This is a genomic window from Fulvimarina manganoxydans, assembly GCF_900176465.1.
Taxonomy (GTDB): Bacteria; Pseudomonadota; Alphaproteobacteria; order Rhizobiales; family Rhizobiaceae; genus Fulvimarina; species Fulvimarina manganoxydans.
Genome location: NZ_FWXR01000028.1, coordinates 1 through 55,095, shown reverse-complemented (window position 1 = coordinate 55,095; position 55,095 = coordinate 1). Strand labels below are relative to the sequence as shown.

The following is a 55,095-nucleotide window of genomic DNA, read 5'->3' as shown; positions in this document are numbered from 1 at the left end:
AGGAGGGACCAGACCGCCGAGGCGAAAAGGAAGAAGGCCAGCGCCCGCACCAGTGTCGCCAGCATCGCAGCGTTGTGGCGCACATGGCGCAGGCCCATCGCCATTTCCGAAAGGATGGAGCCTGCCGGCTGTCGCAGAGGCCGCGGCTCCGGCCGCCACATCAACAGGGCGGCGATGATCACGAGGAAGCTTGCGGCATTGAGCGCGAAGGGCGCTGCGAGGCCGATGCCGGCGATCAGGACGCCGGCGAGGGCAGGGCCGATCGCCCGGCTGATATTGATACCCATGGAATTCAGCGCGATGGCGGGTTTCAGCGCTTCGCGCGGGACGAGCTGCGGCACGACCGCCTGCCAGGCCGGCGCCATGAAGGCAGCGCCCGTGCCGATGATGAGGGTGAAGACGATGAGCAGGAGCGGCGTCATCTCTCCCAGCCAGACTAGAAAGGCGAGACAGGCGACGACCAGGAAGAGGCCCGAATTGATCGCGATCAGCATGCGCCGCTTGTCGAGCCGGTCCGCCAAAGCACCTGCCAAGAGGCCGAACAGAAACACCGGCAGGGTGGTCGCGGCTTGCACCAGGGTCACGACGGCGGGGCTCGGATCGAGCGTGGTCATCAGCCATCCCGCCCCCACATCGTGCATCCATGTGCCGATGTTGGAAATCAGCGTGGCCGTCCACAACAGGGCGAAGGCGCGATGTCCGAAAGGCGCGAAAGCGCCGATGGTGCGCGCCTTGGCAAGCTTATCGTCCTGGTGGTGAGGTTCGGTCATGGCTTCTCTTCATGGCGCAACGCCCGGCGGGATCACCTCGGTGAGGGGCGGCGACGACTTTCGGAGGCGGCAGTGTTGGCGAGCGATCAGGCCGCCTGTTTCGGCGCAGCGCCCGGCGCCCCGAATAAGGGCACGGGCGACCAGTCGGGCAGGAAGGCGAGCGGCGCGGGCGCATGGGCCGCGAAGGCCGCCTTCGCGAAGACGATCTTGCCGCCGAGAAGGGTCAGATCGGCCTCGATATCGGCGATGTCGTCCTCGGGGATGGTGAAATAGTCGCGATCGAGGACGGCGAGATCGGCCATCTGGCCCGGCTTGATCTGGCCTTTGCGGCCGGTGTCGCGGCTGAACCAGGCCCCCTCCACTGTCCAGTGGCGAAGCGCGTCGTGCCGGCTGAGACGATTATCTTCCGCCCAGATCACGTCGCCGCCGCGGCCCTTGCCGGAGACGGCCCAGTGGATCGCCAGCCACGGATTGTAGGAGGAAACCCGCGTCGCATCGGTGCCGGCGGCCAGCGGCACGCCGGCGGCCATCATCTTCTTCACCGGCATGACATGGCGAAGCGCATCCGTGCCGTAGCGCGCCTCATAGGCGCTTGCCTGAAAGGCGATCCGGTTCTGATAGCTGATGCCGCCACCGAGCCGCGCGATCCAGTCCATGGTGGCGGGCGAGATGGTCTCGCCATGGTCGAAGATCCAGTTCAACTCGTCGAGGCCCTGATCCCGTCCGACGTCCTCGACCAGCTTGAGCAGGCGATGGGCGCTCTCCTCATAGGTGCAGTGGAAGCGGATCGGCCAGCGGTTCTGGAACAGGAACTCCAGTACCGGCCTCAGATCGCTTTCCATACGCGGGGCAAGCGTCGGGCGCGGATAGGAAAAATCCTCGAAATCGTAGGCCGAGGCCACCAGCATCTCGCCGGCACCGACGCATTTCAGAAAATCGTCCCCCGCATCCGGCTTCACCAGATCGTTCCAGCGCCGGAAATCGTCGAGCTCGAAGCCGGGACGCTGCGCGAAGAGCTGATAGCCGATGCGCACGGTCTGTTCGTCGCGCCGGTTGAGCGCGCTGATCACGCCGTAATCGTCGGGATAGTTGAGGAAGCCGCCGGCGCAATCGAGCGCCGAGGTGAGACCGAGGGCGTTGAGGGCGCGGAAATAGTGCTTGGTGGACAGAAGCTGCTGCTCGAAATCGAGCTTCGGCGCCACGTCGAGAAGCGCGTAAAGCGGCTGCGCATTGGGCCGCGCCAGCGCCAGTCCGGTCGGCTTGCCGTCATCGTCTCGCTCCAGACGGCCGGAAACGAAGGGCTCGTAATAATGGCTGTCGATCCCGAGCGCCCGCAGCGCCGCCTGGTTTAGCCATGCCCGGTCGTAAAGATGCAGCACATAGACGGGCACGTCCGGCGAGACGGCGTTGATCTCGTCGATCGTCGGCAGGCGGCGCTCGGCGAACTGATCGGCCGACCAGCCGCCAACGACGCGGATCCATTGTCCGGCGGGCGTGCGTTCGGCCTGCTCTTTGAGCATTCTGAGCCCGTCGGCCAGCGAGGGCACGCGATCCCAGCGCAGCTCCATAGCGAAATTGTTGCCCTGGCGGATGATATGGGTGTGGCTGTCAATCAGCCCGGGAATCACCCGCTGGCCGCGAAGATCGATCACCCGCGTCTCGGGACTTTGATAGGCCATGATGTCGGCATCCGGGCCAACTGCCTGAATCAGCCCGCCCGTCACGGCGATGGCCGCCGCTTCGGGGCGGGCCGGATCCATCGTCGTGACCTTGCCATTCATCAGGATCAGATCGGCGGTCGTCATGGGGCGCTCCTCAAGACGCGGCGGGCCGTGCGCGAGACGCGCGGCCGGACAAGGCTGTCGTTCCTGTTGGGGAAAAGGCACCGCCCGCTCGCCGCGCGGGCGGTGCGGGCCGGCCTCAGACCGCGCCCTGAGGGGCGAGCGTCTGGCCGTGATGATGGGTACGGCTTGCGCCCTTGTGGACCATGGTGAAGGCGTAATCGACGCCCATGCCATAGGCGCCGGAATGCTCCTGAACGAGCCCGATCACGGCGTCATAGGTCGTCTTGCGCGCCCAGTCGCGCTGCCACTCGAGAAGAACCTGCTGCCAGGTCACCGGGATCACGCCCGCCTGCACCATGCGATCCATGGCGTATTTATGCGCGTCTGCCGAGGTGCCCCCGGAGGCGTCGGCGACCATGTAGATCTCGTAATCGGTATCCGCCATGCAACTGAGAGCGAAGGTGAGGTTGCAGACCTCGGTCCACAGACCCGAGACGATGATCTTCTTGCGCCCCTCCGCCGCGCCTTTGGCGAGCGCGTCGCGGACTTTCTGGTCGTCCCAGGAATTCATCGAGCTGCGTTCCAGAAGCGGGGCGTCGGGGACAACGTCGAGGAGTTCGGGATAGGTGTGGCCCGAGAAGCTCTGTGTCTCGACCGTGGTGATGATGGTGGGAATGGCGAAGATCTTGCCCGCCTTGGCCAGCGCCACCGTGTTGTTCTTCAGGGTCTGGCGGTCGATCGACTGGACGCCGAACGCCATTTGCGGCTGGTGATCGATGAAGATCAACTGGCTGTTTTGCGGGGTCAGAACATCGAGCTTCGACATCGGTTGGCTCCGTGGGGGTCAAATGTCCGAGTGGGAGGGAGGGGGTGCTTTCGGGTCCGGCGCGCTGTGCCGGGATATGGCGAAGGATTTCAGATGCATGGCGCTCGCCACGACATCGCCATGACCGCGCAGCCATTGTACGGCCGCCTCGCCGGCGAGCATGCCCAGCAATCCGAGGAGTGCGATGATCGGCGGGGCAGGCGAGCGGACCTGAACGGCCCCGTAGATCACGCCGACGAGAATGCCGATGGCGAGCGAAACGAGATAGGGCGTCCAGCTCATGGGCTTGTCTCCGCGGCACAGGCTGCGGGACGCATTTCGGTGGCCGGAACGTCAGAGGGCGTCAGCCGATCGACCTGCCTTGGCATCGGGCTCTCCCGCGAGGACGATGATCGTTGCAGGTGAGAATAGGATGTTCGGTCGTTGTCTTTAATGATAGTTTTTCTTCATTCATTATTGCAATGAGAGCAATGGAAACGGCCATGAAGGAGATCAAGCCGATCCGCGTCTTTCTGGAGGTTGCTGCCCAACGGAGTTTCGCCGCGGCGGCCAAGTCGCTGCGCATGACGCCGGCCTCCGTCACCCGCGTCGTGGCCCGACTCGAACAGGATCTCGGTCAGCAATTGCTGCTTCGAACGACGCGTCAGGTCTCGCTGACCTCGGCGGGTGCCATCGTCGCGGCGCGCTATCGGCCGGTCGTCGAGGCGTTCGATCAGATCCGCCAAGAGTTGGAGCGTGACATGCAGCCGCATCGCGGCAGGCTTTCGATCAATGCGCCGATGTCCTTCGGCCTGCGGCTTCTGCCGGGCCTCGTAAGCAGCTTCAGGCGCTCCTATCCCGAGATCGATCTGGTCGTCCGGCTCACCGACAGGCTGGTCGATATCGTCGCCGAGGAGGGCGATCTGGCGATACGGATCTCGGAACCACCGCGCGACAAGTCCCCGATCTGGCGCAAGATCTGCGAAGTCCCGCGCCGGGTCGTCGCCGCGGAAAGCGTCTTCGATCATCATGCGCGGCCCAAAGACCCGGACGGGCTCGATCCGAGCCTGTGCCTCTCCTACGGCCCGGGAAGCGAATTGGAGACCTGGCGTTTTTCAAGGAACGGAATGAAGCGGACCCTCAAGACGCGTTCGGGGATCCATTCGAACAACGGGGATTTCCTGTATTCGATGGTCAAAGCCGGGGCCGGCTTCGCGGTACTCCCGGATTTCATCGTGGCGCGCGGGCTGAAGAGCGGGGAGGTTGAGGAAGTCCTTCCCGGTTGGTCTGCGCCGCCGCTCTGGCTGTCCCTCTACTATCCCCCCTATGAGGCGCTCCCACCCCTGGTCGCGACCTTCACCGATTTCTTCGAAGCCTTTTTAGCGGACAGGGAGGGCTTCGAGTTCTAGAGCATGATGTTGTCCGAAGCCCGGCGTTCCAGTCGCGCCATTGCGAAATCGGCAAAGCGTCTGGCGGCAGGGTTCTTTCTCCCCGAGAGCAAGGCCATCGAGACCATGAAGCGGTCCGTCCAGTAGCCCGGCAGGATCGGCACGAGCCTTCCCGCTTCGACTTCCCTTTCGCCCACGAATTCGGGAAGGGCGACTATGCCGAGCCCGTCGCGCGCGGCGTCCAGAAGCAGGCTCAGTTCGTTTGTCACGAGCCGCGTCGTCGGCGCGATCGTCATGGTCTGGCCCTTGTCCGACGTGAGCGATAGTCGCTGAGGAACACCGCTCGTCCCGCAACTGGACAGGAAGTCGACGCCTGAAAGGCAAGCCGCTGTCCTGGGAGGACCGTCTGCCCCGAACAGGGTCGGAGCCCCGAAGAGGCGCGCTTCCCGATGACCGAGCTGGGTAACCTCGCCGCCGATTTCGCGCATCGGGCCGGCCACGATCTGCACGTCGACATCCGAACCATCCGTCTCCGCCAGCCGGTTCTCCGAGCGAAGCTCGATCGAGACGTCCGGACATTCGCGCATGAAATCACGAATGACGTCCGTCAACGGACCCCGCGCGAAATATCGCGGCGCCGCGATGCGAATATGCCCCGAGGGGGGCAAGCTCGTCGCGCGGCGGCCGAGCGGCTCGAGGAGATGAATGGACTCCCGCGTCTGCTCATAGAGCCTCCGTCCCTCTGCGCTGAGAGCAATGCCGGAGCTCGAGCGCTGCAGGAGCATCACGTCGAGTTCCTCCTCCAGCCGGGCAAGATGCCGACTGATGGTCGATTTCGGCTGCTTCAGCCTTCGGGCGGCGACCGTGACGCTGCCCGCTTCGCAGACGCTCACGAAGGTTCTGATCAGATTGAGATCCATGGCGTTCCATTCATGGGACGGCGGTCCCGAATTTACTGCATTGTCCCATTCATGATGCACCTCATCTGAAGTGCAGTGAAGCAGAGATCATGGATAGGGCGATGCTCGAAGAGCGTTGCTGATGCTCGCCCCCGGTTGGAGACAGTCATGCGAAAAGCTCTTTCTACGCTCGCCGCAATGGTGCTCTTTCCCCTTGCGGCGAGCGCTGAGGACGCCGAGACGCGCATCGCGACGAACGGGATCGAGCTCAACGTCAAGACCTTCGGGCAATCCTCCGATCCGGCGGTGATCCTCATGCATGGATGGATGGGAACATCCCATTCGTGGCGGGCTCTCGCGCCGCAATTGGCGCAAGAACGTTTCGTCATCGTCCCCGACATGCGCGGGCATGGCATGTCGGACAAACCCGACGACGGCTATGACGCGGTCAATCTCGCGGCCGACATGCATGGGCTTCTGGATCATTTCGGCATCGAGACAGCCCATGTGGTGGGTCATGACATGGGGGCGCTCGTCAGCCTCGCCTTTGCGGGCACATATCCCGAGACGGCGCTCAGCATGACCTATCTGGACGAGCCGCTCGTGGGCTACAATCTCGACCAGTTCACCGTCTATCGCGAGGAGACTTACGGCGGCTACTGGCATTTCGGCTTCAACAGCGCGCCGGGGCTGATCGAAATCCTCGTCGCGGGCAAGGAGCAGGAATTCGTCGATTGGTTCCTGCCTTTGATGCACGCCCCGAACCCCGACGCCGTCACCGCTGAGGATCGCGCCGTCTATGCCGCCGGTCTGAAGACCGAGAACGGAATTTCGGGCTCGGTCGGCTGGTATCGCGCGACTTTCGAAACCGCTCGCCAGCTCCGCGCACTCGGCGATGCGGGGATCGACGTGCCGATGATGGCATGGGGCGGCGAATACGGCATTCCCATCACCCACAGTCAGTTCGAGATGATCACCGATGATGCGCGCGGCGGGGTCATTCCCGGGGCGGGGCACCTGCTTCCCGAGGAGGTTCCAGACTTCCTGGCAACGGAGCTCGAAGCCTTCTTTGACGAGCTGGAACGGGCGCAGTGATGAGAAATGCGTTGACGCGCATCGAGCCTTGGGCGGGAGGGCCTGTCCGGTTCGGTCGTGGTCAGGACCGATCAGCAACCCAGCAAAGGATATGCATGATGCGAGGACTGCTTCTTGCCGCCCTGTTCGCGCTGATACCGACCATGGCGTTCGCCGATGTACAAGCCGACATGGCCGTTCAGCGCGGACCGGCCGAACGCCTGACGCCCGACAACACCGTGCTCGTCTATGTCGACTACACGACCGGCCTCGATAATCTGATGAACACGATGCCTGGCGCAGTCTACAAGAACAACATCGAGGCCTTTGCGAAGTTCAACCCGCTCTTCAAGATGCCGACGGCGATCCTCGGCACCGAGAACGATTATTACGGCACCATGCTGCCCGAGATCACCGATCACGTGAGCTATGACGTCAGACGTTTTCCGCGCCACACCATGTCGGGATACACGGCCGAGATGGCCGAATGGCTGCGCGAGAGCGGACGGACGAATGTTCTCATCGGGGGCATTTCCATCGACAATTGCACGACGCACACGGCGCTCGATCTTCTGCATGCGGGATACAATGTCTATGTCGTCGTCGACGTCTCATCGACCAACAGCCGCCTGATCGAGGACGTCGCCATCACACGCGTCGTGCAGGAAGGCGCGACGCCGATCGGCTGGCTGGCGGCTTTGACCGAACTCGGCTGGTGGTGGGATGGCCCTTATGGCCAAGGCATTCGGGAGATCGTGGCGGAGCATTGGGCCGCCTCGACCGTTGGCCCGGTCGACGACACGACGCCGGGACAAGGCGGCCTTGAAACCTTCGCCGACTGAACCGCAGAAATTCACGACGCACAGGAAGCCTTCCGCGGAACGAGACAGAAGGCTTGGCCGCTCCGCTGCCGGAAGCACGCCGGCTCGCGGGGTGAGCCGAAATCGCACCGGGCAAGCGCTGCCGTTCTGCGAGAGGTTAAACTCTGCTGGTCGGCTGGCGAGCGAATTCGACCGGTTTAGCGCATCTCGTCGAAAAACGCGCTGAAATCAGCCTATAAAGCTTTAGCGCATGCTTGATATTGCGTTGCCCCTTTTTGATGCAGGGGATCGGGCGCTCCGGTCGCTTGTTTCCTATTCGCGCAGATGGGCGTGTTCCAAGGTCAGGCAGAGCAGGGACGACCAGCTTCAGCGCGATCCGCACGGTGCGTTTCGCTGGGGCAATGCTTGGCGGGAAACTCGGCAGAGCGAATTGACGGAGATCCGCGTGTTCAACCCGCAAGATGTTAAGGGATGAATGCGATCAGTCACCTGCAAGCTTTGAAGCATAGAGCTCGATCGCCTGGGTGAGCAGATGAACACAACGCCTCGCGTTGCCGCACTATCACTTGCAAATGGCCGAAAGAGACGGGCGATCAAAGTCGAAGGCCCGAGGCTCTGGGGATAGCTGGTGAAAGGATGAATGCATTGGGCGAGCAGGTCTTCTTGGGGGCTGGCGGCAGGGCGCTTGGGAACGAGGCTGATGGTGGCAACATGCCGGGCGTTGCCGGTGCCGGCGGCACGGAAGCGACCGGCGCGCGCGAAGTGGTGTTCATCGAGACGAACATCGCCGATTGGCAGACCCTGGCCGCCGGGGTGTCTCCGAGCGCCGAGATCGTGTTGCTCGACGCCGCCCGGGACGGGCTCACCCAAATGGCCGAATGGGCGAAAATCCATTCCGGCTATGAGGCGATCCACATTGTCAGCCATGGCAGCCAGGGTGCGCTGCAGCTTGGCAGCGTGACGCTGACCGATGCCGAACTGGCGGGGCGAGAGGCCGATCTCGCGACGCTCGGCCAGGCCCTGACGGCTGACGGCGACCTTCTGCTTTATGGTTGCGATGTGGCGGCGGGAGACAAGGGCATCGCCTTCATTCGTGATCTCGCGGCGGCGACCGGAGCGGATGTCGCGGCATCGGATGATTTGACCGGCGCGAAGGTTGCGGGCGGCGACTGGCTGCTCGAGGCCATTGTGGGAACCGTGTCTGACACGTTGATTTCGCGTGAGCTGCCTTCTGCTGGCTTTACGGGTACCTTGTCGCAGCCGAATATCACTTTTTCATTCAACGATGCTGACGGAACGGTATCCACAGGAAATGCCGACGATCGCAAAACCCTTTCACAGACGATCGACGGTATTACCGCCACGGTCTCTTCCAACGTCAACGATGTCCAGGCTGCAGACTATGGCGGTTTCGGTGGCTCAACCGATTTCGTTGCAACCAACTATGACGGCGACTCAAGTGCTGAAGTGACCACGCTAACGGTCACCTTCTCATCGGCCACCAACATCATATCCTTGATCGCTGGAACGGCCTATGGCGATACGGAGGCCAAAAAGGAATATTACGTTCTGACCCCGACCGGAGGGGAGAACTCGGCGGTCAGTTTCGCGATCGAGGATATCAACCAGGGCGCGGCAAAAGTCGATGTCAACTGGACCGGCGTGACAAGCTTCACGTTACAGCGCATAAAGCATCCCTCAGACTCCGCATACAACAACGCCGCTCTCGAGAGCGGCAATCAATTGGGCGCTGACCTTTTTATCGACAGCATCGTGACGTTCGCGCCCCCTTCCAACACCGCACCGGTTCTTGACCTGAACGGCGATGGTCAAGGAACCGCCAACACGGTGGCGCTTGCGACAGGCGCGAGCACGATCCTTGCCCCTTTGGCGACCGCATCGGATCCGGAGAACGATCTCTCCGGCACCAATGGCAACTGGAACAACGGGACGCTGACGGTCCAGCGCTTTACGCCTCTCGTCGGCGCCGATGCGAATGTCAACGATCTCTTCAGCTTCGCCAGTAGCGACCTTTTTTCCGTCGACGGCAGCGACTTGAAATCCGACGGAACGACTTTCGCCACGGTCGACAAGACGAACGGCGTCCTGACGATTTCCTTCAACGCCAATGCCACGACCTCGCTGGTTCAGGAGGTCATCCAGCATATCGCCTACGCCAACACCACGCCTTTGGGCGATGCGAATATTCGCTTCAGCCTTAATGACGGCACAACGGCGACGACCGCCGACGTAAAGGTCACCAGTTCGAATATTTATGTGACCCAAACGGGCGACGACGCAGAATTCGATGCTGCAGATGGTTTCTCCCTGCGCGAGGCGCTGGCTCGCGGCGCGGCTCAAGACACCCATGACATCATCTATCTTGACGCAATAGCGACGGGAACCACCCTTGCGCTGAACGTCGACGCACCGTCTTGGGGCGACGGCGACGAAATTCGCAATTTTTCCTCTGGCGCCAAGACGCTGACCATTGCGGGAGAATATGGCGGCGGTCTGACGCTCGCCGGCACAGCGACGATCACCGACTACGCCGATCAGACGATCACCATCAGCGCCCCGATCTCCGGCACCGGATCGTTGGTCAAGGAAGGTGCCGGCGCGTTGGTGTTGTCGGGCGCCAACACCTATACCGGCGGCACGACGCTGAATGCTGGCACGTTGACGCTGAATGGCGGCAGCGCGCTTGCCGACAGCGGCGCGGTGATGGTCGCGGGCGGTACGCTGGTTCTGGGCAACAACGAGACCATCGGCACGCTGGAAAGCTCCGGCGGCACGCTGACCCTGGCCGGCTACACGCTGACCGCTTCGGGGGGCAAGCTCGACGCTAGCGGGATGACGCGCAGCGCCAACGACACCGGGCTTCTGACCACCAGCAATACCAGCGGGACGGCGATCACCGGCACCAGCAGCGACGATGACATAAAAGGCTATATTGGCGCTGACACCCTCGCCGGCGGCGACGGCAACGACAGGATCACCGGCGGCAGCGGCGCCGATACGTTGATCGGCGGCAAGGGCGAAGACACTTTTATCTATGCATCTTACGAGTTGTCTGACAGTGCGAACAACACCTTCATTGACACCATTGATGGTGGCGAAGGTACTGACACTCTGTTGCTAAGCTTCATCGCACCGAACGGTTTCATCTTCGGGTCGAACATCGACTGGTCCAGCCGGATCAGTGGAATAGAGCGGATCGCCCTAAGTTCCACCTCGTCCCCGGTGTCGTTGTCGTTCAATGCCAAAGCCTATGCGCAGGGTTTGCGAACCATTGATCTGTCTAAAGATACATTATCTATCATAGAGAGTAACTCCGTAGATCTTGACGAAATCACCGGCGGCGGCATGACCGTCATCGGCAGCGCCGGCGTCGATAATATCAAAGGCGGTGCGGGCGACGACACCATTGCCGGCGGCGCTGGCGCAGACACCCTTACCGGCGGCGCGGGCGACGACGTCTTCGCCGGCAGCGTCTCGGATTTGAACGGCGATACCATCACCGATCTGGAAGCCGGCGACGCCATACAGCTTACCGGCATCACGTCGCTCACGGCCGCGAACATTCGTGTCACTGGCACCGGTTCCGACACAAAGATCGAGATCGATACCGACGCCACCGACTTCACCACGCCCGAAGTGACGCTCAACGCACCGAACCTTGCCGACGCCATTTTTGCAGTGACGTCCACGAATGGCGGCGCGGACACGTTGATCACATTGGATGCACCGCCGAAGGTGACGGGCGTGACGTCCTCCACCGCCAATGGCGCCTATAAGGTCGGCGACGACATCTCGATCCAGGTCCAGTTCTCCAAAGTCGTCAATGTGAGCGGCACGCCGAATCTCAAGCTCGAAACCGGGACGACAGACCGGGTGGTCGATTATGTCAGCGGTTCGGGAACCGACACGCTGACCTTCGTCTACAAAGTCCAAGACGGTGATACGAGCTCGGATCTGGATTATCTTGGCACGGCCGCGCTCGTGCTCAATGGCGGTTCCATTCAGGACGCCGGCGGCTTGAACGCAAATCTGACGCTCGCAATACCCGGCAGCACGACCTCCCTCGGCGCCAACAAGGCGATCGCGATCGACACCACGGCGCCGACGACGACGATCGCGGCGGCGAGTTTTTCGGCCGATACCGGTTCGTCCGATAAGGACTTCGTCACCCAGACGGCCAATCAGACGATCAGCGGCACGCTCTCGGCCAATCTGGCGAGCGGAGAAAAGGTCCAGGTCTCGCTTGACGACGGCAAGACATGGGCCACCGCCGCATGTGATATCGCCCAGAAAAACTGGTCGCTCGTCGGCCAGACGCTGATCGGTTCCGGCACGCTGAAGGTGAAGGTCTCCGACACCGCCGGAAACGACGCAACCGTCTACAGCCATGCCTATGCGCTCGACACCACGACGCCCACCATGTCGGCCATGAAGGTCGATGGGAAAACCCTGACGATCACCCTCGCCGATAGCGGGGGCTTGGATAGCGGCGCGCCTGCAGCGAAGGTCTTCTCCGTGAAGGTCGGGGACAAGCCCGCTATTATCGATACGGTGGCTATCGATGCCTTGACCAAGATCGCGACCCTGACCCTTGCCTCCCCGGTCTCCGCCGGGCAGAAGGTGACTGTCAGTTATACCGATCTGACGAGCGCCGACGACGCGAACGGCGTGATCCAGGATCTTGCGGGCAACGACCTCGCAAGTTTCGTCGACAAGGTGGTGACAAACACCACCCAGGCGCCGAGCTCCGGCGGCGGGGGTACCGGCGACACGAAGACCGATACGGTCGATGGCGTGTCCGTTCAGACCGAAACGAAGACCGGCGCGAATGGCGGAACCGTCACCACGACGACTATTCCGACCGTCAAGGCGGATCGGCAGGAATCGGTCGGCGGCAATGCTCTTGCCGATATCCCGCTGGTGAAAACGGGCGAGACGCCGCTGATCAGCGTCAAGGTGCCGACCGGCGTCGGCATGACGGCGTCCGGCACGGGCGCTGCGCAAACGGTGGCGACCGGCCTCGACGGGCTGATCGCTCAGATCAAGGCCCACACCGCCGAGGGCTCCGACGTCCAGACGGCGCTGACGGGGGGCGGAAAGGGCTTTCTGAGTGCCTTGCCGGCAGACAAGCCGCTGGCGGTCCTGACCATCACCCCGACGATCGCCGAAGGCGCCGATCCGAATGTTCCGCTGGTCATCAGCGGTCCGGGAGACGGCGATGCCACGACGGCGACCGCGATCGTGATCGATAGCTCGAACCTGCCCGCCGGAACCGTTCTGGAGCTCAACGACATCAGCTTCGCGGCCGTGGTCGGCAATGTCTCTCTGACCGGTGGCGCCGGCGCCCAGATCATCTTCGCCGACGACGGGGCGCAGAGGATCGTGCTCGGCGCGGACGACGACGAACTGCATGGCGGCGGCGGTGACGACATCGTCGGCTCCGAGGGCGGTGACGACCGGCTGTTCGGCGAGGGGGGCAACGACACCATGTTCGGCGGCGAGGGCGCCGATCTGATCCATGGCGGCCGCGACCATGACACGGTCACCTATGAGGGCCAGGCCGCCGGTTACGAGATCACCCGGGATCATGCCGTGGTGACGGTGCGCTCCCTGTCCGATCCGACCGATGTCGACACTTTGGTCAATGTCGAGACGATCACCTTCGCCGACAAGACGATCGAGCTGTCTTATGAGGACGATCTCTCCCTGGTGGCAGGGCTCTATCAGCAACTCTTCGGCCGCCAGGGCGATCTCGCCGGCGTCCAGTTCTGGACCAAGCGCCTGGCCGATGGCGGCAGCGCTGGAGACGTCATGCTCGACGTTTTCGCCTCAGAGGAGGCACAAGCCCAGGGCTTCACCCATTTCGGGCCGAATGGCGAGGCGAGCCTGGAGCTTCTCTACGAGGTGCTGTTCGATCGGAATTCGGACAGGGCGGGCTTCGACTTCTGGCAGCAGGCGCTCGACGAGGGCATGAGCCTCAAGGACATCGCCGACCGGTTCGCCCATTCGCTCGAAATGAAGACCGATCACAGCCTCGGGGCCGAAGCCTGGCAGTTCCTGATCTGAAGCGAACTGCGATCCATAAGGATCGGCGGTCCGCTCCCAAATCGCCGGACGAGTATCGGCCCATTTCGTCGATTCTCGTTCGGCCCTCCGCTCATACGAATTTCGCTTGATCGCTTCGCGATACGGATCTTTAAAGCGCTCAAGCGCCGCTCGCGCTATACCAAAGCCTATAGTTGGCGACATGAGGCGGCATAGTCCGCAGTTTACGGAAAGACGAGACGCTCTTCTCCGAGTTTCTCGCTCGTGGTTCGTATCAGACGTTTCGCCCGTGTTTTCCTCTTTGCATGGGCCGGCACGCCTCGTCGCCGCATCGACCTGCGAGACGAAGGACATGTTTGTCATGATACGGCTCCCTGAAAACTCGCATCGAGCATAGCCAGAGCCGCGGATGGGCCGAAGCAACGCTTCGTCATCAGCCTATTCCGATTTAAAGTATCCTCCTCCCCACGGTCAGCCGATGAAGCGTGCCCGAGTGGCGCATGCTCGTTCTCTCCATCACCTCGTCATCGCGCGATCCGCGTGCTCAGTATGATGGAGGATAGGGTGCGCTCGACGCCCTCGATCGCACCGATCTCGTCGATTCGCCGGTCGAGCTCGGTGATCGAAGGCGAGGCGACCATGGCGATGAGATCGAAGGCACCGCTGATCGAGTGCAATTCGGTAACCGCCTCGATCCGCCCGATCGCCTCGGTCACCTTCTCGAGCGCCTTGGGCGCGAGGGTGATGAGTATCTGCGCCCGTACGAGGCTGGATGCATAGGCGTCGGACAGGCGCACGCCATAGCCGACGATCACCCCGATCCGCTCGAGCCGTTCCAACCGCGCCTGAGCGGTGCTGCGCGACACGCCCAGGCGCTTGGCGAGAGCGGCGACGGGGAGCCGCGCATCCTCGCTCAACACGGCAAGCAGTTCCCGATCCTTGACCGTCAGTTCCATAAAACCGTCACTTTGTCTAATTGCCTCGTTGATTTGCTAAATCAAACTCACTGATCTGATCGAAAAGACGCTACGATCCGAAAAGTCTGCCTTTATACTGCCTTCATGTGATCAAAACAGCTGGAGAATGGCATGAAGAGCGTCGTGGTGATTGGAGCCGGTAAGATCGGTGGTGCGATCGCGCTGATGCTGGCGGCGACGGGCGACTGGCGCGTAAGCGTCGCGGACCGTAGCGCCGAGCAACTCGCCAAACTGGACAAGCATCCGGCGATCGACACGCTGGCGCTCGACATCCTCAATCAGGACGCGGTCGTCGAGGCTTTGCGTGGCCACTTCGCGGTGCTTTCGGCCGCTCCCTTCCATCTGACGGGCCGGATAGCTGAGGCTGCGCGATTGGCCGGCGTCCACTATCTCGACCTGACCGAAGATGTTGCGACCACGCGCATCGTGGAGGCCTTGGCTGAAGGGGCCGAGAGCACCTTCATTCCCCAATGCGGCCTTGCGCCCGGCTTCATTTCGATCGTCGCTAATGATCTCGCGGCCCGCTTCGACACCCTCGATTCGGTGCGCATGCGTGTCGGCGCGCTGCCGCAATATCCGTCCAACGCTCTCAACTACAATCTCACCTGGAGCACGGACGGGCTCATCAACGAATATATCGAGCCCTGTGAGGCGATCGTGGAAGGACGCCTCATCACGGTGCCTGCGATGGAAGAGCGCGAAGAATTCTCGCTCGACGGCGTGACTTATGAGGCGTTCAACACATCCGGCGGCCTGGGAACCTTCGCCAAGACGCTGGAGGGCCGGGTGCGGACGATGAACTACCGCACGATCCGTTATCCAGGTCACCAGGCGATCATCAAGGCATTGCTGAACGACTTCAACCTTAAGAACCGGCGCGACGTCTTGAAGGACCTCTTCGAGCATGCGCTGCCAACGACGATGCAGGACGTCGTGGTCGTGTTCGTCACCGTTTGCGGCTGGCGAGACGGACGCTATCTGCAGGATACATATGCCAATAAAATATATGCCGGGGTCGTTGCTGGTCGGCTGATGAGCGCGATCCAGATCACGACCGCGGCGGGCGTTACCGGAGTCCTCGACCTTCTGGCCGAAGGGCGGCTTCCACAGCGAGGCTTTGTGCGGCAGGAAGAAATCGCCCTGTCGGATTTTCTCGCCAATCGCTTCGGCCGATACTATGATCCGAGCGCGTCGCAAGTTGGTCTGACAGGCTGAAAGAGTTAAAGGGGCGGCCCATTCGCCTGCCGTCACGCCCCTGAAATGCACTCGATCGCCTCGCTCTCGCGAACGTCCGGGTCGCCTGAGCACGGCAAGAGTCTCGAGACGGCGCCAGGAAACGATCGCGCTGAAGGCGATCTCACCGCCTGGAAAAACAGATCGCTGGCTGCCATCGGGTCGGATGGCGGCACATCGTCTCCATCGCGGGGACCGACTAGACTTCCTCTGGAAGTGGATGAATGCCGCCCGCCCAGCCCTAGAAAACAGCCCGCCGCGAGCGCACGGCTCGGGCATTTACGAGGCAAGCGGCCTGAAGCTGACTTGGGAGAGGAGCCAGGCGCGAAAGGCGTCGGCGATGGCGCCGCGTCCTTCGGGGGTGACGATGTAATAGGCCTGTTCGGTCGAATGGGGGGAATCGAGCACGACCTTGAGCGCCCCGGACGCCAATTCGGCTTCGATGAGATAGCGCGGCAGGAGGGCATAGCCGAGCCCGGCCTTGGCCGCCTCGATCGTCAGGGAGAACTGATCGAACCAGTGCCCGTTTCGGGGACTTGGAATGTCCAGGCCCATGGCCGTGAACCAGTCGGACCAGAGGGTCGGGCGCTCGCTCACATGCACTTTCGGCGCATCCTGAAGATCTTCCGGCTTGTCGAGCCGCCCCTTCGACAGGGCGCCGCCGGCGACGGGAAGCACGATCTCGCTGCATAGATAGGTGCAGGTCGCGCCCGGCCAGTTGGGCTGTCCGTAATGGATGGCGAGATCGCATTGAACTTTGGAAAAATCGAAGATGTCCCGCCGCGTGGTCAGGTCGAAGGTCGTTCCTGGATGGTCCGAGACATATTTCGGCAGACGCGGCAGGAGCCAGCGGACGGCGAAGGTCGGAAGCGCGTTGATGGCAAGGAGTTGCGTGCCGGGCGCCGTCGCCCGCGCATGGCGCATCGTCGTCTCTGCCATGCTCAAGAGACGCTCGATCTCCTTCAAGAACCGTTCGCCTTCCCGCGTGACGACGACCTTGCCCGGAACACGGTCGAAAAGCTCGATGCCGATCTGCGCTTCGAGCTCGCGGACCTGACGGCTGACCGCGCTCTGGGTCAGGGCGAGCTCGTCGGCGGCACGGGTGAAATTGCCGTGGCGCGCCGCGGCCTCGAAGGTTTGCAGCATCCGCATGTCCGGCAGATTGCGGCGTTCGAGCATGGTGGTTCCTGTCCTCCCCGTCGGAAAGTCTCTTCTAGCAGTATCGTCAAGACGTGTCGCGGCGGGTTGCCATGCGCACCGGGAATGGGGGTAGTCCGATCCGTCGCTGGCTCGAAGGCGCGGATGGTCGTTAGGCTCGCCCCGACCTTGAACAGCCAGCGATCCCGTTTCGATGACCCATGCTCAGCTTTCGCCCGATAGCATCCGCGCCCGCTTCGCCCGCGCCATGTCGACGATGTATCGCACCGAGGTTCCGGCCTATGGAACGCTGACAAACCTCGTCGAGGCGGTGAACGCGGAGACGCTCGCCGCTGATCCGGCTAAGAAGGAGCGGCTGGCGGCGACGGACGAACTCGATCGCATCAATGAGGAGCGCCACGGCGCCATCCGGCTCGGCACGGCGGCCGAGCTCGCCACCATGCGCCGGCTCTTTGCCGTGATGGGCATGGTTCCGGTCGGCTATTACGATCTGTCGGTCGCCGGCGTGCCGGTCCATTCCACCGCCTTCCGCCCGGTCGATCCCGCCTCCCTTTCCGCCAATCCGTTCCGGGTCTTCACCTCGCTTCTCAGGCTCGACCTCATCGAGGATGAAGCGCTTCGCGCCGAGGCAACCAAGGTGCTGGACGCCCGGCAGATCTTCACGCCCGGCTGCCTCGCACTCATCGAAAAGGCCGAGCAAGCCGGCGGTCTCGACGAGGCCGATGCAGAGGCCTTCGTCAACGAGGCGCTCGAAACCTTCCGCTGGCACGAAGAGGCCAATGTCACCGCCGCCCTCTATCGCCGCCTGCACGACGCGCACCGGCTCGTGGCCGACGTGGTTGCCTTCAAGGGCCCGCACATCAACCATCTAACGCCCCGCACCCTCGATATCGATACGGTTCAGGACCGGATGCCCGAAGAAGGGATCACGCCCAAGGCCGTGGTCGAGGGGCCGCCCTCGCGGCGCGTTCCGATCCTGTTGCGCCAGACCTCGTTCAAGGCGCTGGAAGAGCCGGTCGCTTTTCTGGAAGACGGGGACTCGCAAGGCCGCCACACTGCCCGCTTCGGCGAGATCGAACAGCGGGGCCTCGCACTGACGCCAAAGGGCCAGGCGCTCTATGACCGGCTTCTGAGTGAGACGCGCGCCCGCGTGACGCCCGCCGCCGACGGCTCCAATGCAAGCGAATACAACGCTGCGCTTGCGCAAGTCTTCGCCGAATTCCCCGACGATCTCGAGACGCTCAGGACCGAGGGGCTCGGCTATTTCCGCTATGCCCCGACGGGCCGGGCGGGCGACATCGACCTTGGCGGCAGTGCCGCCGATCTCGTCGCGGCGGGCGTGCTGCGGGCCGATCCGATCACCTATGAGGATTTCCTGCCCGTCTCGGCGGCGGGGATCTTCCAGTCCAATCTCGGCGACGGCGCGGCGAAATCCTATTCGGCCAATCCGAACCGCGAACGCTTCGAGGCCGATCTCGGGGCGCCCGTCACCGATCTTCACCAGCTTTACGCCGAGGCCGAAGCCGCCTCGCTCGCCCGCGCACGCGCCGAACTCTCGCGCCGCGCGGCCTGAACGAAATTCACGAAAAGGACCCGATCATGTCGACGAATTCTCTCGCGAGCACGACCCGCGCCACCATGGAAGCCTGCGGCGTCACCGCGTCCCTCGACGCAGGAAGCCTGACGGTCGTCTCTCCGCTCACCGGCGAAGCGGTGGCGAGCCTCGCCACCCATTCGGCCGATGACGCAAAGGCGATGATCCGCACCGCAAAGCAAGCCTTCCGCCAATGGCGTCTGGTGCCCGCGCCGCGCCGGGGCGAGCTCGTTCGCCTGTTCGGCGAGGAGCTGCGCAAGTCGAAGGAAGACCTCGGCCGGATGGTCTCGATCGAGGCCGGCAAGTCGCCCTCGGAAGGTCTCGGCGAAGTGCAGGAGATGATCGACATCTGCGATTTCGCGGTCGGCCTCTCGCGCCAGCTCTACGGCCTCACCATCGCTACCGAGCGTCCGGGCCACCGGATGATGGAAACCTGGCATCCGCTGGGTGTCGTCGGCATCATCACCGCCTTCAACTTCCCCTGCGCGCCCTGGGCCTGGAACTCGGCCCTTGCGCTCGTCTGCGGCGATCCGGTGATCTGGAAGCCGTCCGAGAAAACCCCGCTCACCGCCCTCGCCTGTCAGGCCGTGCTGGAGCGCGCCCTCGCCCGCTTCGGCGAGGATGCGCCCGAGGGTCTCAGCCAAGTGCTGGTCGGCGGGCCGGAACTCGGCGAAGCGCTGGTGACGAGCGAGGCGGTCGCGCTGATCTCGGCCACAGGCTCCACAAGGATGGGCCGCATCGTCGGGCCGAAGGTCGCGGAACGTTTCGGCCGCTCGATCCTCGAACTCGGCGGCAACAATGCCGGCATCGTCTGCCCCTCGGCCGATCTCGACATGACGCTGCGCGCCGTCGCCTTCGGCGCCATGGGCACCGCCGGCCAGCGCTGCACCACGACGCGCCGCCTCTTCGTCCATGAAAGCATCTACGACCAGATCGTGCCCGCTTTGAAGAAGGCCTATGCCTCGGTCAGCGTCGGCAATCCGCTGGAAACGAACGCGCTGGTCGGACCACTCATCGACAAGGCCGCCTTTGACGGCATGGTCGAGGCGCTTAACGAGGCGAAGGAAGCGGGCGGCACGGTTCATGGCGGCGAGCGGCAGGATGTGGGGCCGGATACGGCCTATTATGTGAAGCCCGCCATCGTCGAAATGCCGTCCCAGACCGGCCCGGTGACCCGCGAGACCTTCGCGCCGATCCTCTATGTGATGAAATATTCGGACTTCGACGAGGCGATCGAACAGCACAATGATGTGGGCGGCGGTCTCTCCTCCTCGATCTTCACGACCGATCTGCGCGAAATGGAGACCTTCCTGTCGGCGCGCGGCTCCGATTGCGGCATCGCCAATGTGAATATCGGCACGTCCGGCGCCGAGATCGGCGGCGCTTTCGGCGGCGAGAAGGAGACCGGCGGCGGCCGCGAGAGCGGATCGGACGCCTGGCGCGCCTATATGCGCCGCGCGACCAACACCATCAACTATTCGCGCGAACTGCCCCTTGCCCAGGGCGTCAGCTTCGATATCGGCTGAAGCGAGAAGGGGTGAGGCGTGGGCTTCGTCCGGCGCCTTACCAAGGCTCATCGTGATCGGGCGGCCGACAGGTCGCCCGATCCTCTCAAGACATGGCATTGATTATCGCTAGGGGAGGACGGCATGACAGCATCGCAAGCGTTCAGACGATCAGCGCGCATCGCCTCCCTGGAGATTTCCGAGATCGTCCAGATCACCGAGCGGGCGGCTTCGCTCCGGGCGGAGGGCGCCGACATCGTCGCACTGTCGACGGGCGAACCCGATTTCCCGACGCCGCCCCATGTGGTCGAAGCCGCCCATCAGGCGGCGCTCGCGGGCCGCACGAAATATCCCGCGACCCTCGGAACGCCCGAACTGCGCGACCTCATCGCCAGCCAGAATGGTGTCGGCCGGGCGAATGTCATCGTCTCGACCGGCGCCAAGCAGGTGCTCGCCAATGCGATGCTCGCAAGCCTCGATCCCGGCGACGAAGTGGTCATGCCGGCGCCCTACTGGACGAGCTATTCCGACATCGTGGCGCTGGCCGGCGGTAATCCCGTCGTCGTTCCCTGCACCATGGAGGCGGGCTTTCGCATCACGCCCGAACGGCTGGACGCCGCGATTACCCCGCGCACGCGCTGGGTGATGCTCAACTCGCCCTCCAACCCCACCGGGGCGATCTATTCGCGCGACGAGCTGCGCGCGCTGGCGGGCGTTCTTAAGCGCCATCCCCATGTGATGGTGCTGGTCGACGAGATCTACGATCATTTGAGCTTCACCGATTTCGCGTCGATGCGCGAGGTCGTGCCCGAGCTGTCCGATCGCATGCTGATCGTCAACGGCGTCTCCAAAGCCTATGCGATGACCGGCTGGCGCATCGGCTGGGGCATCGGCCCGACCGACATGATTGCCGCCCTCGGTGCGGTGCAGGGTCAGATCACCTCCGGCGCCTCCTCGATCTCCCAGGCGGCGGCCGTCGCGGCGCTCTCGGGTCCGCAGGAGCTTCTCGCCGAACGTCTCGCCATCCTGCGGGATCGCCGCGATCTCGTCGTCTCGCGGCTGAACGCCATGCCGGGCATCACCTGCCCGGTGCCGGATGGCGCCTTCTACGTGTTTCCCGACGTGACCGGCGCGATGGCCGCCAAGGGCCTTGCGACCTGCGCGGAATTCTGTACGTCGCTGCTCGAGACGCAAGGCCTCGCGCTGGTGCCGGGCCGGGCCTTCGGGCTTCCCGGCCATTTGCGGCTGTCCTTCGCCTATTCGCAGGCCAATCTCGAAGCGGGGCTTGATCGGCTGGAACGGTTCCTGTCGCGTCCGCCTGAGCCGGCAGGCGAGGAGAGCCCGGTCGCGGAGTCCTGTTCATGAGCGCCACGAAGAACCTCTGGACCGATTCCTGCCGCGAGCGTGTGGAGAGCCGGCCTCTCGCCGCCGATACGCAAGCCGATCTCGTTGTGATCGGCGCCGGGTTCACGGGCAGTTCCGCCTCGCTCGAAGCCTCGCGGCGCGGGGCCTCCGTGGTTCTCCTGGAGGCTGAAACCGTCTCCTATGGCGGGTCGGGCCGCAATGTCGGCCTCGTCAATGCCGGCCTCTGGCTGCCGCCGGAGGATGTCATCTCGGCCATGGGCGAGGCGGCGGGGAGCCGCCTTCTGTCGGCGCTCGGCGAAGGGCCGCGCACCGTCTTCGAGCGGATCGAGACTTACGGCATCGATTGCGAGGCGACGCGGGGCGGCACGCTTCATCTCGCCCATTCCCCCGCCGGTTTTGCGGAACTTGAAAAACGCTGCCGGCAGGGCAACCGGATCGGCGCGCCGCTTCGGCTCATCGATGCCGCCGAAACCGCCAAGCGAACGGGGAGCCAAGCCTTTCACGGCGCGCTTCTCGATCCGCGCGCCGGGACCATCCAGCCCCGCGCCTATGCCACCGGGCTTGCCCGCGCGGCCGTCGAGGCGGGTACGCGGCTCCATGTCGCCTCGCCGGTGACCCGCATCGAGCGCGGCGATGGCGTCTGGATCGTCCATGCCAACGGCCACAGGGTGACGGCGAAGGCGCTGCTTCTGGCAACCAATGCCTATCATCGCGAGCTCATGGGGATCGAGACCCCGCACTATGTGAAGGTCGGCTACAGCCAGTTCGCCACAGAACCGCTCAGTCCCGCGATGCGTGAACGCGTTCTTGCCGGCGGCGAGGGATGCTGGGACACGGCGCTGGTCATGTCCTCCTTCCGGCTCGACAAGGCAGGCCGGATGATCATCGGCGGGGTCGGCAATGCGGCGGGGCTTGGCGCCCCGATCCACGCAAACTGGGCGCGCCGCAAACTGCGGAGCATCTTTCCAGAGTTCGGCGACCTCAGCTTCGACTTTGCGTGGCAGGGCTTCATTGCCATGACCAGCGACCACATTCCCAAACTCATCGAATTCGGCCCCTCGGCCTATGCCGCCTTCGGCTATTCCGGGCGCGGCATCGCGCCGGGAACCGTCATCGGCACCACCGCCGCGGAGGCGTTGCTTGAGAACCGGCCCGAGGCCATCCCGCTCCCCGTCCAGACCCGTCATTCAGAGCGCTTCCGCAGCCTTCGCGGCGCCTGGTACGAACTCGGAGCGACCGTGAACCACGGTCTTCCGACGCGGCTTTTCAGCGGGCGCTGACCTTTCGGGCTCGCTGCCAACTTCGCGTCTGCGGAAGGCTCACCTGGGGATTCTGCGCCCTTCACACATCGTCTCGCCGACGGATCATACCGGAGGAGCCAGTTGGAGCGCCGAGAGCGCCGGGCGATAGATCAGGATCGCTCGGCGCTTTTTAATTCCTCGATAACGCGCCGGGTTGATCGAAAAACCGGTACCCACTTTTTCGCCCCGGCGCTCTCGGCGCGCCAAGCGCTATTCCGTTTGCTTCGGGCGGAGGCTACAAAGAGCCAGGATGCCGGGACCTCTACCCCGCCGATCGACGAGGGATATGTGATGATCTATGCCCGTTTGACAGCCGCTGCGCTCGCCTTGACAGCGCTGACGACGCTCCCCGCAGCGGCCGAATATAAGCTGACCATCCTCCACACCAACGACATCCACTCCCGCATCGAACCGATCAACAAATATGATTCGACCTGCGGGGAAGAGGATCTAGCGGAGAACGCCTGTTTCGGCGGATCGGCCCGGCTTCTGACCGCCATCGAAACCGCGCGCGAAGCGGCCGAGAACCCGATCCTTCTCGATGGCGGCGATCAGTTCCAGGGCTCGCTGTTCTACAGCTATTACAAGGGCAAGGCGGCGGCCGAGATGATGAACACCATGGGCTATGAGGCCATGGCGGTCGGCAATCACGAATTCGACGATGGCCCGGAGGTGCTGGCGAACTTCGCCAAGGCGGTGGACGTTCCCCTGCTCCTCGCCAATGCCGATCTGTCCGGCGAGGCCCAGCTGGCCGATGGTGTCGAAGCCACCACAATCATCGAAAAGAAGGGCGAGAAGATCGGCATTATCGGCCTGACGCCCGAGGACAATGCCGAACTCTCCAGCCCCGGCAAGGCCATCACATTCACCGACCCGGTCGAGGCGACCCGCCGCGAGGTGAAGGCGCTTGAAGATCAGGGCGTCGACAAGATCATCGTCCTCAGCCATTCCGGCTACACGGTGGATCAGCGCATCGCCAGGGAAGTCGCCGGCATCGACGTGATCGTCGGCGGGCACTCGCACACGCTTTTGTCGAACACCGACGATAAGGCCGAAGGCCCATACCCGACCTTGGTGAAGGGCCCCGACGGCCATGAGGTGCCGATCGTTCAGGTCTATGCCTATGGCAAATATCTCGGCAAACTGGACGTCACCTTCGACGACGACGGCAATGTCACCGCCGCCAGCGGCGAGCCGATCCTGCTGGACGGCTCGATCGCCGAGGACCCGACGCTGAAGTCGCGGGTGGCCGAGCTTGGCAAGCCGCTCGAGGAGATCCGCAGGAAGGTCGTCGCCGCCAGCGCCGCGCCGATCGACGGATCGCGCGAGACCTGCCGGGCCGGCGAATGCGAGATGGGCAATCTCGTCGCCGACGCCATGCTCGACCGGGTCAAGGATCAAGGCACCGAAATCGCCATCGTCAATGGCGGCGGCCTGCGCGCCTCGATCGATCAGGGCGATGTCACCATGGGCGAAGTGCTGACGGTCCTGCCCTTCCAGAATACGCTTTCGACCTTCAAGCTGAAGGGCTCCGACGTGAAGGCGGCGCTGGAAAACGGTGTCAGCCAGGTCGAGGAGGGCGCTGGGCGCTTTCCGCAGGTGGCAGGGCTGAAATACACTTGGTCGAAAACGGCCGAGCCGGGCAGCCGGATCGGTGACGTGATGGTCGACGAGAAGGGCGAATTCGTGCCACTCGACCCGGACAAGACCTATCTCGTCGTCTCCAACAACTACATGCGCTCGGGCGGCGACGGCTATTCCGTTTTTGCCGAAAACGGCACGGACGCCTATGATTACGGCCCGGCGCTCGAAGATGTCGTCGCCGACTATCTCGCCAAGGACAGCGCGCCCTATCAGCCCTATACGGACGGGCGCATCACCGAGGCGAACTGAGGTCCGACCAAGGATTGGCGTGGGGCGGACGTGTCACGGCCGTTGGCCGCTCGCCCCCGTCGGCGCCCCTTTTAGGCGCCACCCAATTCACACATCGCGGGGGCGCCTCGAGGCGTCCTCTTGAGCGTATCGAAGGCGGCACTTCTGCTCGCGGTGAAGAAGCCCAAGCGTCCATCTCCGGCTCTTGATCCTCCTTCGAGCGAAAGGATCACGAACTGCCGAGGGTTCGCTTTTGACCTTGAAGCCCCGCAGACACAGCGATCATCGGTGGAATGACGCGTGAAATCTAATAGGCGATCCGGGCCACCGCCCGCAGTTCCTCGGCGGTTGTCGTGCGAAAGCCGAAGAATTCGAGATAGGCCGGGATCTGCTCGAAGAGCATGTCCGTGCCGACCTGGAAGGCGCATCCGCGTTCACGGACGGCGGCCAGGAACGGTGTGATCTCCTGCTTCATCACCACCTCGCCGACAAAGGTCGAAGGCGCGATGCGGGTGACGTCCATCGGCAAGGGATCGCCCTCGGCCATGCCGAGCGGCGTCGCATTCACCACCACGTCGAAACCGTCCGGGTCCTTCGAGCCGGCGGATACGGTCAATGCGGGATAGTGCTGGCTGAGCCGGTCCGCGAAGGCGTCCATCGTGGATTGGTGGTTGTCGAAGACGGCCAGCTCGCCCACCCCGGCCGCGGCGAGCGAGGCGGCGATCGCCGAGCCGACGCCGCCAGACCCCACCACAAGAACCCGGGCACCCGTCAGCACCGCCCCCTTTCGCAGAGCGCCCCGCACGAAGCCCTCGCCGTCGAACTGATCGCCGACCAGTTGCCCGTCGGAGCCGAGACGGACGGCATTGCATGAGCCGGCGACGCGCGCCGTGGTGCTGGCCTCGTCCAAGAGCGCCATGGTCGTGACCTTGTGCGGCATCGTCACCAGCGCGCCATGGATATTGGAGAGGCGGAAGGTCAGTCGCAGGAAGTCCGGATAGTCCTCCGCCTTACAGCCCATCGGCACGACGACCGCATCGATGCCGTGCTTCTCGAAATAGGGATTGTAGATCATCGGGGCCCGAAAGGACTCGGTCGGATAGCCGAGATGGGCGATGAGGCGGGTTTTGCCTGAGATCACTAGAGGTGGTCCTTCTCTTTCCTTGGCCGCCCTGGCCAAAGCCGCGAAGGGCGCGGCATTCGGCGAAGGCAAGCTCGAACGGCTGGGGTGTCGCGTGGCGGCTTCAGGCAGCTTCAAGTGCCCCGGCCAGCCGGCAAAGCGCTGTCCGGCGTTGGGCGATCGCGCCCTTGTCGGCAGCGCTCATGCGAAGGGCCCTCGCCGGGGTGTCCGGGTCCGCTTGCGCTGCCGGCCTGGCGCGGCGGGTGATCTGACAACGCATTCTTCGTCCTCCCGATGGGGTTCGCCCGTCCTCGCTTCCCATGGCGCGGCCGATCCCTCTTTGCCCCTGTTAGGACGGATCGGCCGATGCGTCGAGAGAAATCGATTTTTGCGTAAGAAATCTGTTTGCCTGCTTTACATCGATCCATCACCGGCGCTATCCCTCCTTCCACGGGAGAAGCTCATGAGCGTGTTCGATCTGCTGCAAAGGCCTGCCGGCAAGGCGACGATCGCCCATCGGATCGAGGCGGTCCTGCGTGAGGATATTCTGCATGGAACGCTCGCGCCGGGTTCGCGCCTGAACCTCGACAGCCTGCGCACCCAGATGGATGTGGGCCTGTCGCCTTTGCGCGAGGCGGTGACCCGGCTCGTCGCCGAAGGCTTGATCGAGGTCGCGGCACAGAAGGGCTACACGGTCGCCCCGATCTCGCTCGCCAATCTCAACGAGGTCTCGGCGCTGCGTGTGGAGCTCGAACCCTATGCTCTGCGCAAATCGATCGAGAATGGCGGGCTGGATTGGGAGGCGGACGTCATGGGCGCCCTGCATCGCCTGAACAAGACCGACCGCATTCCGGGCGATCCCGGCAGTCTTTCGGAGTGGGAAAGCGCGAACAACGCCTTCCACCTGACCCTGATCAAGCGCTGCGACATGCCGCTGCTTCTCAAAATCCACCATTCGCTCGTCAGCATGAACGACCGATATCGCCATATCTATCTCAAGGCGGTGCGGATTCAGCGCGAAGTGATCGAGGAGCACACCGCCATCGCCGAGGCCGCCGTGGCGCGCCAGGCGGATCGGGCGGCCAGCCTGTTGACGGGCCATATCGAGCGCTCGACGAACAATCTGCGGCACCTCATCGCCGCCGCCCTGCCGAAGGACGCGTCATGAACCGTCCTCTCGGCCTCGGCCATTTCACCTTTCTGTCCCTGCCCCCGGCGGATCTGGTGCGGCTTGCCCGCGCCGCCGGTTTCAATTTCGTCGGGCTTCGCTTTCATCCCGTCGCGCCGGGCGCGCTTCACTGGCTGCCGGACGCGGCCGGGCAAAGAGAGCTTCAGCGCGTCATGGCGGGCGAGGATATCGGCCTTTACGATATCGAGACCGTGGTGATCGACGAAGATCTTCGACCCGAGACCCTGATCCCGGCGATGGACGCGGCGGCGGCCTTGGGCGGTGAGCGCATCAACACCTGCGCCGATCGCTTCGAGCGCCTGCCCGAACGCTTCGCGCAACTCTGCGACCTCGCGGCCCAGCGCGGCCTTGGCGTCGACATCGAATGCATGGCCTGGCGCGGGATCGACAGCCCCAAGGCCTGCCTCGACCTGATCGAAGAGAGCGGCGCGGCCAATGCCGGCTATCTGGTCGACGCGCTGCATCATAGTCGCTGCGGCGGAACGCCCGCCGAGATCGCCGCCATGGCGCCGGAGCGCATCGTCTCCGCGCAGCTCTGCGACGCGCCGGATCGGGCCCCGACCGGCACCGAGGCCCTCATCACCGAGGCGCGGGGCGAGCGGCTGATCCCAGGCGAGGGCGCCCTGCCGCTGGCCGATCTTCTCGGCGCCTTGCCGGCTCACACGGTCCTCTCGATCGAACTGCCATCGACCTTGGACGCGCGGCCGCCGCTGGAGCGGGCACGGGCGATCCACCAGGCGACCATGGCGCTACTGAAAAAGGTGCAGGAATGAAGACGATCCTCGTTCTGAACGGGCCGAACCTCAATCTTCTCGGCCAGCGTCAGCCCGAGACCTATGGCCGCGAGACGCTGGCGGATGTCGAGCGCATCTGCCGGGCCGCCTGCGCCGAGGGCTACGCAATAGAGTTGCAGCAATCGAACCACGAGGGTCAGATCATCGACTGGATCCACGCGGCGCGGGAAACCACTTGCGGCATCGTCATCAATCCAGCCGCGTTCACTCACACCTCCGTTGCCATCCTCGACGCCTTGAACACCTATGATCCGCCCGTGATCGAGGTCCATATCAGCCAGGTCCATAAGCGCGAGGCCTTCCGCCATCATTCCTATGTCTCGCACCGGGCGGATGGCGTGATCGCGGGGCTCGGGACCGAGGGCTATGCCGCCGCCGTGCGCCGCATCTGCCAGCTCGGATGGACCCGGCCCGCCCCGATCGAGGGAGCCCCCGCATGACGATCATCGCGAACGAGGCCGCGGTGACCCCGGCGGTCCTGAAGGTGATGGAAGAGACCACCGATCCGCGCCTGCGCGAGATCATGATCAGCCTCGTCACCCATTTGCACGGCTTCATCCGCGAGGTCGGCCTGACGGAAGAAGAGTTTCAGCAGGCGACGAAGATCCTCAACACGATGGGGCAGCAGACCGATGAGCGGCACAACGAATTCGTGTTGATGGCGGGTTCGCTCGGGGTCTCCACCCTGGTTTGCCTGTTGAACAATGGCGATCACGGCGCCACCGAGACGACGCAATCCCTGCTCGGCCCCTTCTGGCGGATGAACCAGCCGCTCACCGAAAATGGCGGCTCGATCCTGCGCTCGCCGACGCCGGGCCCTCGGCTGGACGGTCATTTCACCTTTGTCGACCAGCAAGGTCAGCCGATCGAGGGACTGGAGGTGGACATCTGGCACGCCTCCCCGGTCGGGCTCTATGAGAACCAGGACGAGAGCCAGGCCGAATACAATCTGCGCGGCAAGTTTTTGACCGGGCCGGACGGCGTCGTGCGCTTTTCCTCTGTCAAGCCCATCGGCTATCCGATCCCGACCGATACGACCGTCGGAAAGCTGCTCGACGCGCAGAACCGCCATCCCTACCGCCCCGCCCATATCCATGTCCTGGCCCACAAGCCGGGGTTCAAGACGCTGATCAACCAGACCTATGTGGACGAGACGGAGACGCTGACATCGGACGTCCAGTTCGGCGTGACCGCCGCCCTCATCGGCAAATTGGACAAGCATAGCGAGCCGCACCCGGCGGCGGGCGATATCGGCGAGTGGTACAGCCTCGAACACAGATTGACGCTCGAGCCGGGCGCGTCGCGCCTGCCGATCCCCCCGATCAAATGAGGTCGCCATGTTGAGCGAGACCGAACGACAGAGCGCCGCCGAGGCGATCCTCGAAGCGGAGCGGACGCGGAAAGTGTGTCCCCAGCCTTCGCGGACATGGCCGGCCATGACGCTCGAGGATGCCTATGACGTCCAGCGCCGCTGGGCCGAGGCGCGCAGCGCGCAAGGGGCTTCCATCGTCGGCCGTAAGATCGGCCTGACCAGCCGCGCGATGCAGCAGGCCTCCAAGATGACCGAGCCCGATTACGGCGTCATCCTGGACGACGCGCTGTATTATGACGGGGCCCGCATCAAGGCCGGCACCTTCATCAAGCCCCGGCTCGAGGTGGAGCTCGCCTTCGTCATGGGCGAGGATCTCGCCGGCGCGGGCTGTCAGGTCCACGACGTGTTGCGCGCCACCGAATTCGTCCAGCCCGCGCTGGAGGTCATCGACTATCGCACCGAGACGCCGCGACAGATCGTCGACACCATCGCCGACAATGCCGCCTTCGGCGCGATCATTCTCGGAGGGCGCACCATTCGCCCCTTCGACGTGGATCTGCGCTGGGTCGCCGCAACGCTCTCCCAGAACGGGGTCATCGAGGAATCGGGCGTCTCGGCCGCCGTGATGGGCCATCCCGCGGCGGGCCTCGCCTGGCTGGTGAACAAGCTGGCGCCCTTGGGCGGCGGACTGAAGAAGGGCGACATCGTGCTCGGCGGCTCCTTCACGCGGCCGGTCGATATCGCCTCGGGCGACGTCATCTTCGCCGATTTCGGGCCGCTCGGCTCGATTGGCGTCGGGTTCGAATGAGGCGCTGGATGATCGATCGAAAGCCATGGGAGCGAGGCTGATGGACCTGCCGACAAACATCTTCAAGGCGGCGCTCAAGGAGGGACGGGCCCAGATTGGGCTTTGGAGCACCTTCGCGGACGCGTCCGTCGCCGAACTTCTAGCCGGCTGCGGCTATGACTGGATCATGTTCGACACCGAACACTCCCCTTCCGGTCCCCCCGAAGTCATCGCGCTCCTGCGCGCGGTCGCGCCCTATCCCGTGACGGCGGTGGTGCGTCCCGGCTGGAACAATCCGGTCGAGATCAAGAAGCTTCTAGATGCCGGGGCGCAGACGCTGCTGATCCCCTATATCCAGAACGCGGACGAAGCGCGCGCGGCCGTCTCGGCTGTCACCTATCCGCCCAAGGGCATTCGCGGCGTCTCCGGCAGCACCCGTGCCACCCGCTATGGCGCCGTCGCCGACTATGCCAAGCGCGCCAATGAAGAGATCTGTCTTCTCCTCCAGGTCGAAACGCGCGAGGCGCTGGACCATCTTGAGGACATCGCAAGCGTCGAGGGCGTCGACGGCGTCTTCTTTGGGCCGGCAGACCTTGCCGCGAGCTTCGGCTATCCCGGCCAACCCTCCCATCCACAGGTCAAGGCCGCGATCCTCGACGGTATCCGAACGCTGAAGAAGCGCTCCGTTCCCGCCGGCATCCTGTCGCTCGACCAGGACTTCCTCAGAGACGCCCGAGAGGCCGGCGCCACCTTCATCGCCGTCGACCTGGACAGCAGCCTCCTGCGCCGCTCGGCCATGGCGCGCAGGGCCGAATGGATGTGAAACGCTGCCCGACGGATTCAGTCGGGCCCGCTATCAAAGCCCGCGCGGCGCTTGAGCAGCTTTAAAAATCCGTAATGCAGAACGATCGAACGGATGTCGTCTGACGCGCCGGGTTGTCGAAAAGCCGGTATCCCGTTTTTTCGCCAACTCGGCGGGGCTACGGCTCCCTTTCACCCGCATCGCGTGGCCGCAAAAGGAGTTGCGTCAGAGCTTCGCCGATTCTTGCCGAAACGGTCTCGGTCGGCTGATCCGGCGACAACCTTGCCAGCGCGGAAGCCATGCGATCCGGCTGACTCAAGGCCGAGTTCAAAATGACGAAGACCACTGCCGGGTCGGTAATCGCGATGAGTTTCGCGTCGATCCCTTGCTGGATCAGCGGTCGTGCCGCCTCGAACAGCGGCCGCAGCAGGCGTTCGGCTATGATGTCGCCCCGGGGTGGCGGCTCTAGGCTGCCGCGGGCGATGAAGCCTCGCAGATCGGGGTTCTGATCGTAATGCGCCGCGGTCATGCCGATTGCGAGTTCCAGCCGGCCTCGCAGGCGCATCTCCTCATATTCCGATAAGGCGGCGAGCGCAGCTATTTTCGGCTCCAGCATCTGCGCGAAAGCTTCGACGCAGGCGTGCCACAACCCCTCCTTATTGCCGAAATGCACGGCAACCAGATTGGGCGCGACCTTCGCTGCCGCGGCGATCGCGCGAAGACCCGCCGCTTCATACCCATGGTGCGCGAAAGAGCGCGTTGCCGCAAGGATCAGCGCGTCGCGCCCCCCTTGAGCATCGGCCGCGCGACGCCCTCGCCGAGAGGGATCGCCATCTTGACTCATCTTGACCTCCAAGCGGATATGTACGATCGAACATATTTTATGGCATTTCGGCCATCAGCGATCTGATTGAAGGGACCAAGACAATGCGCGCCTTTATCACCCGCCGTGCCGCTCTCCACAAGCTGTCTGTCCTCACCATCGTAACGCTCGGCGCATGCGGCAACCGGATCGACCCGAATTCGACCGACGAGCAGCTGACTGGAGTGCTCGACGAAACGGTCGCGGACGCCTTTTTATATGCTTTCGGCCCCTATGAATTTGCCCGCTCGATGCAGGCGCTGTCAGGCCAGATCAGTGTTGGCGATACGCTCGTTTCAAAAAGCGCGCTGGCCGATGCGGCACGGCGGGCGGGCGGCGCGAAGGTGCTGATCAACCGCCATATCCATGTCCGAGATCTTGCCGACGAGCGTATCCGGTCCGTCACCGCCCCCAACAATGATACTCTGTACACCTCCGCTGTGCTTGAATTGTCGCGAACACCCGTCCGTGTGAGGCTACCGGATAGCGGCGGGCGATATCTGTCCGTCGCATTGATGGACATGTTCACCGATCAGCGCATGATCGCGCATGCGGAGAACGGCGGCACCTATCTGATCGTTGGGCCGGACAGCCCTGTGCGGGACGGACCATCGATTATTCGCATGCCCTCCAACGATGCCTGGCTCCTGGCGCGCGTCTTCGTCGCCGGGGCCGACGATCTGACTGCAGCGCGCAAGGTGCAGACCGGCATTTCGGTCGAACCCGTCGATGGTGATGTGGAACCGCGCCTTTTCACGACGCTGGCGCCGCCGGAGATGGATCCGCGCAGCTTCCTGGCGCTCACCAACGAGGTCTTGGGACGTTCGCCCCGCCATCCTCAGGTGGCGCGTTCGCGCGAATTTACCGATAAGGGGATCGTGCCGGGACGCCTCGAAGCCTGGAGCAGCTTGTCCATCCGCGCTCGCGCCGCATGGCGCGCCTGGTTGCCCCGCGCCTTGCCGGTGTTGCGCAAGGGCTTGTCAAAAACGCAGGACAAGCCCGGATGGAATGCCCCGCCGAAAATCTTGGGCGATTACGGCGAGAACGACCTGGTCCGCGCGGCGATCGCCCTGATCGGGTTTGGCGCCCTGCGGACACGGGATGCCCGCTATTTCCGCACCGAAACCGACGCCTCGGGAAAGGCGCTGACCGGCTCGGCAACCTATCGGATGGTGATCCCCCCCGAAGGCGTGCCAGTGGACGCCTTCTGGTCGCTCAGCGTCTACGAACCCGACGCCGATGGTCGCCTTTTCTTCTTCAAGGTGCCGATCGATCGGCACTCCATCAATTCCGGATCGTCCGATCTGCGCCGCCGCTCTGACGGTTCGATCGTCCTTCAACTGTCGCGAACCCGCCCGAGCCGATCGGATGTGGTTTGGGTGCCGACGCCGGAAGGCAAATTCGAAGCGATCTTTAGAACCTATGAACCGCGGGAGCCCGTCATCGACGACCGTTGGACGGTTCCGCCATTGCGGCAGGTCGTCGAGGGTGAAATGCAATAGATCGGACTCGCGATTTCGCTATACGTCTTTGTTTGGCGGCACGATGTTGTCCGAAAAGTCATGCAACCTGTCGGCATCATGTCTGCCGCCGCGCTCGGCGGCGATCTGACGATCCGCCCGCCCCTCGACCCCATGGGTCATGATCTCTCACCATCGCGCAATGCGGCTCAAACACGGGTGAAAATAGGCTTCGTGAGCCGGAGCAAACGGCAGACAGGCTTCAGCTCCGCAGGCCGGGCGCCTCCTGGCCGGTGTGATCGACATATTCGCGATAGCCGCCGCCATAGAGATGGGGTCCCTCCGGGGTCAGCTCCAGGACGCGGTTGGATAGGGCCGACAGGAAATGGCGGTCGTGGCCGACGAAGAGCATGGCACCTTCGAAGCGCGACAAGGCCTCGACCAGCATCTGCTTGGTGGCGATGTCGAGATGGTTGGTCGGCTCGTCGAGCAGCATGATGTCCTGGCCTGCCCCGACCGGGTGGCCCGAGGTAAGTCTTAGTGCAGGGTTGGCCTCGGCGCCACAGTTGGCGTAGCCGGCGACGCCGGTCCGTTGAGCAGCGCTGGCCATTGCACGGCCTGGGGTGCGGGTGGCCGGTAGCCGAGCGATGAGTGCGGACGCGCCGTGTTGTCGTGGCGTCGCCACTTCTCGATCACGACCTTGGCTTCTGCGAGCGAGTAGAAGATCTCACCGTTCAGAAGCTCGTCACGGAGCTTGGAATTGAAGCTCTCGCAATAGCCGTTCTCCCATGGACATCCAGGCTCGATGAACGCTGTCCTTGCACCGACGGCCACGATCCATTCCCTGACTGCTTTCGCGATGAACTCAGGACCATTTTTCGATCGTACATGCCCGGGTGAACTCGTCGATGACATTTAGCATGCGGAACTTCCTTCCGTCGTGGGTCCGGCTCTCGACGAAGTCGTAGGACCAGACATGATCAGTATACTCTGGCCGCAGGCGGACGCACGATCCGTCGTTCAGCCAGAGCCGACCTTTCTTCGGCTGCTTCTGCTGAACCTTAAGCCCTTCCCGACGCCAGATCCGCTCGACGCGTTTGACATTCACCGTCCAGCCTTCGCTCTTCAGCAAGGCCGCGATCCGGCGGTAGCCGTACCGGCCGTACTCGTTGGCAAGCCGGATGATGTCCGCAGTCAACGCCTCTTCGTCGGCTCGCCCGCTCGACTTCTTGCGCTGCGTCGATCAATGCTGGCCGAGAACCCGGCACGCCATGCGTTCCGACACGCCGAACTTCGAGACGACATGGTCGACGCACTGCCGGCGCCGGGAAGGGCTCAGAAGTTTCCTGACGCAGCCTCGCTGAGGATCAGCTTCTCGAGTGTGAGATCGGAAACCGCTTTGAGCAGCCGCTCGTTCTCCTTCTCCAGATCCTTCAGGCGTTTCACCTGACTGCCCTTCAGACCGCCGTACTCCTTGCGCCAGCGATAATAGGTGAACTGGGTGACGCCGATCGCGCGGACCGCCTCCGCCACGCTTCGGCCCTGCGAAACCAGGACATCGACCTGGCGTAGCTTCGCGACGATCTCTTCAGGTTTGTGCTTCTTGTTCGGCATGCTCTCGTCCTCCGATGGTCTCAAAACCATACTTCATGGAGGACCACTTTCGTGGGGGCAGACCAAGGAGATCGGGACGGCGCCCATATGGCCGCGTGATTGGACCCACCGGTTTTCGGGCTCTTTTCGGCGGAGTGCTTTGCCCCTTGCCCTATCGCGTGGCGCCGAGGAGAAGCAGGGCGCGCTTGGCGCCCTCGCCATCGGCGACGAAGGCCGCGCCGGCGGCGTCGAAACGGTCCGACAGGATCATTGGTGCAAATTGCGGGTTGTCGAGCCATTGCTCGCGGAAATGCCGCAGATCGGCATGGGTGATGTCGGCGCCGCAGCCGCCGCACCCGGCCGAGGTCACCTGCAAGGCGCCAAAATCGCGGTGCGCCCTGTCGGGCAGACTGGCGAAGATGTCGCTCCGGCCGTTCTGTGCCAGAAGGTCCGCGTCCTCGCCCGGCAGGAGATCGCGGGCCGCCTCCGCCAGAGCTTCGTTCGCGGCCAATCCGTCCAGTCCTTGGCGCTCGCGCGCCCGGTTGAGCATCTCGACCATCGTCTTCGATCGCTCGGCCTCGAGGATCGGTTCGGCCGTCTCATCCGGCCCGAGTTCCGGCGAGGTGCCGGGCCCGGCGAAGGTCTGGACGGCGAAGATCTGGCCCGCCTCCCCCGCGATCCCGAAACCGAAATGCTCCAGGCCCCGGCTGAGTATATTCTCGCGATGGGGCGGGCTGTTCATCCAGCCCTCCTCGAAGGCTTCGACGCGCTCGGTATCCGGCGGCACATCGCAACCGGTGCAGCGGGCGATGTTTTCCCGCACGATCTTGGCGCGGCTCCCGCCTTGGTCGAGGTAACGGTCCTGAGGCCCGACGCCCGACGGCGAGACATGGGCGTAATAATCGTTCTCCACCATATCCTCGGCATGGGACTGAGCCGCCGCGTTCAGCGCATCGCCCAGCGTCAGGGGCGGCAGATCGTGGGCGGCGCGGTCTTCGTTCACCTGCGCCAACGCCTTGTCACGCAAGGCGTCGAGATCCCCCGCCTCCTGCGCGCCCGCGCCGCCCGCAAGGACGAGAGCGAGGCTCAGCGTAACGGCTCCGATCGCGCCACGTGCTAGGAATAGGAAAATATTCTTCTTTTCTGAAGGCCGTCCTTCGGTGATCGGCATGGTGGCGAACTCCTGTCCCGTTGCTCTTCCTCGCCGTCTCTCATGCGAAATCCGTCTGATCGCTTCGCAATGCGGATTCTTAAAGCCGCTCAGGCGCCGCGCGGGCTGTGATACCGAGCCCGATTGAGTCAGTCGGGGACCGTATCATCCCCGAACGGCCAGCGACCCGCGCCCCTTTTTGGGGGCGCGAGCCTTAAGCGTCATCACGCTCGTCTGGACCGTCCGGGTCAGACGTCGACCAGATCGTCGAGCCGGATGGGAATGCGGCGCAATCGCTTGCCCGTTGCGTGATGGACCGCATTGGCGATCGAGGCGGCGACACCCACAATGCCGATCTCGCCGATGCCCTTGACGCCGGCGGGGTTCACCTTGTCGTCCACCTCCGGCACGATGATCGCATCCATGTTGGGAACGTCGGCATTCACCGGCACGAGATATTCGGAGATGTTGTCGTTCATATAGGCACCGGTGCGCGGATCGACCTCGGCGACCTCGTGCAGAGCGTGGCCGATGCCCCAGACCATGCCGCCGAGATACTGGCTCTTGGCCGTCTTGGCATTCATGATCCGCCCGGCGGCAAAGGCCCCGGTCATGCGCGGCACCCGGATTTCGCGGGTGTATTTGTTGATCCGCACCTCGGAGAAGATCGCGCCGAAGGCGAAAGCGGTATAATCCTCCTCCGGTCCGCCGACGATCTTGACCTTGCCGTTATAGAGCGTCTTCGGCGCGTCCTTCTTGGCGCCGGGCGGCGTCCATTCGGCGTATTCCTCGATGCCCGCCTGGCCGAAGCGATCGAAGGCGGCGGCAAGATCGGTGTCCGAACCCTTCTCGATCCCGAGCCGATTGCGGATGCGCTCGCAGGCGATCATGATCGCCGAGACGTTGGAGGCGGTGGTGATCGAGCCGCCGGCGATCGTGCCGGGCGGCAGGCGGGAATCGCCGAGTTCGACCCGCACCTGGGAGGGCTCGATGCCGAGTTCCTCGGCCACCGCCTGGGTCAGCACCGTATAGGCGCCTGTGCCGAGATCATGGCTTGCAACCTGCAGCCGCGCCTCGCCGGTCACGTCGAGATGGATGCGCACCGTGCAGGGCGACATCTGCGTCGGATAGGTGGAGGTCGCAACGCCCCAGCCGATCAGCCATTCGTCTTCGTTCATCGAGCCGATTTCGGGCGTATAGTTCGACCAGCCAAAAGCCTCGCCGCCCTGACGGAAGCACTCTTTCAGCGAGCGCGAGGTGTAGGGCACGCCGTCCACCGGATCGACCATGGTGTCGTTCTTGATGCGGAGTTCGACCGGATCCATGGAGAGCTCGCGGGCGATCTCGTCGACGGCCGATTCCAACCCGAAGAAATAGGGCGTCTCAGCCGGGGCCCGCATGAAGCCCGGCGTCTGGCGATCGGCGTGAATGGTGGCCAGCTCGGTGCGGATCGCGTCGGCCTGATACATGCGCACGGTCGCTTCCTGACCGTTGACGAAATAATTGTCGGCCCGCGAGGTCAGCTCTTCGCCGGCATGTTCCAGCGCCTGAAACCGGCCGTCCTCGCCGGCCCCCAGGCGAACCCGCTGCCGGGTCTCGGCCCGGAAGGAGGCGGTGGTGAAACCCTGTTCGCGGGTGACATAGAGCTTCACCGGGCGGCCAAGCTCGCGCGAGGCGGCCGCGATCAGCGAGACCCAGGTGAACAGCGAACCCTTGCCGCCGAAGCCGCCGCCGACAAAAGGGCAGACGATTTCGATATTGGCTTCGTCGATGCCGAGCTCCTCGGCAAGCCCGATCTGGAACCCCTTCACCCACTGGCTCGGCACATAGACGGTCAGCTTGTCGCCCACCCAATGGGCCGTGGTCGCGAAAAGCTCCATGGCGTTGTGGACATTGGGCGCCGTCTCGTAATCCGAGGCGATCTTGACCGGCGCGGCCTCGAACGCGCTCGTAAAGTCGCCCTTGGTGATCGTCTTGTCGGGCATATCCTGCCGCTCGACGCCATCGGCCCCGAAGACGGCGGCCGGATCGCTTGTCTCATAGTCGAAGGAGAGCGCGGCGGCCGCTTCCCGCGCGGCGAGGATCGTTTCGGCGACGACGAGGCCCACCGTCTCGCCATAAAAGCGCACATCCGGCTCGGCGAAGGGCTCCCAGCTCTGCTGGGCCTGGCCGCCGGCGGCGAAGAATTTCGCCGATCCGCTGTCGAGCTTGTTGGCATGGCTGTAGATGGCGCGCACGCCCTTCACCTTGCGCGCCGCTTCGTCCTTGATGGCGGTGATGCGTCCCTTGCCGACCGTCGAGATGACGAGATGGGCATAGAGCGGATTGGGCACGGCGAAGTCGGCGGCATAGCGCGCCTGGCCGGTCACCTTGAGCGGCCCGTCGACCCGGCTCAGCGCCGCGCCGACATTGCCGTTCTCGGCCGCGCGCTCGGCGCTTTCCACCTTGTCCTGGGTCTCGATGTCCATGGTGGGCGTTGCTTCGAAAGTCATCCTGTCGTCGGCCATCAGTTGGCTCCTTCCGACTGTCCGGCGGAACCGGAGACATCCTTGCGCGCGGCATCGAAGATCGCTTTCGCGACGACCTGCCGCCCGAGCGGGATCTTGAAGGCGTTGTGCTCGTAGCCTTGGGCGCTTTCGAAGGCGATGCGCCCGGCTTGAAGCCCGGTCTCCTCGCTCACCGTCTTGCCTTTCAGAAAGTCTTCCGCCTCCCGCGCCCGCCAGGGCACGGTGGCGACGCCACCGAGACCGATCCGCGCCTCGCGGATCGTCTCGCCGTCGAGATCGAGGGCGACGGCGGCGGAGGCGAGCGCGAAGGCATAGGATTCCCGGTCGCGCGCCTTCACATAGACCGACCGGCGCGCCCAATCGGGCAGGCGAAAGCGATAGCCGGTGATCAGCTCGTCATCGGCAAGCACCGTCTCGCGCTCGGGGTGATCCTCGGGCAGGACATGCAGGTCCTCAAGCTCGATCTGGCGCGGGCCTTCCGCGGCGCGATGGGTCTCGACCGTCGTATCAAACAGGATCAGCGCATTGGCGAAGTCGCCGGCATAGGTCGCGATGCAGCTTTCCGACGTGCCGAGCACGGCGAGGAGGCGGTTGATGCCGCCGATCGCCGCGCAGCCGGAGCCCGGATCGCGCTTGTTGCAGGGGCTGACATTGTCGCGGAAATAGGGGCAGCGCGTGCGCTGAAGGATGTTTCCGCCGAGCGTCGCCACATTGCGCAGCTGCGGGCTCGCCGCCTTCCAGAGCGCGTCGGAGAGAACTGGTGCGCGGTCGAGAAAGATCGGATGGCTGGCGGCCTCGGCCATGGTGACCCGGGCGCCGACGCGGACCTCGCCATCGGCCTCCTCGATCCCGTCGAGGCTCAGATTCTTGATGTCGGTGACGCTTGGCGGCGTGGCCACACTGAGCTTCATGAGGTCGATCAGCGTCGTGCCGCCGGCAAGGAACGCCCCGCCCTGGCCAGGGACACCCATGGGCTCGACCGCCTCGACGGCGGCATCGACGGAGCTTGGTGCTTGGTAGCGGAAGGGCTTCACGACTGACCTCCGACTTCGCTTGAGTGCGTCGCCTCGCGGGCCTCCATGATGGCCTCGGTAATGCCCTTATAGGCTCCGCAACGGCAGAGATTTCCGGACATATATTCGCGGATCTCGGCCTCGCTCGTGGCATGGCCCTCCTTCACGCAGCCGATCGCCGAGACGATCTGGCCCGGCGTGCAATAGCCGCATTGAAAGCCGTCATGTTCGAGAAAGGCCGCCTGCATCGGATGAAGCTCACCCTCGGCGCTCGCCACCCCTTCGATCGTGGTGATGCGGGCGCCATCGGCCATGGCCGCGAGCGTCAGACAGGAATTGATGCGCGTGCCGTTCATCAGAACGGTGCAGGCGCCGCATTGGCCGTGATTGCAGCCGACCTTGGTGCCGGTGAGGTCGAGTTCCTCCCGCAGAAGGTCGAGAAGGCTGGTGCGCGTGTCGAGACGGCGCTCATAGGTGACGCCATTGATGACGAGGCTGACATCGACGCTCTCGCCGCCGGCATCGTCCACCTCCTGGGCAATCGCCTGGCGCGCCGCGCCGGCAACGCCGGCGAGCGCCGAAGCGCCGGCGGTCGCGGTTCCGCCGAGAAAGCTCCGCCGGGTGACCGCCATGCCGCCCCCGTCCTCTCTGCCCTTCGATGGTCGATGATGGCCCATGATCTCCATCCCTTGCTGGACAGGTGGCGCAAGGCACGAAAAGCCCCGCCCCCGTCTTGATCAAAACAGGGCTAACCCCTTGGCGGGGAAATCCTTTGAATGTTCGGAAAAGAGCTAGTCCGAAGCGGACGGGTGCAAACCTGTAACGGTTCTAAAACTCCTTAGCCTGGTATCGATGACCGATCGTCGAGCCTCTCATGCTGCCGAAAGGGCCGGGATCCGCCAGCGGGCGAAGTGGCCTCCAAGCCCAGCCTTGACCGGTCGTGAAGCGTCCGGCAGCCCGAGCCGATCTGAACACGCCGAGCGGCTCGCTTAAGGCCGAGCGACTTGACTCGACTCGGCGGCTTTGCCAACGCTGCTAACGGAAAACAAGCGTCGCTCCATCTTGAAGGCGTAACAACGGACGCAAGACGAAGCTGCGGGCCGGAATTCTCGGAGGAGAATACGAGCGCCGGGCGAAGGGCGGGTACCGGTTTTTCGGCATACCGCGCTTCGCAGGATGGTCAGGGATGGAGGAGACGCGAGGACCCATGGTTGCGGAGATGAGGCCGGTGGCGCAGGCCGACGAACAGATTGCCAGGGATGCCGAGCTGTTGTCGAGCCAGCTCTCGGCCATGCGCGAGCGGCTGTTTCCGCCCTCGGCCAAGAAGGCGTTGCGGGCCTTCACCTCCGGCGAGGCGGCCAAGCTGATCGGCGTCTCCGACGGCTATCTGCGCCAGCTCTCCTTGTCCGGCGACGGGCCGCAGCCCGAAACCCAGGCCAATGGCCGGCGCTCCTATACGCTGGAGACGATCAACGCCCTTCGCGCCCATCTCGCCGGCCAGCACGAGGCCGGCGGTGCCAAGGCGCGCCAATATCTGAAATGGCGCGACCCTCAACGCGGCGAGCATCTCCAGGTCATCGCCGTCACCAATTTCAAGGGCGGCTCGGGCAAGACCACGACGGCGGCCCATCTCGCCCAATATCTCGCGCTCGAAGGCTATCGCACGCTTGGCATCGATCTCGATCCCCAGGCCTCCTTCTCCGCCCTTCTCGGCTATCAGCCGGAACTCGATCTGACCGGCAACGACACGCTCTATGGCGCGATCCGCTATGACGATCAGCGGCGCCCGCTGAAAGAGATCGTCCGGCCCACCTATTTCGACGGGCTCTCCCTCGTGCCGGGCAATCTGGAGCTTCAGGAATTCGAGCACACGACGCCGCGCCAGCTCGCCGAACATGGGACGGCGGGCGACATGCCCTTCTTTGCCCGGCTCGGGGCGGCGGTCGAGGAGGTGGCGGAGGACTTCGACGTGGTGGTGATCGACTGCCCGCCGCAGCTCGGCTTTCTGACCCTCGGTGCGCTCTGCGCCGCGACCTCCGTTCTCGTCACCGTCCATCCGCAGATGCTGGATGTCGCCTCCATGAGCCAGTTCCTGTTCATGACTGCCGACCTCCTCAGCGTCGTGCGGGAGGCGGGCGCCTCGCTCAATTTCGATTTTCTGCGCTATCTCGTCACCCGCTACGAGCCCCATGACGGGCCGCAGGCCCAGATCACCGGCTTTCTGCGCGCCCAGTTCGGCGAGCGGGTGCTGACCAATGCCATGCTGAAATCGACGGCCGTGTCCGATGCCGGTCTCACCAAACAGACCCTTTACGAGGTCGGCCGGGAGAACTTTTCGCGCGGCACCTATGACCGAGCCATGGAGTCGTTGACAGCTGTCAACGGGGAAATCGAAGCGCTGCTTCGGGCGGCCTGGGGGCGATCATGAGAGAGGGCGCAAGAGCGGAAATCCGTTTTATCTCAAGGAATGAGCCCTGTGCGGCGACGATCGCCCGGGTCTCAAGACCAAAAAAATCCCATCCGAGATTTCCCCCCTCCCCACGCATTGGCTCATTCTTGGCGCCGTGTTGGGGGACGAAATGGGAATCGAGCGGACAGGAGGCCTCGCCATGGTAAAACGCAAGGATGCCCTCCGGGCGCTTCTTTCGGGTAGCTCTTCGTCTGCGAGCGAGCCGGACGCCGAGACTGGGCCGGCCTCTTCTGGCAAACCGGCAGAGGGCGTGCCCGCGCCAAGCCCAAGCCTACAGGACAACGCGGAGAAGGCGACAGCCTTGGCCATGCCGGAGGATGCTGCGTCTGACTCCTCCCCTGAGACGACCACGACCGCCCTCCCCCGCTCCGGCGAGCATGTGCGCTCAGGAGCGATCAATGCCATGCGCCAGTCCTGGGGCGAGATGGCGCGCGAGGCGGAGGCCGCCAAGGCGCTGCGGGCGGAGGCGGCGACGGGTGGGCGCGTGGTGCTCGTCGATCCCGATCTCATCCTCCCCTCCCCCGTCACCGACCGGCTGTCGCGCTCGGGCGATCTCGATGCGGGCTTCGAGGCGCTGAAGGCCTCGATATCGGCTGGTGGTCAGACCGTGCCGGTGCTTCTGCGGCCCCATGCCGACGAGGCCAAACGGGCCGAGGGCTATTACGAGACGGCCTATGGTCATCGACGGGTGCGCGCGGCCCGCGAGCTCGGCCTTCGCGTACGCGCCATCGTGCGCCCTTTGAGCGACGAGGAGCTGATCCTCGCGCAGGGGCGCGAAAATGCCGAACGCCGGGACTTGAGCTTCATCGAGCGCGCCTTCTTCGCCAAGGGGCTCGAAGGCGCCGGCTTTTCCCGCGAGACGATCGGGGCGGCGATCGGCGTCGACAAGACCGAGCTCACCCGCCTTCTTCAAGTGGCAAGCCGAATTCCCCAGGCGATCGCCGCCGCCATCGGCCCGGCGCCCAAAGTGGGGCGGCCGCGCTGGGGCGAGCTTGGCGAGTTGATGATGCGCCGGGGCGCAAGCGATCGGGCCTTCGAATTCATCTCCCGCGAAAGCTTTTCCGCGATCGCCGATTCTGATGCCCGGTTCCGCGCGCTTTTGAAACGCATGCATGGGCCGGCAGCAAGCGCGGGGAGGGCAGGTGAAGAAGCGGTCAAAGGCGCAGGTGGCGCCACCCTTGCGGTGATGAAGCGGGGGGAGAAGAAGCGCATGAGCCTTGCCTTTGCGACCGATGACGGGGCGGATTTCGCCCGTTTCGTCGCCGACCGCTTGCCCGGTCTCTATGAGACGTTCCTCGCCGAAGGCGCCGCAGACAGAGCGCCAAGCGAGGACGAAGAGGCGGATGCGGGCGGCTGAAAGGCCCCTCCCCGTCCGGATTTCACCCATGAAACGACAATGCCAGGAGACGCCATAGGCAAAGAAAAAGGCCCCGAAGCGGGAGCCGCTTGCAGGACCTTCTCAAAGACTAGACACCTCTGACTTAGGTTCTTCCGACTCACTCGTCAACGATAAATGCGGTTTCCCGCCACGGCCTTCGTTTGCCTCGCGCAAGGAAGGACGACGTGACGGACGACAGGAGAGGTGCGCCTGGCGCACGAGGAACGTTCGACCCGATTTTGAGGGGCGAGCGGCCGATAGGGCTTGGCTTGAAGAGCGCTGCGATCGAACCGCGTAGCCCGGCGGCCTCGACGGATTTGACGAGGCGCCAGGGTCTCGCAGGAGCGGGTTTTTCACCGGCCGCGGACGCTATGGCTTCAGCCGGACCGGCGCATGAGGGCACCGGCGAGCCGGACCTTTTCGCGATCGAGGTCGCCGAGACCGCGCGCCGTCAGGCCGCGCCGAGCTTCGAGGCGAAGGCCGCGATCTGGCGCGAGTTTCGCGAAGGACTGATATCCTTTGCCGAGGCCCAGCGCCGCTCGGCCAAGATCGGCGCGCTGCAGCCGGAAAAGCCGCAACGCCCGATCGCTTCGGGGAAGGGGGCTCCGCGTCCGCCTGTCGCCCGGCCGCGCCACAGCCGCCCGGCGCCCAATGCCTCGCGCCAATATGCCAATCCGATGGCGACGACCGCGCTGCGTGACGATCGGCTGACGCCGGGCGCACGGGCCCTGCTCGTCGTCTTACGCGCGCGCTGCGGCAAGGGACGGCGCACCGAAGCGGCTAAAGGAACGCTTGCGGCGATCATGAGCCGCTCGACCCGCACGATCCGCCGCTATCTCGGCGATCTGGAACGCTTCGGCTATATCGTCACCGAAATCCGGCGCACAGCGAGGGGGTTTCACACCGGCCTCGTGATCGAGATCACGGAAGCGGTGATGCCCTTCTTCACCGAACCCAAGGGCCTTGCTCGCTGGCTGGGAGAAAGCGCCCTTGCAAAGCCCTTCCTGCCGTTTGCGACAGGGAGCAGGACGGTACGGGTTGCAGGGTTGCGAGATGAGAAGGGTATGACAGTTCTGTCATCCAAAAACCAAACCGATAATGATTCCTCTTATAGATTCCAAAATGCCCATGAGAATTACCACGGCGCGGCGCTCATAGGGCCCAGCTAACCGCCCTCTAAGGCGTCCATTCGACATCGCTCACCCTTGAGCGCCTTCTTCAATGAGACGGTGCGGCTTTTGCTTGGGCGGATTGTGGATGCTTCCGAGCGTTGGCAGCTGTCAACTGAATGCAGCGGTCGGCGTCGTCGACGCGCATCGTGCGCAACACTTGCACCGAACGGCGTCTATCCAGGGCTCCGCACTCAGACATCAGGCCGGTTTTCAAGCCGACCGGCTGAGCCACTGCGGTTGGACGCGGCTGTCCTCCCATAGCATCAACTCATCGATCGGCATGGGCTTGGCAAGGAGATAGCCTTGGTACTCGTCGCAGCCGATCGATCGCAGCAAATGCAGTTGCGAGGCGGTCTCGACCCCTTCCGCGACGCATTTCATGCCCATGGATTTGCAGAACGCCACGATCGCGCAAAGGAGGTCACGGCCTTTCGGCTCCTCGGCGCCGGCGACAAAGCTCCTGTCGATCTTCACCAGGTCGATCGGCAAGCGGCGCAGATAGCTGAGGCTCGACTGACCGGTGCCGAAATCATCGAGCGCGATCTTGATCCCGAGGGCGCGCAGGAGCCGGATCGAGGCTTGCGCGGCGGTGAAGTCGCGAACCACCGCCGTTTCCGTCAGCTCCAGGACGAGGCGTGAGGGGTCGATCCCCGATGTCGTCACGAGGGATGTGATCGCGACGATTGTCTCGGTGCAAGTGATGTCATGGGCCGACAGATTGAAGGAGAGCCGGGTCTCGCCCGGAACGTGCTTGAGAGTGGTCAGGGCCTTTTCGAGAAGAGTCAGGGTGAGGCGATGCATGATGCCGGTGCGCTCGGCAAGCGGGATGAAGATGTCCGGCCGCACGGAGCCGAGCTGCGGGCTGGTCCAGCGCGCCAGCGCCTCGAAGGCGCAGACGGCGTCCCCGTTGAGGCTCGCGATCGGCTGGAGATGGACGGTCATCTCGTTCTGAAGATCGGCAACCTGAAGCGCGGCTTCGATGGCGCGCTCCGAGCGAATGCTCCGCTCGTGCTCGGGCGAATAGAGCGTTGCGAAGCCGCGGCGCTCGCTCTTGCTCTTATAGAGCGCATAATCGGCGCCGTCATAGAGCGCGCGGGAGCTGCCAGGGATGTCCCTGATCGAGGCGATGCCACAGGAGGCGCCGATGGATACCCGCACCTCTTCCAGGAGGAATGGCTCAGCAAGGCGCTGGCACGCCCGGGCAGCAAGATCGGCGACGACGCTCTCCTCTGCCTCAAGGATGAAGCCGAATTCGTCGCCGCCCAAACGGGCGACGAGACCATGGCCCTCGAAAACCTCGGTCAGACGCGCGCCGACCGCTTCGAGAAGCTGGTCTCCGAACAGGTGACCGAAGGTGTCGTTGGCCGCCTTGAAGCGATCGAGGTCGATGACGCCGAGAGCGAGCGGGCGCCCCTCGCGCCGGCATCGCCCGATGCTGGCATCGGCTTCTGAAAAGAAAAGGCGCCTGTTCGGCAGCCCCGTCAGCATATCGGTATGAGCGAGCTTGGTGATCTCCTTGTTGAGGCGTTCGGTTTCGATCTGCGTGCGGATCAGCTTGCTGAAGCCGTCGAAACTATTGAGCAGCACGCGGATCATGACGAGCGTGACGAGCAGGATGTTCAAGCCGACCGCCGTAAAGACCGCATCGTCTGGGGAGACGTAATAGGCCAGATAGGGCAGGGTGACGATCGCGGTCACCGTAAAGGCTGCCTGCGGTAGATGCATGAGGCAGAAGATGCATCCGATGACCGTGATGGCGATGAAAATGGCGACATGAGCCTGTTGGTGCTCGTTGCCGTATTCGCCGATCTTCAAAGACCAGCAGATATAGGCGAGCGAGATGACCGCGCCGAGGATCGTCGTCCGCCGGAGGTGACGCAGGGCCTCCATATCCGTCACGAGGGCAGACGGGCTCCTGAGCCACATCAAGAGCCTTATGGCGCTCACTGCGACGAGAAGCCCAGGAATCCAGAAAGTCATCCAGACGGGTGCCGTCCCGTGATGGGTGAAGGCAACGGCCACCGCATTCACGCTGAGGAGGGCGTAAAGAAGTGGGATCTGACGTTGAAGCTGGCGATACTGTGCTTGGGCAAGTCCCGGTTCGACAGACCGCAGGGCCAGCCAGTCAAGGAGCTTTTTTACAAGGGTCATGCTGTTCTCCCGCGGCAGTCGACAGGATGGACGCATGATATGAAGTAAGAGTTAGCTGAATTTTTCGTCTTCGGAGGCCTGGACCAGCAGCAGAACGGGGGACCCGCTCTGTCTCCACTCATGGTTTAGGTACTGACGGACAAGTGCCTTGAATGACAGGGGCATTCGATCGGCCATCGTCCTGTGAGCGTCTTTCGCGATGGTTTGCGGCAGTCGGCGGGAAGGATGGACGACCTTTCTCGGAAGGAGGGAGGCCAAAGCCTTTCCCTTTGGCCGTGAAGCCATTGCGAGAACATGAGCGACTGTTGCGGTGTGGAAGGGGCGCGATCCAACTTCCCTGGTGCGATGTGCCGCAGGTTGCGAGGCGCGACTTTGCGCGCGCGGCGCACCATCTTCAGCCGATGCAAAAGCTGACGGTCTGGTACGATGGGTCGTGCCCTTTATGTCTACGGGAGATTGCGCTGATGCGCCGCCTCGATCGCCGGGGTGCGATCCGTTTCGTCAATCTCGAACAGGCCGAGCCGGCAGCCTGCCCGCTCGACAAGGGCGAGCTGCTCGCCCGCTTCCATGCCGAGGAGAATGGGAAGGTGATGAGCGGCGCCGAAGCCTTTGCCGCCGTCTGGCGGGCAATTCCGCTTCTTCGCCCGCTCGGGCTCGTCTGTCGCGGGCCGCGCGCCTTGGATTTGCTCGACCGGCTCTATCGCGCCTTCCTCAGAGCACGCCCCATGCTGCAATCGCTCGTTCGTCGTTTGGAGCGCGTATGAGACCGACAGCTGAACCCACGTCCGCGGGCCAAGAGAGCGTCTGGTCGTTTCCGAGGCCCGCCATCGCCGAGCGGACGGCGGCTCAAATCGTCATCGAGGATCGTGGGCGCCGGATCGCCGACAGCCGCCGCACCGTCCGCGCCCTCGAGACCAGCCATCCGCCAAGCATCGGGAAGCTCCATCTGCGAATGGAAGGGCGCGGCGGCCTATTGGGACGTCCTCGTCGGGCCTATCGCAACTTTTTGTCTGAGGCGCGAGCGCCCATATTACCCGAGATTTTCAGGCTTTGTTAAATTTTTGCAGCCCGAAGATCTGCGCGACCAGATCGTTCTGGCTGTGAACGGTCCACTCGCCGGTGAAGCCGAAGCCCTTCCTCAACCAGAGCATGGCTTCGAACCCCCTGATGGTTCGTCGGGTAGTGTTGAACGAGCGAAAGCCGCGGATCTTTACATAGGTCTCGTCGATACGGCCAATGTCGTGCATGGGCCACAATGTGGCTTGCGGAACCGGCGCAGCCGCTTCTCGATCAGCGGCGCGTAGGTCAGGACCCAACGATTGATGGGGCTGTCGCAAACTTTGGCCGTTTAACGGTTCGGTGACCGTGTTCGTCAATTTTCGGCCTCTCACCAACGGAGAGCCTTGCCATGATCCTGAGCACGATCATCGAAAAGCTGAGGCGGGCGTCGAAGGACGATTTCAAAGGTCGGCAGTTCGAGGCGTGGCTGATCGTTCAGGCGGTGACATGGTCTCTGCGCTATCCGCTCAGCTATCGGGACCTTGAGGAAATGTTCACCGAGCGCGGCTTCGCGGTCGATCATTCGACTATCAATCGCTGGGTTCTCGCTGATGCGCCGCTGATCGAGAAGCGTCTTCGCCGGTTTCGCAGGCCCCATTGCGGCTCCATCCGGATCGACGAGACCTATGTTGAAGATCCGCGGGCAATGGAGATATCTGTACCGTGCGATCGACAAGCACGGCAACGCGATCGACTTCCTGCTGAGGGCCAAGCGCGATGCCGATGCAGCGAAGCGCTTCTTCCGCAAGATGCTGAAAGACGAACCGCTCCTGTCGCCGGCGACGATCGGCACCGACGGTGCGGCGCCGTTCCCGATTGCAATACGGTCGGCTGTCGAGGAAGGGCTTCTGCCGACCGATCCCGTCCATCATGTCACCAAGCATCTCCAGCAGGGGATCGAGAGCGATCATTTCAGGGTGAAGAAGGCGATGCCACGCATCGGCGGCTTTCGTTCATTCAACACCGCCCGACGAACGATCAAGGGGTTGGAGGCGATGCTCTGGCTGAGGAAGGGCTTCGGCTTCGCAGCCGAGTGGACCGTCCGCACCCAGAATGATCTCGTCGCACAAATCTTCGGGCTGCAGAAGGTTAACAAAGCCTGAAGATTCGAGCCCAAACAAGGCTTTTGCGACCCGCGCCCAAAGTTGCGACAAGCCCGTTGCGGCCCCCTCGACTCTTCTTAGCGCGCATCGAGGGGGCGGCCGTTCTGCCAATAGGCGACCGAAAGCTGCCGGCTTCCTTTGAGGCCCGAGGCCTTGAAGAGGCGGCGCGCGTCCTGGGCGATTTGCTTTTCGCCGCCATACCATGCCTGGTCCACGTCGCCGCGACGGAGCTTCTGTGTCAGGCGGTCGATCAATCCCGTAGGCCCGGCTGCGGAAGCAACCGTCTCGACATCGAACCTGCCGGGCGCAAGATAGTCCGATGGGTCAGCGCCTTCGGGCAATTGAAGTAGAGCCGTACCATCCCGGTCGGATCCGATGGTTTCGAGAATTCGAGCGATTGCGGGCATGGCCGTCATGTCTCCGGCAATGAGGAGATGGGATGCATCGCCGGGAATGCCGCCCCCACCCGGGCCCAGCATGCCCGCCAGATCGCCGGGGTCGGCCCGCATGGCCCAATCCGAGACGCGGCCGCCTGGATGGATGACGACGTCGATATCGATTTCGCCTTGCGATCGGCGGAGATTGCGGATCGTGTAATAGCGGATCGCCAGTGCGTCTTCGCCTTCCGGCCAGACGGGAAGTCCATTGGCCCGGGTCTTTGGCCAACAGGGCGCACGGTCCTGTTTCGGGGGAAGCAAAAACTTCACATGGAGGCCGTCATCGCTGAGGAGGTCGAGGTCTTTTGCGGCAAATGTCAGGCGGATCAGGCCCGCCATGACCTCCTGGCGGCGCAGAAGGCGCAATTCGCGGAAGTTGGTTGGCAGCATGCCCGCAGTGTCGGCGTCCGACCAGACAAAACTCTCCGTCAGGGAGGGCGCCGCTTCCAACGCATGTTTCGCCGCAGCCTCCTTCAGAAAGAAGAGTCCGTTGTCGCTTGGTGCCGTCAGGCGAATGCGCAACTCGTCCAAAGGGGACAGATCCAGTTCGATGAGGCAGCCCTCATGGCGAATGATAAGGCGGCCATCTCCCATATCCTCGGCTTCGAGTTCGTGTTCGGTGAGATCCTGGTGCAGGAAATCGCGAACATGCCGCCCATATTCGGCAGGAACGATCGCACTTGCCCGGACCAACGGACTGGTTGTCCTTTCGCTCATGGCGCCTTGCTCCCCTCTCTTACCCCTAAGCGGAAAGCCCAGAACGCACCGGCCAGAGACCCCGCAGTCGCCAGGGCGAAAACCGTCTGCGCCCCGAACGCTCCGCTCAACGCGGTGCCGAGCGCGGCAAGGCTGAGAACCGCCGCGCCTTCGAGGCTGACAAAGGTCGCAAAGCGCGTCGCCGTCTCGGCGCCGGCGCAGAGCGGCATCGCGAGACTCCGTTCCGCCGTAAATGAAGCGAAGGCGAGCGCATTGCCGGTCAGTACGAAGAGCACGACATTCCAGAGGGAAAGCCCGTCGAGAACGACGACGGCGAACATCATACCTGCCAAGGCCGCTCCGGCAAGCGCTAGCGCACCCAGGCAGCGATAGCCGCCAAAGCGTTCCACGAAAGGGCGCATGAACAAGGCGGCCAAGAGACCGACGGCGTTGCCGCCGACGATCCCGACAAGCCCGATCTCGGCGATGTCGAGGCCGACATCGACTTGGAGGATCGGCTTCAGCCCATAGGGCAGAGCCACCCCGAAACCGGAAAGCACTGCCACAAGCAGCAATCGCCGCAGCAACGCGATGCGCAACAGGGCGAAGGCCGCAAGGAAACCGGGGCGTCTGCCCTCTCCTAAACGCCCCTGGTCCAACGGCTCGGGCCAGAGGAGGAGGGTCGTCAGTCCGCTGATGGACAAAACGCCGAGAACGCTCGCCTGCCAGCCGAGATCGCTGAGGGCAAAGAGGACGCCAGCCCCCAGGAGAAAGCCCGCGAGCCCCGCCGACGCCGCCTGCACGGCGGCGAGACGGGGATATTGAGCCTTGTCGAAGAGCTCGATGGCTAGGGCCCCCGCCGCCGTCAACTGTGTGCCGAGAACCGTCATCAGCCCGGCGGCGAGGATCATGATCCCGATGGGCTGCTCGCGCGGATCGAGAAGCGCCATTGCGCCGAGGATCGCCAGGACGACGAGCTGCGCTCCAAGAACCCAGACCCGCCGCCGACCATGCCTTTGGCTTCCATAGCGATCGACCAGAGGCGCCCAGAGGAATCGGAGGACATAGGGAAGCGCGGACAGGAACACGAGCCCGATCAAGGCGGGCGATTGCCCGGCCCAGCGCAGGAAGACGGGCACCGCCTGGATAACGAATTGGCCCGTCAGACCCTGCATGACGAAGAGGACGGCGATCGACATGAAGCGTCGATCTCGCCACCATGGAAGCTCCGGCGCTCCGATCGCAGCACTGCCATTCATAGCCATATGCTCACCGCCCCAAGCATTGGAGCAAAAACCGAGCCGGTTTCCGGATGATCCGACGCAAGGCCAAAGAGGCGGGCCCATAAGGCCCGATTGCACGATCGCGTCTCATCGTCAGAACCGCGCCGTCATTGTCAGGCCGGCGGTCAGCGGGTCTGTCACGTCGACGAAACCGCCCGTCACGCGGCGGGTCACGGCGGTCTCGTCGAAGACGTTGTTGACATAGGCCCGAAGGTCGACATGGCCGAATTTCGCCGTAGCGCCGATGTCCACGAGGGCATAAGCGTCCAGACGGTCCGCCGCGACATTGTTGAAGTCGTTGAAGGCGGAAGCGGCATAGCGCAGCTTGGCGTCGAGCGAGAGCCAGTCGTAAGCGGTCCACACACCGCCGATCGAGGCGGTGAGGCTCGGGTCCTGCCCGAAGCGATTGCCCTCGATGAGGGCCGTTTGCGGATCGGCCTCGGTGATCTCCGTGCGGAGCAGGCCGAGACCGGCGGTCAGCGTCAAACGATCGGTCGCCTCCAGCGCGCCTTCAAGCTCCAGCCCGTAGGAGCGTCCACGTTCCTGATTGACGATCTGGAGCGAGCGGCGGTCGCCCGGCACCTGCTCGCCATAGACTTGCGGATTGTCGTGGAGGTTGTAGAAGCCGGTGAGCCCGATCGACAGGCGCTCGTCGAAGAACAGGCCGCGATAGGTCGCTTCGGCGGTCCAGACGGTCTCCGAATCGTATACGTAGGGTTGGCCGGTGAAGAAATTGACCGAGCCACCGCCGGGATTGTATCCACGGCGCAGGCTGACGCCGATACTGTGAAGCTCGTCGAACGCATAGGCGACGCCGAGGCTCGGCAGAAGGACGGTTTCGTCCTTATCGTAAAGGCTTTCTCCCGACACGGGCCCGACTCGGGAGGATTGGACCCGCTCGTCATCGACCCGCTGGATGCGCAAACCCCCGAGCAGCGACACGCTGTCGGTCAAACCATAGCGCAGATCCGTGAAGGCGGATTGCGACGAGGTCGAGACGTCGATCGTGGTGGCCAGCGTGCCGGTCAGGCGCACATCCTGCCGCCTTTCCTCCGAGCCGAGCCCGACCAGGCCGGCCACTTCTCCCGCCTTCACGCGCCCACTCGGTCCGAATTCATAGACGAGCTCATTGGCGATTAAGTCCTCGTCCACGTCGAAGAAGCTCGGAAAGACCTGCTCCTTCACGCTCTCATAGCGATCGTTGACATAGCTCGACTGAAGTGACAGGCGCCCGTCGAGGCCGATATCGAGCGAGGCTTTGCCGCCGATGGTGAAGGCATCCGTATCGAAGGCCCGGGTCGGGCCCGTTGAACGCAAACACCCGATCCTCCAGATCGCGCCCCGACACCGACGAAGCGAGGACATTGGATCGGGTCTGCGGGATCTGGCCTGTCTGATAATCGCCCAAGAGCTCGATCGTGAGTCCCCCGAGCGTCGTTTCGAACTCGCCAAGCAGCTTTCCGCGCAGACGCAGTTTTTCGTATTCGGTGATAAAGTCGGCCTCGCCTCCGATGATCTCTCTCGGATCGTCGCCGCCCGCATATTCCACGGTGAGACGCCCGGCGATGTTGTCGGTCAACGGCCCCGAGACCATGCCGTTGGCGATATATTGCGGACCGTTGATCCGATTGACGGAAAGGCCCGCCTGATAGGCCGCCTCCGGCGTGAAGCTCGGCGCATAGGTGTCGACGATCACCGCGCCGGCGATGCCGTTACGACCGCGCAGAAGCGTCTGGGGGCCGCGCAACACCTCCACGCGCTCGACATCCCAAAGCGTGTCGTAGTTGCCGTTCGGGACGCTGGCGGCGCGGGCGATCCCGTCGACGATCACAGGCAGGCGCGGAAGGGCGCCGGTGGTCAAGCCCGATGCGAGTCCTCCGGCACCACCCCCCTGGACGCCGCGGATCGTCGGCAGCTCGCTCTGGCTCTGGACATAGGCGTTGGGCGTTTCGGCGATGAGGCTGGTGAGCGGGCGCATCGCCTCGCGTTCGACGGTCGTCGCTTCGATCACGGTCACCGATTGATAGGTATCCGACAGGAGACGACCAAACCGATCTCCCGTCACCATCACCGTATCGAGTTCGATCGTCTGCGCCTCTTGCGCAACCGCGCTCCCAGGGGCCCCTATTTCAGCGACCCCAAGCGCGAGAATGGCTACGAGCGAACACCGCCGAGCTGCACGGTCCATGTCAACACATCCCCCGATAACATGATGCCTGTTATCAGGTTCTCATATCCCATGGTGCGCGCAACGTCGCGGTCATAATCTTCGCGCTTTTGACAAAAACCTGCTCCGAATCGTCAGTCATCTCTTTCCCGCCGCCATTGCCGCGGCGATTGGCCGACGAGGCGCCGAAAGGCCGATGCAAACGCTTCCGGAGACGCGTAACCGACCTCGCGTGCGACCCGGGCGATGGGATGGTCTGCGCGCAAAAGTGTCTGTGCCCATTCCACCCTGCGCGCGGTGGCATAGGCGGAAAGGGTCAGACCGACCTCGTGCTTGAATCGGCGTCTCAGCTTCTGTTCGTTGCAGCCGCAGCGACGGGCAATCTCCGCGATGCTCAAGGGCGGCAAATGCGCGGGATGGTCATCGATCATCTGTCGCGCGAAATCGACGATCTGCCTATCCGCGATCGTTAAACCGTCCCTGCCAGATGGATCCCCGACATAGTGCAGAACAGAGGCCAGAAGCGTCAGGGCAAACGCCTGAGCCTCGATCTTTGCGGCAATGCCGGAGAGATCGGCAGCCAACAGCCAAAGGAATCGAGACCGCTCGGACATGGAGAGCGGTCGGTCGAATCCCTTCTGTTCGGCAAGCAGATTTCGCAGGGCATGGACCGTGCGGTCCTGACCGAGATTTTCGATGAAGACGGGCGAATAGGTTAGGGTCACCGTCTCGACAACGGATTGAGCCGGAATCTCGATCTCCCAAAGCGATCCGGCTGAAAACCCATTGACCGCGAGGTGATCCGCTTCCAGCGTTCCGCCTCGATGTGGCGGCGTCAGCTCGCGCGATGTGGAGTGACCCGCAAGACGTCCCTCGATCTGAAGGCCCGGCAGCGCCTCCGCATGCGCACGAAGCGTTCGCGTCCCGTTCATGACGCCGCGCATGAGGCCGATCCCGACGCCGAGTTCGACCGCTCCGATATCGCCACGAGCCATGACACTATAGGGATTTGCCACCTGAAGCGTAACCGGTCGCGTCTGGTCGTTTCCCGTCAGACGCGAAAGCCGCTGCTGCGTGACATCCCTCGGATGCTCGTCTCTCACATTCCCTCTCCGAAACGTGTGGGGATCCGTCGCAAATATTTCAGCCTGGCGCTCTCGCGACGTTAGTCGCCTCTTTTCGGGCTCTCTGCCACAGGGAGGCCTCGCCGTGATCCTAAAACGATCGCCGAAAAGCTGAAGCGCCAGTCAAAGAACGACTCCGAGGGCCGGCAGTTGGAGGCTTGGCTTGTTTGGCGAGCCGTAACGCGCCATCCGCTCAGTTGCTTGGGCCTGGAGTCACCATTTGCCGAACGCGACCTCGACGGCGATTATTCGACGATCAGTCACAGTCTTCTCATTAGCGTCGGATGGGGAGCGGAACGGCAGCTTCACCTTCTTGCAATTGAGAACAACCAACCGCCTGATCTCAGATTTCTGTCCTTTCGCCTGAGTTTGCTCTCTCGGCAAAGTTGCTCGGCTATCAATCTGAGACCGACAACAACCTTCAATCACGCCTTATCGGCGGTGACGACCGGAACGGACCAATTATGTGCGAGCGCAGAAGTCGGTAGCCCACGGGCTTACCCGCAGCTTGGGTGAAGGTTTTCGGCCCGGCGAAGGGCGGCTTGGCGTAGACGGTCCACCAAGTCTTGCGGATGGGAGCGAGATGCCGGACGAAGGCGCCAGGCTCAAGGAGATCGGGGTGAAGGATTGGCGCAGCTTATGCGGGCTGACGCGCTTGGTAATGCTGGCGACCACGGGCTCCCCGTTTGCGCTGGCGGTTGGAGACTATGTGACCGGACTCATCGCTGTCAGGCGTGAATTGCCGATATGACGCATGTTTCTTATCCGGCTCGATAAAGCGGTGCTCTGAGGCCTGTCTACGATCCCGCCTCGACCTATTCGGCTGCGATAAAATGTCGGACGAGGGGACCGGA

General features: G+C 63.7%; 40 protein-coding genes and 4 pseudogenes. 22 read left to right on the top strand and 22 right to left on the bottom strand.

Features of this window, described 5'->3' with window-relative positions; translation table 11 throughout:
- The 4 genes from B9A15_RS20555 to B9A15_RS20540 all read right to left on the bottom strand — a co-directional run.
- Nucleotides 1-770: MFS transporter (locus tag B9A15_RS20555; protein ID WP_139798519.1), on the bottom strand; the 770-nt coding region annotated here is incomplete at its 3' end.
- Between the two features lie 86 nt (nucleotides 771-856).
- Nucleotides 857-2,575, bottom strand: a complete 1,719-nt coding sequence (locus tag B9A15_RS20550) for an amidohydrolase (protein WP_139798518.1) — start codon at nucleotides 2,573-2,575, stop codon at nucleotides 857-859.
- A 115-nt stretch (nucleotides 2,576-2,690) separates the two neighbouring features.
- A complete protein-coding gene (locus B9A15_RS20545; protein WP_084412545.1) occupies nucleotides 2,691-3,380 on the bottom strand; it encodes a hydrolase in 690 nt (229 codons plus the stop codon).
- 18 nt (nucleotides 3,381-3,398) lie between these two features.
- Nucleotides 3,399-3,662, bottom strand: coding sequence for a DUF1427 family protein (locus B9A15_RS20540; protein WP_084412543.1), 264 nt, complete (start codon nucleotides 3,660-3,662; stop codon nucleotides 3,399-3,401).
- A 200-nt stretch (nucleotides 3,663-3,862) separates the two neighbouring features.
- Between B9A15_RS20540 and B9A15_RS20535 the strand changes: the two genes are divergently transcribed.
- Nucleotides 3,863-4,768, top strand: coding sequence for a LysR family transcriptional regulator (locus B9A15_RS20535; protein WP_084412559.1), 906 nt, complete (start codon nucleotides 3,863-3,865; stop codon nucleotides 4,766-4,768).
- Here B9A15_RS20535 and B9A15_RS20530 read toward each other — a convergent pair.
- A complete protein-coding gene (locus B9A15_RS20530) occupies nucleotides 4,765-5,667 on the bottom strand; it encodes a LysR family transcriptional regulator (RefSeq protein WP_084412541.1) in 903 nt (300 codons plus the stop codon). The genes B9A15_RS20535 and B9A15_RS20530 overlap by 4 nt on opposite strands.
- A gap of 147 nt (nucleotides 5,668-5,814) precedes the next feature.
- Between B9A15_RS20530 and B9A15_RS20525 the strand changes: the two genes are divergently transcribed.
- The 3 genes from B9A15_RS20525 (at nucleotide 5,815) to B9A15_RS20510 (ending at nucleotide 13,628) form a co-directional block, all read left to right on the top strand.
- Nucleotides 5,815-6,741 (top strand): alpha/beta fold hydrolase, encoded by a 927-nt coding sequence (locus B9A15_RS20525; protein WP_084412539.1) that lies wholly within the window; start codon nucleotides 5,815-5,817, stop codon nucleotides 6,739-6,741.
- Between the two features lie 95 nt (nucleotides 6,742-6,836).
- Nucleotides 6,837-7,562 (top strand): isochorismatase family protein, encoded by a 726-nt coding sequence (locus B9A15_RS20520; protein WP_170923388.1) that lies wholly within the window; start codon nucleotides 6,837-6,839, stop codon nucleotides 7,560-7,562.
- A gap of 624 nt (nucleotides 7,563-8,186) precedes the next feature.
- Nucleotides 8,187-13,628, top strand: a complete 5,442-nt coding sequence (locus B9A15_RS20510) for a DUF4347 domain-containing protein (protein ID WP_170923387.1) — start codon at nucleotides 8,187-8,189, stop codon at nucleotides 13,626-13,628.
- A gap of 503 nt (nucleotides 13,629-14,131) precedes the next feature.
- Here the strand turns inward: B9A15_RS20510 and B9A15_RS20505 are convergent.
- Nucleotides 14,132-14,563: an Lrp/AsnC family transcriptional regulator gene (locus B9A15_RS20505; protein WP_084412531.1), complete on the bottom strand. Its 432-nt coding sequence runs from the start codon at nucleotides 14,561-14,563 to the stop codon at nucleotides 14,132-14,134.
- A 132-nt stretch (nucleotides 14,564-14,695) separates the two neighbouring features.
- Here B9A15_RS20505 and B9A15_RS20500 point away from each other — a divergent pair, with 132 nt between their 5' ends.
- Nucleotides 14,696-15,799 (top strand): saccharopine dehydrogenase family protein, encoded by a 1,104-nt coding sequence (locus B9A15_RS20500; protein ID WP_084412529.1) that lies wholly within the window; start codon nucleotides 14,696-14,698, stop codon nucleotides 15,797-15,799.
- A gap of 297 nt (nucleotides 15,800-16,096) precedes the next feature.
- On the opposite strand, the gene B9A15_RS20495 is transcribed toward B9A15_RS20500, so the two are convergent.
- The gene (locus tag B9A15_RS20495; RefSeq protein ID WP_084412527.1) at nucleotides 16,097-16,996 is read right to left on the bottom strand and encodes a LysR family transcriptional regulator; all 900 of its coding nucleotides are present in this window, start codon (nucleotides 16,994-16,996) and stop codon (nucleotides 16,097-16,099) included.
- A gap of 172 nt (nucleotides 16,997-17,168) precedes the next feature.
- Between B9A15_RS20495 and hglS the strand changes: the two genes are divergently transcribed.
- The 5 genes from hglS to B9A15_RS20470 all read left to right on the top strand — a co-directional run bounded on the left by hglS (nucleotide 17,169) and on the right by B9A15_RS20470 (nucleotide 24,633).
- Nucleotides 17,169-18,548 carry a 2-oxoadipate dioxygenase/decarboxylase HglS gene (gene hglS, locus B9A15_RS20490; protein WP_084412526.1) on the top strand — a complete coding sequence of 460 codons (1,380 nt, stop codon included), beginning with the start codon at nucleotides 17,169-17,171 and terminating at the stop codon, nucleotides 18,546-18,548.
- 65 nt (nucleotides 18,549-18,613) lie between these two features.
- Nucleotides 18,614-20,095, top strand: a complete 1,482-nt coding sequence (gene amaB / locus B9A15_RS20485; protein WP_244557055.1) for an L-piperidine-6-carboxylate dehydrogenase — start codon at nucleotides 18,614-18,616, stop codon at nucleotides 20,093-20,095.
- Nucleotides 20,096-20,218: 123 nt separating this feature from the next.
- On the top strand, nucleotides 20,219-21,439 hold the full coding sequence (locus tag B9A15_RS20480; protein ID WP_084412522.1) for a pyridoxal phosphate-dependent aminotransferase: 1,221 nt from the start codon (nucleotides 20,219-20,221) through the stop codon (nucleotides 21,437-21,439).
- Entirely contained in the window at nucleotides 21,436-22,719 is a 1,284-nt protein-coding gene (locus B9A15_RS20475) for an NAD(P)/FAD-dependent oxidoreductase (RefSeq protein WP_084412520.1), read from the top strand. Before B9A15_RS20480 ends, B9A15_RS20475 begins: the two co-directional genes overlap by 4 nt.
- A 312-nt stretch (nucleotides 22,720-23,031) precedes the next feature.
- Nucleotides 23,032-24,633, top strand: a complete 1,602-nt coding sequence (locus B9A15_RS20470) for a bifunctional metallophosphatase/5'-nucleotidase (RefSeq protein ID WP_139798517.1) — start codon at nucleotides 23,032-23,034, stop codon at nucleotides 24,631-24,633.
- Between the two features lie 286 nt (nucleotides 24,634-24,919).
- Here the strand turns inward: B9A15_RS20470 and B9A15_RS20465 are convergent, their stop codons facing one another.
- A complete protein-coding gene (locus B9A15_RS20465; RefSeq protein WP_084412518.1) occupies nucleotides 24,920-25,753 on the bottom strand; it encodes a shikimate dehydrogenase family protein in 834 nt (277 codons plus the stop codon).
- A gap of 442 nt (nucleotides 25,754-26,195) precedes the next feature.
- Between B9A15_RS20465 and B9A15_RS23075 the strand changes: the two genes are divergently transcribed.
- From B9A15_RS23075 to B9A15_RS20435, 6 genes are read left to right on the top strand one after another with little or no spacing between them, the layout of a single operon-like run.
- Nucleotides 26,196-26,900, top strand: coding sequence for a GntR family transcriptional regulator (locus B9A15_RS23075; RefSeq protein ID WP_170923385.1), 705 nt, complete (start codon nucleotides 26,196-26,198; stop codon nucleotides 26,898-26,900).
- A complete protein-coding gene (locus B9A15_RS20455) occupies nucleotides 26,897-27,694 on the top strand; it encodes a sugar phosphate isomerase/epimerase family protein (RefSeq protein ID WP_084412514.1) in 798 nt (265 codons plus the stop codon). The genes B9A15_RS23075 and B9A15_RS20455 overlap by 4 nt, the downstream gene beginning before the upstream one ends.
- On the top strand, nucleotides 27,691-28,155 hold the full coding sequence (aroQ, locus tag B9A15_RS20450) for a type II 3-dehydroquinate dehydratase (RefSeq protein ID WP_084412512.1): 465 nt from the start codon (nucleotides 27,691-27,693) through the stop codon (nucleotides 28,153-28,155). Before B9A15_RS20455 ends, aroQ begins: the two co-directional genes overlap by 4 nt.
- Entirely contained in the window at nucleotides 28,152-29,045 is an 894-nt protein-coding gene (locus B9A15_RS20445; protein ID WP_084412510.1) for a dioxygenase family protein, read from the top strand. The genes aroQ and B9A15_RS20445 overlap by 4 nt, the downstream gene beginning before the upstream one ends.
- 7 nt (nucleotides 29,046-29,052) lie before the next feature.
- Nucleotides 29,053-29,835 carry a fumarylacetoacetate hydrolase family protein gene (locus B9A15_RS20440; protein ID WP_084412508.1) on the top strand — a complete coding sequence of 261 codons (783 nt, stop codon included), beginning with the start codon at nucleotides 29,053-29,055 and terminating at the stop codon, nucleotides 29,833-29,835.
- Between the two features lie 40 nt (nucleotides 29,836-29,875).
- A complete protein-coding gene (locus tag B9A15_RS20435; protein ID WP_084412555.1) occupies nucleotides 29,876-30,637 on the top strand; it encodes an HpcH/HpaI aldolase family protein in 762 nt (253 codons plus the stop codon).
- Nucleotides 30,638-30,794: 157 nt separating this feature from the next.
- Here B9A15_RS20435 and B9A15_RS20430 read toward each other — a convergent pair whose 3' ends face one another.
- Entirely contained in the window at nucleotides 30,795-31,460 is a 666-nt protein-coding gene (locus B9A15_RS20430; RefSeq protein ID WP_084412553.1) for a TetR/AcrR family transcriptional regulator, read from the bottom strand.
- An 83-nt stretch (nucleotides 31,461-31,543) separates the two neighbouring features.
- Here B9A15_RS20430 and B9A15_RS20425 point away from each other — a divergent pair, with 83 nt between their 5' ends.
- Complete coding sequence (locus B9A15_RS20425; protein ID WP_084412506.1) at nucleotides 31,544-32,980, top strand: DUF1254 domain-containing protein; 1,437 nt, start codon at nucleotides 31,544-31,546, stop codon at nucleotides 32,978-32,980.
- A 220-nt stretch (nucleotides 32,981-33,200) separates the two neighbouring features.
- On the opposite strand, the pseudogene B9A15_RS20420 reads toward B9A15_RS20425, so the two are convergent.
- The 6 genes and pseudogenes from B9A15_RS20420 to B9A15_RS20395 all read right to left on the bottom strand — a co-directional run.
- Nucleotides 33,201-33,440 (bottom strand): annotated as a pseudogene (locus tag B9A15_RS20420) (ABC transporter ATP-binding protein); the annotation flags it as partial.
- A gap of 35 nt (nucleotides 33,441-33,475) precedes the next feature.
- A pseudogene (locus tag B9A15_RS20415) lies at nucleotides 33,476-34,552 on the bottom strand (IS3 family transposase).
- A gap of 151 nt (nucleotides 34,553-34,703) precedes the next feature.
- Nucleotides 34,704-35,702 (bottom strand): CAP domain-containing protein, encoded by a 999-nt coding sequence (locus tag B9A15_RS20410; RefSeq protein ID WP_084412504.1) that lies wholly within the window; start codon nucleotides 35,700-35,702, stop codon nucleotides 34,704-34,706.
- A 227-nt stretch (nucleotides 35,703-35,929) separates the two neighbouring features.
- Complete coding sequence (locus B9A15_RS20405) at nucleotides 35,930-38,188, bottom strand: xanthine dehydrogenase family protein molybdopterin-binding subunit (protein WP_210190556.1); 2,259 nt, start codon at nucleotides 38,186-38,188, stop codon at nucleotides 35,930-35,932.
- Nucleotides 38,188-39,222 (bottom strand): FAD binding domain-containing protein, encoded by a 1,035-nt coding sequence (locus tag B9A15_RS20400; RefSeq protein WP_084412502.1) that lies wholly within the window; start codon nucleotides 39,220-39,222, stop codon nucleotides 38,188-38,190. The genes B9A15_RS20405 and B9A15_RS20400 overlap by 1 nt, the downstream gene beginning before the upstream one ends.
- On the bottom strand, nucleotides 39,219-39,878 hold the full coding sequence (locus tag B9A15_RS20395; RefSeq protein WP_342170614.1) for a (2Fe-2S)-binding protein: 660 nt from the start codon (nucleotides 39,876-39,878) through the stop codon (nucleotides 39,219-39,221). The genes B9A15_RS20400 and B9A15_RS20395 overlap by 4 nt, the downstream gene beginning before the upstream one ends.
- Before the next feature lie 530 nt (nucleotides 39,879-40,408).
- Between B9A15_RS20395 and repA the strand changes: the two genes are divergently transcribed.
- The 3 genes from repA to B9A15_RS20380 all read left to right on the top strand — a co-directional run bounded on the left by repA (nucleotide 40,409) and on the right by B9A15_RS20380 (nucleotide 44,218).
- The gene (repA, locus tag B9A15_RS20390) at nucleotides 40,409-41,629 is read left to right on the top strand and encodes a plasmid partitioning protein RepA (protein WP_244557053.1); all 1,221 of its coding nucleotides are present in this window, start codon (nucleotides 40,409-40,411) and stop codon (nucleotides 41,627-41,629) included.
- 181 nt (nucleotides 41,630-41,810) lie between these two features.
- Nucleotides 41,811-43,028: a plasmid partitioning protein RepB gene (gene repB / locus B9A15_RS20385; RefSeq protein WP_170923384.1), complete on the top strand. Its 1,218-nt coding sequence runs from the start codon at nucleotides 41,811-41,813 to the stop codon at nucleotides 43,026-43,028.
- Between the two features lie 392 nt (nucleotides 43,029-43,420).
- Nucleotides 43,421-44,218, top strand: coding sequence for a helix-turn-helix domain-containing protein (locus B9A15_RS20380; protein WP_084412549.1), 798 nt, complete (start codon nucleotides 43,421-43,423; stop codon nucleotides 44,216-44,218).
- Nucleotides 44,219-44,431: 213 nt separating this feature from the next.
- On the opposite strand, the gene B9A15_RS20375 is transcribed toward B9A15_RS20380, so the two are convergent.
- Nucleotides 44,432-46,372, bottom strand: a complete 1,941-nt coding sequence (locus B9A15_RS20375; protein WP_170923383.1) for a putative bifunctional diguanylate cyclase/phosphodiesterase — start codon at nucleotides 46,370-46,372, stop codon at nucleotides 44,432-44,434.
- 401 nt (nucleotides 46,373-46,773) lie between these two features.
- Between B9A15_RS20375 and B9A15_RS20370 the strand changes: the two genes are divergently transcribed.
- The gene (locus B9A15_RS20370) at nucleotides 46,774-47,136 is read left to right on the top strand and encodes a thiol-disulfide oxidoreductase DCC family protein (protein ID WP_084412547.1); all 363 of its coding nucleotides are present in this window, start codon (nucleotides 46,774-46,776) and stop codon (nucleotides 47,134-47,136) included.
- A 279-nt stretch (nucleotides 47,137-47,415) separates the two neighbouring features.
- On the opposite strand, the pseudogene B9A15_RS20360 reads toward B9A15_RS20370, so the two are convergent.
- A pseudogene (locus B9A15_RS20360) lies at nucleotides 47,416-47,714 on the bottom strand (hypothetical protein); the annotation flags it as partial.
- Nucleotides 47,715-47,780: 66 nt separating this feature from the next.
- Here B9A15_RS20360 and B9A15_RS20355 point away from each other — a divergent pair.
- Nucleotides 47,781-48,534 (top strand): annotated as a pseudogene (locus tag B9A15_RS20355) (IS6 family transposase).
- 77 nt (nucleotides 48,535-48,611) lie between these two features.
- Here B9A15_RS20355 and B9A15_RS20350 read toward each other — a convergent pair.
- The 5 genes from B9A15_RS20350 to B9A15_RS20330 form a co-directional block, all read right to left on the bottom strand.
- Complete coding sequence (locus B9A15_RS20350; protein WP_084412492.1) at nucleotides 48,612-49,688, bottom strand: siderophore-interacting protein; 1,077 nt, start codon at nucleotides 49,686-49,688, stop codon at nucleotides 48,612-48,614.
- On the bottom strand, nucleotides 49,685-50,866 hold the full coding sequence (locus tag B9A15_RS20345) for an MFS transporter (protein WP_170923382.1): 1,182 nt from the start codon (nucleotides 50,864-50,866) through the stop codon (nucleotides 49,685-49,687). The genes B9A15_RS20350 and B9A15_RS20345 overlap by 4 nt, the downstream gene beginning before the upstream one ends.
- Nucleotides 50,867-51,043: 177 nt before the next feature.
- The gene (locus B9A15_RS20340) at nucleotides 51,044-52,195 is read right to left on the bottom strand and encodes a TonB-dependent receptor domain-containing protein (protein WP_244557054.1); all 1,152 of its coding nucleotides are present in this window, start codon (nucleotides 52,193-52,195) and stop codon (nucleotides 51,044-51,046) included.
- Entirely contained in the window at nucleotides 52,140-53,138 is a 999-nt protein-coding gene (locus B9A15_RS23510; protein ID WP_084412486.1) for a TonB-dependent receptor plug domain-containing protein, read from the bottom strand. The genes B9A15_RS20340 and B9A15_RS23510 overlap by 56 nt, the downstream gene beginning before the upstream one ends.
- Nucleotides 53,139-53,251: 113 nt before the next feature.
- Nucleotides 53,252-54,220, bottom strand: coding sequence for a helix-turn-helix transcriptional regulator (locus B9A15_RS20330; RefSeq protein ID WP_139798515.1), 969 nt, complete (start codon nucleotides 54,218-54,220; stop codon nucleotides 53,252-53,254).
- Between the last annotated feature and the right edge of the window lie 875 nt (nucleotides 54,221-55,095).

Bases quoted from the DNA above. Each gene is read 5' to 3' on its own strand.
- B9A15_RS20550 (WP_139798518.1), bottom strand. From the start codon at position 2,575: ATGACGACCGCCGATCTGATCCTGATGAATGGCAAGGTCACGACGATG.
- B9A15_RS20545 (WP_084412545.1), bottom strand. From the start codon at position 3,380: ATGTCGAAGCTCGATGTTCTGACCCCGCAAAACAGCCAGTTGATCTTC.
- B9A15_RS20540 (WP_084412543.1), bottom strand. From the start codon at position 3,662: ATGAGCTGGACGCCCTATCTCGTTTCGCTCGCCATCGGCATTCTCGTC.
- B9A15_RS20535 (WP_084412559.1), top strand. From the start codon at position 3,863: ATGAAGGAGATCAAGCCGATCCGCGTCTTTCTGGAGGTTGCTGCCCAA.
- B9A15_RS20530 (WP_084412541.1), bottom strand. From the start codon at position 5,667: ATGGATCTCAATCTGATCAGAACCTTCGTGAGCGTCTGCGAAGCGGGC.
- B9A15_RS20525 (WP_084412539.1), top strand. From the start codon at position 5,815: ATGCGAAAAGCTCTTTCTACGCTCGCCGCAATGGTGCTCTTTCCCCTT.
- B9A15_RS20520 (WP_170923388.1), top strand. From the start codon at position 6,837: ATGATGCGAGGACTGCTTCTTGCCGCCCTGTTCGCGCTGATACCGACC.
- B9A15_RS20505 (WP_084412531.1), bottom strand. From the start codon at position 14,563: ATGGAACTGACGGTCAAGGATCGGGAACTGCTTGCCGTGTTGAGCGAG.
- B9A15_RS20500 (WP_084412529.1), top strand. From the start codon at position 14,696: ATGAAGAGCGTCGTGGTGATTGGAGCCGGTAAGATCGGTGGTGCGATC.
- B9A15_RS20495 (WP_084412527.1), bottom strand. From the start codon at position 16,996: ATGCTCGAACGCCGCAATCTGCCGGACATGCGGATGCTGCAAACCTTC.
- hglS (WP_084412526.1), top strand. From the start codon at position 17,169: ATGACCCATGCTCAGCTTTCGCCCGATAGCATCCGCGCCCGCTTCGCC.
- amaB (WP_244557055.1), top strand. From the start codon at position 18,614: ATGGAAGCCTGCGGCGTCACCGCGTCCCTCGACGCAGGAAGCCTGACG.
- B9A15_RS20480 (WP_084412522.1), top strand. From the start codon at position 20,219: ATGACAGCATCGCAAGCGTTCAGACGATCAGCGCGCATCGCCTCCCTG.
- B9A15_RS20475 (WP_084412520.1), top strand. From the start codon at position 21,436: ATGAGCGCCACGAAGAACCTCTGGACCGATTCCTGCCGCGAGCGTGTG.
- B9A15_RS20470 (WP_139798517.1), top strand. From the start codon at position 23,032: ATGATCTATGCCCGTTTGACAGCCGCTGCGCTCGCCTTGACAGCGCTG.
- B9A15_RS23075 (WP_170923385.1), top strand. From the start codon at position 26,196: ATGAGCGTGTTCGATCTGCTGCAAAGGCCTGCCGGCAAGGCGACGATC.
- B9A15_RS20455 (WP_084412514.1), top strand. From the start codon at position 26,897: ATGAACCGTCCTCTCGGCCTCGGCCATTTCACCTTTCTGTCCCTGCCC.
- aroQ (WP_084412512.1), top strand. From the start codon at position 27,691: ATGAAGACGATCCTCGTTCTGAACGGGCCGAACCTCAATCTTCTCGGC.
- B9A15_RS20445 (WP_084412510.1), top strand. From the start codon at position 28,152: ATGACGATCATCGCGAACGAGGCCGCGGTGACCCCGGCGGTCCTGAAG.
- B9A15_RS20440 (WP_084412508.1), top strand. From the start codon at position 29,053: ATGTTGAGCGAGACCGAACGACAGAGCGCCGCCGAGGCGATCCTCGAA.
- B9A15_RS20435 (WP_084412555.1), top strand. From the start codon at position 29,876: ATGGACCTGCCGACAAACATCTTCAAGGCGGCGCTCAAGGAGGGACGG.
- B9A15_RS20430 (WP_084412553.1), bottom strand. From the start codon at position 31,460: ATGAGTCAAGATGGCGATCCCTCTCGGCGAGGGCGTCGCGCGGCCGAT.
- B9A15_RS20425 (WP_084412506.1), top strand. From the start codon at position 31,544: ATGCGCGCCTTTATCACCCGCCGTGCCGCTCTCCACAAGCTGTCTGTC.
- B9A15_RS20410 (WP_084412504.1), bottom strand. From the start codon at position 35,702: ATGCCGATCACCGAAGGACGGCCTTCAGAAAAGAAGAATATTTTCCTA.
- B9A15_RS20405 (WP_210190556.1), bottom strand. From the start codon at position 38,188: ATGGCCGACGACAGGATGACTTTCGAAGCAACGCCCACCATGGACATC.
- B9A15_RS20395 (WP_342170614.1), bottom strand. From the start codon at position 39,878: ATGGGCCATCATCGACCATCGAAGGGCAGAGAGGACGGGGGCGGCATG.
- repA (WP_244557053.1), top strand. From the start codon at position 40,409: ATGGTTGCGGAGATGAGGCCGGTGGCGCAGGCCGACGAACAGATTGCC.
- repB (WP_170923384.1), top strand. From the start codon at position 41,811: ATGGTAAAACGCAAGGATGCCCTCCGGGCGCTTCTTTCGGGTAGCTCT.
- B9A15_RS20380 (WP_084412549.1), top strand. From the start codon at position 43,421: ATGGCTTCAGCCGGACCGGCGCATGAGGGCACCGGCGAGCCGGACCTT.
- B9A15_RS20375 (WP_170923383.1), bottom strand. From the start codon at position 46,372: ATGACCCTTGTAAAAAAGCTCCTTGACTGGCTGGCCCTGCGGTCTGTC.
- B9A15_RS20370 (WP_084412547.1), top strand. From the start codon at position 46,774: ATGCAAAAGCTGACGGTCTGGTACGATGGGTCGTGCCCTTTATGTCTA.
- B9A15_RS20350 (WP_084412492.1), bottom strand. From the start codon at position 49,688: ATGAGCGAAAGGACAACCAGTCCGTTGGTCCGGGCAAGTGCGATCGTT.
- B9A15_RS20345 (WP_170923382.1), bottom strand. From the start codon at position 50,866: ATGTCGATCGCCGTCCTCTTCGTCATGCAGGGTCTGACGGGCCAATTC.
- B9A15_RS23510 (WP_084412486.1), bottom strand. From the start codon at position 53,138: ATGGACCGTGCAGCTCGGCGGTGTTCGCTCGTAGCCATTCTCGCGCTT.